Below are 46,239 nucleotides of genomic sequence, written 5' to 3'. Positions count from 1 at the left end.
GCGCAGCCGGGCGCGCGCGGCGGCGGCCCCGGCCGCCCGCGCGCGGCGCAGCGGGCCCAGACCGGTGGGGGCCGCGCGCCGCGGCCCCCGTCGGGGAAGGCCCGGGGCTCGTCGCTCTCCCTCGCCATTACCCGTACTCGACACCGACGGCGCCTCCGCCTCTCGGGTTGCGCGCCCCGGCGGGATGCCGTGGCACGGAATGTCGTGGCCGATCCCAGGTCACGACCGGCGCCGCCGGAGAACGCCCGGCTCACCGATGGTGACGAATGCTGCCGAACAGTGACATACCCTGTGGAAACCCAGGCTATCCCGGCTGGTGGTCCGTCTCTTCGGATTGGCCTACCTGGCCTACGCCGGTTTGCGGCGCGGCCCCCGGGCCGCTCCGGAAGCGTCACGACGGGGGCTCACTCGCCTAGGGCCTGTCCGGCGGATCTCGCCTCCGGGCGCGGCCGACGGCGCCGGCCGCGGACGTCCGGGACGGGGCTCTGGGCGGGCCGCAGGAGGCGGGCGGGCACCGGGCCGCGGCCCGGGCCGTACGGGCGGGCACCGGCCCCTCGGAGGGCCGGGGCGGGGGTGGCGGCCGGTCAGCCGCGGTCCAGGAGGCGGGCGACGTACGGGAGGACCTCGCGGTCGTGGTCCAGCCAGTCGACCCCGGCCAGCTCGGCCGGGCCCAGCCAGCGCAGCTCGGAGTGGTCCTCCAGGGGCTGCGGCTCGCCGGAGACCAGCTCGGCGGCCCAGAAGCGGAGTTCGAGCCCGGCGCGGACCGTCCAACGCCCCGGCAGTGGCTCCGACGCCCGTGCCGTGACGCCCAGTTCCTCCAGCAGCTCGCGCTCCAGCGCCTGCTCCTCGGACTCGCCGGGCTCGGCCTTGCCGCCCGGGAACTCCCAGCGCCCGGCGACCTCGGGCGGCGCACTGCGCCGCGCGGCCAGCACCCGGCCCCGGTGGATGAGCGCGCCGCCGACGACGATCCGGATCTCCATGGCCACGACCCTATGCGGCCTCGGACTCCACCCAGTACAGCTGCTTGTGCCCGCGCGCCTCGAACTCGGCGGCCAGCCGCTCGGCCTCGGGCCGGTCCAGGCCGCCCGCGACGAGGTAGCGATTGCCGTTGTCGTCCTGGCGCATCACCCGGTACGTCCCCATGACGGCGAGGGTAGCGGGCCCGGCTCGCGTGGGGGTCGAGCCGGGCCGGCTCTGCCGACGACGCTAGGGGGCGCCCGCTACCGGCAGGTACGGACCGGGTTAACAGCGCGTAAGACCGCGGGCCCGGGGCTGCGCCCGGGGGTACGGGCGGGGGTACGGGCGGGACGGTTGCGGCGGGTGGGGCGGCCTCGCCCCGGCCGGCCGGGCCCGGGAGGTGGCCCCCGCCGGCCGGGCACGGGGGTGGCTCCGACCGGCCGCGGCCGGTGGGCCGTCAGACCCGGAGGTCGCCCGGGTGTTCGCCGGTCGACAGGCCGAGGGCCGCCCGGACGGCCTTCGCCTCCTCGGCGGACTTGTCCAGCAGCGACGTCGCCCGGCCCACCGCCCGGGTCAGCTCCGAGCCGGCCCGCGCCGTCTGGACCGCCCGCCAGGCCTCCGCCGCCGTCGACTCGGAGGCCACCATCGCCGCCGCCGGGGCCTTCGCCGCCTCCGGCCAGGAGATCGCGGAGAGCTTCGCGCCCTCCTCCTGGGTCGCCCGGGCCATCGTGGCCGCCCAGATCCGGTAGTCCTCCGGAGCCTCCTCGACCCGGCCCTCCGGCATGTCCTCGGCCGCCGCGTTGAGCGGCTTCACCGCCTCCAGGTAGGCGAGTTGGGGAGCCGTCAGCGTGGTGCGATCGGTCCGGAGCGAGCCCTTGTGCGGGATGCCCCCGTCTTCGAGGACGCAGATCAGGGAACCGGCGGAGGACTTCCAGCTCTGCCGGGTCGGGTACATGTACGTCCGCCGGACGCCCTCGGGCACGGCCCAGTCGTCCAGGGTGTAGTCGTCGAAGACGGGCTTGCAGAGGGTCTCGGCCGTCCGGCGGATCGTGTCCTCGCCCGGGTAGCCGCCGTCGGCCGCCACCGGGATCGGCACCGCGCCCGCCGCCTCCGAGTGGTGCGGCAGCAGGCAGGGCACCTTCGTCACGAAGGACACCTGGTCGCTCCCGGCGTCGGCGCCCGGCGCCGGGTTGTAGCAGTCGCCCTTGGCGATCTCGTCCCAGGTGACGGAACCGTGCGGGGCGCGCGGCCGGCTCGGCCGGCCACCGTCGGCGTTGTCGGCCAGCGCGCCGACGACCGTCACGGCGGAGAGCAGCATGCCCAGAACGGACAGCAGCACGCCCGCCACGGCCATGCCCTGGCCGCGCTGGCCGCGCTTGCGGATCTGGACCAGGGCGATGGTCCCGAGCACCAGGGCGAACGGCCAGAGGCAGGTGAGGCCGGTGACCAGCGCGCCGATCGCCAGCCCGTTGGTGGGCTGCGGCGGGTACGCGTACGCCCCCGGGTACCCGGGCACCGCGCCCGGCGGGAGGCCGCCCCAGGCGTTCGGGGGCGGGCCCCAGCCGGGCGGCGGCTGGACCCAGCCGGGAGGCGGGGTCCACCCGGGAGGCGGGGTCGCACCGGCGGGCGGGAGGCCGCCCCAGCCGGCGGGGGGCGCGGTCCAGCCGGCGGGCGGCGGGGCCGGGTGGCCCGCGGCCGGGTGCGGCCCGACGGCCTCCTGGCCGCCGGGCGGCGACCAGGGGTCGAAGGGCTCGGGCGCGACGGGCTCGGGCGCGACGGGCTCGGGCGCGACGGCGGGGCGGGCGTCGGCGGGAGGTCCGTCCGCGGCGTGTACGTCCGCGGGGTGCGCGTCCGCCGCGGGGGTCGCCTGCTCGGGGACGGTCACCGCCGCGGCCGGGGTCTCGCGGACCGGGGCGTCGGAGGCCGGGGCGTCGGAGGCCGGGCCCTCGGCAGCGCCCGGTGCGCCGGGCGCGGGATCCCCTGCCGTCGGGCTCCCTGCCGTCGGGCTGCCCGGCTCGGGGCTGCCCGGCTCGGCCTTCGACATGTTCGGCGACACCTTGAACTCCCCCGGCCCGCCGCGGGCGGGCACCAGTTCGACGACTGACAGACGGGCGACTCTATCGGACCGGACCGACGCGCCCCCGAGGCGCCCGCGGCCCGCCACCGGCTCCCCCGGGCCCACCGTGCGCCGCCGGCCGCGGGGGCCGCGGCGCCTCACCCCCGGGCCAGCACCTCCCCGTGCAGCACGGCGAACCAGCCGTCCTCCGCCGCCGCCCAGTCGCGCCAGGCCGCCGAGATCCGCTCCAGGTCGGCCCGGCTCGCGAACCCCTCCGCCAGGGCCGTCCGCGCGATCGCCGACTCCAGGATGCGGTCCGCCCACATGCCGCCCCACCAGTCCCGCTGCTCGGGTGTCGCGTACGTCCAGGTGGAGGAGCCCGCCGTGACCTCGCCGAAGCCCGCCGCCCGGGCCCAGGACAGCAGGCGCCGGCCGGCGTCGGGCTCGCCGCCGTTGGCGCGCGAGATCCGCTGGTACAGCCCTGCCCACTCGTCCAGCCCGGCCGGCCGCGGGAACCAGGTCATGGCGGCGTAGTCGGCGTCCCTGGCCGCCACCGTGCCCCCGGGCGCGGTGACCCGGCGCATCTCGCGCAGCGCGGCAACCGGGTCGGCGACGTGCTGCAGCACCTGGTGGGCGTGCACCACGTCGAACTCGCCGTCCCCGAAGCGCAGTCGGTGCACGTCCGCGACCTCGAAGCGGACGTTGTCCAGGCCGCGCCCGGCGACGTGGCGCGCGGCCTGCTCCAGCACCTCGGCGGAGCTGTCCACCGCCACCACCCGCCCGCCGGGTCCGACCAGTTCGGCCAGGTCGGCGGTGATGGTGCCCGGTCCGCAGCCGACGTCCAGCAGGGCCTGGCCCGGGCGCAGCGAGGGCAGCAGGTAGGCGGCCGAGTCGGCCGCCGTCCTGGTCCGGTGCGAGCGCAGGACGGACTCCTGGTGCCCGTGGGTGTAGGTGTTCCGAGGCTCGGTCATGGCATCCCCCTGGGGTCGCGGCCGGACCGCCGTCCGGCCGTTCCGACGCTACTCCGCGTCTCGCCCAATGAGAATATTCATCTCAATATGAGAGACGATAACGTAATCGACTGCCCACGGGCGGCAGTTCTGGCGGAGAATCGGGGCATGGGAAAGACTTACGAGCGGATCGACGGGCGGCTGCGCGCATTCATCGAGCGCCAGCCGGTCTTCTTCGCCGCCACCGCCCCGCGGGCGGACGAGGGCCATGTCAACGTCTCCCCCAAGGGCCGCTCCGGCACCCTGGTCGTCATCGACGAACTCACCCTGGCCTACCTGGACTTCGGCGGGAGCACCGCCGAGACGATCGCCCACCTGCGGGAGAACGGGCGGATCACCCTGATGTGGTGCGCGTTCACCGGGCCGCCCACCGTGGTGCGGGTGCACGGGCGCGGCGAGGCCGTCTTCCGCGACGACCCGCGGTTCGCCGAACTGCTCGGCCGCTTCGACCCGGCCGCCGACGGCGGCGGCCTGCGCGCGATCGTGCTGGTCCACGCCGAACGGGTCAGCGACTCCTGCGGCTTCGCCGTTCCGCTGATGGACTACCGCGAGGACCGCTCCCTGCACTCGGACTTCTTCGACCGCAAGACCGACCCCGAGTTCGCCGCCTACTGCGAGGGCAAGGACCACGTCGGCACCAGCATCGACGGCATGCCCGCCCTGCCGCTGCCGCTGCCCCCTCGCCCGGCCTGAGGGCATGGTTCGGCCCCCGCCGGAAGGACGCTCCGGCGGGGGCCCGACGCTCCGCAGTGACTACGGGTTGACGGTGAACCAGGTCGAGCGGGACTTCTTCCACTCGGGGTGGGTCAGGTCCTTGGCCTCGGTGCCGTCGTTGTAGAGGTCCGCGGAGCCGTCGTCGGTGATGAGCTGCACCCGGGCGCCGGGCACGGTCAGGTCGGGGACGTCCACCACGGCCTCCCAGCCGCCCGCGTCGGTGGTCGGCAGGTCGAGCAGCTTCACCGGGGCGGTGGTGGCCAGGCCGTCCCAGCGGTAGAGCGCGTACGGGTCGGAGTTGTCGTCCGCAGCCCAGGAGCCGGCCACGATCAGGTACTGCCCGGCCGCGTTGCGACGGATGTCCCGGACGGACAGGCCGCCCAGGTTCAGCTCGATCGGCGTGCCGAAGGTCGCGTGCACCGAACCGCCGGGCAGCTGGTTGAAGTTGGTGACCGGCACCAGCAGCGCCTTGCCGTTGGTGACCGCCGGCGTCAGCGGCGCCCGGAAGCCGACGAACGCGGTGGTGGTGCTGCCCGGGGCGAACTCCAGGCCCTCGACGTTGAAGCCGTCGATCTGCTTGGGGATCTGGCCGGCCGCGGCACCCGCCGCGAAGCCGTAGTGGTTGCCGTTGGCCTTGTCCCAGTTGATCAGGTCGTCGCGCAGGCCGGTGTACTTGCCGCCCAGGGTGAGCTGGGTGCTCGCGCCGGAGCCGGTGACGTTGGTGGTGAAGACCGTCCGGCGGTCGGCCTTGATCTCGCCGTCCTTGTTGTTGCCCAGCGAGCCCGTCCAGTAGATGGTGTTGCCGACCCGGGTGGCGCCCTCGATGTCGATCTCCTTGGAGACACCGAGCGCCGAGGTGAAGTCCCAGGTCCGCACCGGGGCGCCGGAGGCGTTGCGGTCGTACAGGCGCAGCACGTTGGACTCGTCGTCCGCCACCACGATGTAGCCGTTGCCCGCGTCCACGGCGGCCGAGGCGTCGCTGGAGCCGGTCAGGTAGCGGGCGTCGGCCGCGTGCTGGACGGCCGGCGAGGCCGCGTAGTGCAGGGTCTTGGTGGCGGTCTTGCCGCCGAGGCCCGTCACCTTGATGGTCAGGTCGGTGTAACCGACGCCCCGCGCGGCCACGTTGAGGACGCGGCTGCCGGTCGTGCCGGCCACCGTGACGTCCGTGGTCTTGGCCACCGCGGTCTTGGTGCTGGCCGAGGCCGCGACGGTCAGTGCGGAGACGTCCGCGCCGCTCTGGGCGATCGTGACGGTGACGGTCGGGTCGCCGGTCGCCCCCACCGCACCGGAGAGGTAGCCGGCGGAGAGCGAGATGGTCGGGGTTCCGTAGGTCACCGCGAGCGCGGGCGCGGCGGGGATGACGACGGCGGGCAGTGCGGCGGCCAGGGTGAGCGCGGCGGCGAGACCGAGCGGACGGCGCGGGTACGACACTGGTGGGGCCCTTCTACGGCGAGGCGGTGTGAGGTCCGGATCAGGTTGGGCGCCCCGGGCGAACGCCGCCCCTACAAAACCGGGCCGCCGGGCGAACACCGTCCCTCCGCTCGTAGCACCGGGCCGACCTGCACCGCTGGCCGGTGACGGACCCGGCCGGGCGCACCGGTGGGCGGTCACCCCGTCGGTGGCCGGCCGTCGGCGCGGACACCGCACCGCCCACCGGGGTGGGCCGCGGCCGTGGCGGGCACCGGGCAGCGGTCGGGCCGGCCACCGGTCGTACCGTGGACGGTGCCCCGACCAGAAACGGATCCCGCACCCATGGCCCCGACCCGCCCCCACGTCCTGCTGAGCGCCGCCATGTCGCTGGACGGGCACCTCGACGACGCCTCGCCCGAGCGGCTGCTGCTCTCCAACCCCGCCGACTTCGACCGGGTCGACGCGGAGCGCGCCGACAGCGACGCGATCCTGGTCGGCGGCAACACGCTGCGTGCGGACAACCCCCGGCTGCTCGTCAACGACCCCGCCCGGCGGGCCGCCAGGGTCGCCGCCGGCCGGCCCGCGTACCCGCTGAAGGTGACGCTCAGCGCGAGCGGCGCGCTCGATCCCGAGCTGAGGTTCTGGCACACCGGCGGCGCCAAGGTCGCCTACACCACGGACGACGGGGCCCGCGGGCTGCGCCCGGCGCTGGACGGCCTGGCGGACGTGGTCGCGCTCGGCTCCGAGGTCGGGCTCGGCGCGGTGCTGGACGACCTCGGGGCCCGCGGGGTGCGGCGGTTGATGGTGGAGGGCGGCGGCAGCGTCCACACGCAGTTCCTCGCCCAGGGCCTCGCCGACGAGTTGCAGCTGGTGCTCGCCCCGCTGCTGGTCGGCCAGGCCTCGGCGCCGCGGTTCGTGAACCCGGCCGCCTTCCCCGGCGGGCCGGCCAGGCGGATGCGGCTGCTGGAGGCCCGTACGGTGGGTGATGTCGTCCTGCTCAGGTACGCCCCGAAGGAGCCAGCCGCGTGACCACTGACCAGCGAGCCGCCGATCTCGCCCTGCTCGGGCGCGCCGTCGAGCTGTCCCGGCTCTGCCCGCCGTCCGACACGGCCTTCTCGGTGGGCGCGGTGCTGGTCGGCGTCGACGGCGCGGTGCTCAGCGAGGGGTACAGCCGGGAGGGCGATCCGCTCAACCACGCCGAGGAGGCCGCCCTCGCCAAGCTCCCCGCCGGGGACCCGAGGCTGCTCGGCGCGACGGTCTACAGCTCGCTCGAACCCTGCGGGCAGCGTGCCTCCCGGCCGCTGACCTGCTCGCGGCTGCTGATCGCGGCGGGCGTCGGCCGGGTCGTGGTGGCCTGGCGGGAGCCGGACCTCTTCGTCACCGGCTGCCAGGGCACGGCCCTGCTGGAGGCGGCCGGGATCGAGGTCGTGGAGTTGCCGGAGCTGGCGGCCGAGGCCCGGTCGGTCAACGCGCACCTGCTCGGTTGAGCACCGGCCGGACCGCGCCCGGGCCCCGGTAGGAGCATGGCCGGATCGTTTGTATCATATTGAAACAAATACTGGCCTTCCGAGGAGCCCCGCCGTGCCCGTCACCACCGAGCTGTCCGCCCGAGCCCTGCTGCTGGACATGGACGGCACCCTGGTCAACTCCGACGCCGTCGTCGAACGCTGCTGGCGCCGCTGGGCCGCCCGGCACGGACTCGACGGCGACGCCGCGATGCGCGTCGTGCACGGCCGCCAGGGCCACCTCTCGATGGCCATCCTGCTGCCGGACCGCCCGATGGAGCAGAACATCGAGGAGAACCGCCGGATGCTCGCCGAGGAGACCGCCGACGTCGACGGCGTCGTCCCCGTCCCCGGCGCCGCCGCCTTCCTCGCCGCGCTGGCCGGTCTCCCGCACGCCCTGGTGACCTCCGCCGACGAGGGCCTCGCCCGGGTGCGGATGGGCGCGGCAGCGCTGCCCCTGCCGCCCGTCCTGGTCACGGCCGAGTCGGTGGGCGCCAGCAAGCCGGACCCGGAGGGCTTCCTCAAGGGCGCCGCCGCCCTCGGCTTCGCCCCCGCCGACTGCCTCGCCTTCGAGGACTCCGAGGCCGGCATCGCCGCCGCCCTCGCGGCCGGCATGCAGGTGGTCGGCATCGGCCCCCGCGCCGCCGCCCACGCCCCGACCGTCCAGGCCGACTCGCTCGAACAGGTCGAGGTGACCGTCGGCGCCGACGGCACGCTGACCGTCCGGGTCGGCTGACCGGACCGCCCCGACCGGCCGGGCCGCCCCCGCCGCGGCCCGGCCCTACGGGGTCACGGGGTCACGGGGTCGCGGGGTCGCGGGGTCGCGAGTCACTGCAGCCGGCCCAGCGAAGCCCGCAGGCGGCGGGCGTCCCGCAGGCGCTGCTCGTACGTCGCCCCCAGCACCAGGAGCAGCAGGCCGGCGAGGGCGAGCGGCACCCAGCGCGGCAGCAGACCGAGCACCTGCACCACGGCCGGGGCCAGCTCGTGCACCCCCACCAGCAGAAGTGCGCCGCCGCCCAGCACCAGCGGGCACTGCAGCCGCAACCGGCCGCCCAGCACCGTCACCACCAGCGCCGCCGAACCCAGCAGCAACGGCCGCAGCCAGCCCCCGTCCACCCACATCGTCGGCAGGCTCGGCGCCAGAGCGAGGCCGAGGCCCGGGCCGTAGGCCGTCCACGACCCGGCTTCGGGCCGGCGCCGCAGCCGCAGGCCGCCGATCACCAGGGCGGCCACCGCCACACTCAGCGTGTACGCCTCGGGCGTGCCCACCCCGGAGAGCGCCAGCCGGATCCAGGAGGCGGCGATCAGCAGCGCGGTCGCCGCGACCGAGGCGGCCCGGCGCCGGTCGGCCCGCAGCGCGACCCCGAGCAGCGCGACGCCCGCCACCGCGAGCGCGAACGCCAGTCGCCCCGGCGCGGTGACCATCGGTACCAGGGCGAGCCCACCGAGGACGTAGCCGGTGCGCTCCACGGCCCGCGAGACGGCGCCGCCCGTCCGGGCCGCCACCGGGGCCGAGGCGACGGCCACCCCGAGCACCGCCAGCAGCACGTCCGGCAGGGCGAACCCGGCCGTGGCGGTGACGGCGGCGGCTTCGGCGCCCAGCGCGGCCAGGGCGCAGGCCGCGGTCACCGCCGGCCTGACGGCGAGCCCCCGGCCGGTGGGCGCCGGGGCTGCGCGGACCGTCAGGGTCACCGAGAGGGCGGCGAGCACCGCGAGGACGGCGATGGTCGCCACCCGGTCGGCCGGCGCCCAGAGCAGCGCCAGCACGGCGGCCGCGGCGGGCACCGCCGGAGTGACCGACCGGACCGGACGCGCCAGGGCGTGCCCCACGGCGGCCACCGCGCAACCCGCGGCGACGGCGACCGCGACACCGTACGGCAGCCCGAGGGCCACCGGCAGCAGCGCGAGGGCGGGGACGCCGAGCAGCGCGGCGGCGGTGGCGAAGCCGCCGACCGGCCGGGCGGAGTCGGTGACGGTGACGGTGACGGCGGGTTCGGCTGCCGCGTCGGCCGCCGCCCGAGCGCGAACCGCGGCAGGAGCCGAGGTGGGGGAAGCCGGTGCCAGGCCGAGGTCGGCCCTCGTCAGGCCGTACCAGGTCAGCGCGGCGAGGACGGCGACCAGCAGCCAGAGGCCCGTGACGGCCGCCGGCGCGACGGACCAGTCCCAGGGCGCCGCCGGCCCGTCGGCCCAGGCCGCCCGCACCTGCCCCAGCGGCGCGAGGACGGCCCGCACGATCTCGCCGAGAGCCGGCGTCGAGGCCACCAGCAGCACGAGCACGGCCGCGTGGAACAGGCCGAGCGGGACGACCCGGCCGAGCGGCCGGCCCGGCGCGGGAGCCGATGCGGGAGCGGGGGTGCGAGCCGATGCGGGAGCGGGAGCCGGGCCGGGAGCCGGCGCGCCGGCCACCGTACGGTCCGTCCCCGGACCCCGCAGCAGGGCGCCCGCCACGACGGCGAGCAGCGCGGCCGGCGCCGCGTACGCGACCGCGCCCCACTCCCGGGCCACCGCCGCGGCGACGGTTCCACCGCCCGCGACCAGCAGCGCACCACCGCCGAGGGCGGCGGCCACCCGGCGTCCGCCGACCGGCAGGCCCGGGTGCGCGAGGCGCGGGTGACGGAGCGACACCACGAGGGCGAGCAGGGCGAAGCAGCCCAGGGGCAGCCACGCCCAGAGCACCGCGGACCACCGCTCGTCCGCGACCGCTGCCGGGTGACGCGGCAGCAGTACGGCCGACAGCGAGGCCTGGCCGGCGAGGAACGCGCCCAGCCCGCCCCAGAGCGCGGCCAGCGCGCCGAGGGCAGGGAGGAACGCCGGGCCGACGGCCGGCAGCGACCGGTCCGCACCGCGGCCGGCCACCGCCCTCAGCACCACGAGGTCGACCGCGGCCGTCGCCACCATCGCCGTGGCCTTGGCGTTGACGCCGTCCAGCCCGAGCGCGTCGACGGCGAGCAGCCCGGGCAGCCGCCCGAGCAGGAACCCGGCCGCCAGCGGGATCCGCAGTCGCAGCACCCACCCGTACGCGGCCGCCCCGACGCCGGTCAACGCCGTCGCCACCGCCCAGTAGGCGGGCGTGGCGACGGTGTCCAGACCGGCCAGGCCGGCGGACCGCGCGGCGAGGAGGTCCAGCAGCACCAACGCCAGGCCGACGGCGGCCGAGGTCTCCGCCGTGGCGGACAGGCCACGGCGGTGCAGGCGCCGGGGCAGCGCGAGGGCGCACCCGGTCAGCCCGGCCAGCACGGCGGCGCGGCCACCGATCCCCAGGTGCCCCCAGCTGACCACGGTGAAGACCAGGGCCGCGATGCTCACCAGCAGGCCGCCGAGCACCAGCAAGGCGGTCTGCGCGGATCGCCCGGACACCTCCGGGCGCCCGGTCACGACCATCCCGCCGGACGGGGCCGTCACACCGGGCGGGGGCGGGCCCCACGGGACCACCGGGCCCGGGGCGGCCTCCACGGGCTCGTCCCGGCGGGCCCGCAGCCCGGCGAGCAGGTCGTCCCGCTGCCGGAGCAGCAGCAGTCGCTGCGCCTCGATGCCCTGCAGCGCCAGCGTCACCTGCCAGAGCGTCGCGGCGGCCACGCCGGTGAGCGGCAGCCGGCACCGGCCGCAGCGGGCGGGCCGCTCGGTCTCGAACGGCGCGCCGCAGTCGGGGCAGGCCGGGACCGGGCCGGGCGCGGCGGGGCCGGTGGGCGCAGTGCTGGTCATGCCCAGAGTGTCCCGGCCGGGCGGGCGCCGCACATGAGTACGGGTACTCAACCCCGGGCGGTACCGGCCCCGGGACGGCGGGTCGCGCGGGCGGACCCGGACTCGAACGCCAGGCCGGACTCATCGGGCCTTCGGCCCACCGGGCCTGTGACGCACCGGGCCCCGACGCCGTCCCGACCGGTCCTGTCAGGACCCTCCGTCCTGGCGTCCGGGAGTCATATCATCGACGCGCCAGGCTCCTTCGGCGGCGTGCGGCCGCCGGACTGGCGGAGCGGCGGAGTGCGCCCATGCCTGCACCAACGGCCTCGGAGCCGCCCTGGCCACCGGGCTCCCTGATGGCGGAGCTGACCGCCGACGACCGCGCGGCCCTGGAGCGGCTCGGCAAACCCCGCGCGTACCGGCCGGGCAGCGCGTTGATGCTCGAAGGCGACCGGGACACCGAGGTCTCCCTGCTGACCGACGGATACGTCAAGGTCCTCGGCGGGACGGAGGACGGCGGCACGGCCCTGCTCGCCGTCCGGGCCAGGGGCGACCTGGTGGGCGAGCTCGCGGCGATCGACGGCCATCCGCGTTCGGCCACCGTGCTGGCCGTCCGGCCGACGACGGTCAGCACGGTGGACGGCGCGGCCTTCCGGGGGCTGATGCGCGAGCGGCCGGGCCTGGCGGCCGCCGTCCAGCGCTCGCTCACGGCCAAGCTGCGCGCCACGACCCGGCACCGGATCGACGCCGGAGCCGGCTCGGCGACCGTCCGAGTGGCCCGCACCCTGGACACGCTCGCCCGCCGGTACGGCCACGAGGATCCCGCCGGCCTGCGGATCGGCATCCCGCTCTGCCAGGCCGACCTGGCCTGGCTCACCGGCCTCTCCCACGCCAGCGTCCAGCGCGCCCTGCGCCGGCTCCGCCAGGACGGCGCCGTCACCACCCGCTACCGCTCGCTGGTGGTAAGGGACTTGGGCGCCCTGCGGGCGACGGCCGAGCTGCCGGGAGCCGCTGGCGGCTGACCGCGCGGCCCCGACTCCCCGCGGCGCGCCACAGGCCGCCCGGCAGCCGCCGGGCGGTCTCAGTTGCCCTCGAACTGCCGGAAGACCTCCGGACGGAACAGGTGGGGCGCCACCTCCTCGGGGCGGGGCACCGGCGGCGGTTCCACCAGCCCGCCCGACCCGCCCGACCACGGCCGGGCGGCCGACGCCGCCGGCGGCGCGGCCGGTGGCGGCCCGAGCACGACGTGCACCCAGCCTTCGCCGGAGAAGCCCTTCTCCGGCGCCTCCACCCTGACCTGCCGGAACCCCTGCGGATCAAGCCCCCGGTAGCCGTGCTCCAACACGTCCTCGAAGAGCTGTCCGGAGACGATGAGGGCGAGCTCGCACCGCGGCTGATCCCGCAGGACGGCACGCAGCTCCGCCGAGTCGAGCAGGCGGAACGCCCGGACGACGGCGCGGCCCACGAAGCCGCCGGCCGACTCGTGCACCACCCCCTGGTGCAGGGCCGCCCGCAGGCGCAGCCGGGCGGCGTCGCTGAGGTCGCGGTTGACCTCCCGCAGGGCGATCCCGAGCTCGCGGACGAAGTCGGGCACCACCCGGCCCTCGTCGATCCCCGGCGGCAGCAGGAGCAGCTCGCCGTCGCCCTGCGGCTGCCGCAGGCAGGCGGGCCGGTCGATGCCCGCCTCCGCACAGGCCGCCTCCAGGACGTCCGACAGCCGTCGCTGGGTGGCGATCTGGCGCAGGTGGTCCTGCCGGGTGGACCCGGCGAGGTCCACCGCGACGACCAGCCGGCGCACCGCCGCGGGGGCCCGGCCGACCGGCCGACTCACCGGACACCCCCGTCCGGGCGTCGGTCCGGTGGCGGCGCCGACCCCGGCGGCGGCAGCACGTCCGTCAGGGACATCTCGACCACTCCACCGTCCGCATTCATCAGGACCTCCAGCCCGCCGGCCGCGTCCGGCCCGTCCTCGCGGATCGTGGCCCGGTGCCTCAGCACCACGTCCAGGCCGGGCAGGGCAAGCCGCAGCTCCACCTCCCGCAGCTGGCGGGGTGGCGACAGCCCGAAGAGTCCGCTCTCCGAACTCAGCACCCCACGGCTCACCTTCATCAGCCGGTCGATGCCCGACAAGTGCCTCCGTACCGAGACCGAGCCGGCCGGCAGCCCGTCCGAAAGATGGCTCAGCGACCCCGTGAAGTACTCCGGGTCCCGGGCCACCCGCCAGACCGCGGGCAGCAGGATCCTCCTCCCGTCCCGCAGTCCGAGGATCACCGTTCCCGTGAACTCGGTCTCCGCCGAGCGGTCCACTACGGCTTGCCGCCATTGTGACGGTTCATCACATACCAGATCGCCAGGGCGATCACCGCCGCCCCGGCCGGAGTGGCCAGGAGCAGGACCGCCCGGCGGTGCAGCGGTCTCGATTTTTTTGGCGGCTCCGACGCGGTCACGGCGAGCGGCTGCGGCGTCGTCACGACGGGCGCCTTCGGCCGGACGGCGACCAGCGGCTCCGGCCGGACCGGCCCGCCGTCGACCGCGAGGACGGCGAGGCTCCCGCTCCCCACCGGCGCCGGGGCCTCGGCCGGGCCCTCCACCAGGTTGAGGACCAGCGCGCGGCCCTCCCGCTCGCCGCTCAGCAGCTCGCGGACCCGGGCGACGAAGGCGGTGGTGCCCTCGTCGCTGCGGGCCGCACCGAACCAGGCGGCGGGCAGCGCGCCCGCGGGCCCGGCCGCCACCACGGCTCCCGCGGCCCCGCCGGCGTCCGACGCCGGCGAGTCCAGGGCCGCCAGCAGCGCGGTCACCCGCTCCCGCACGATCCCGGCCGCCTGCGGGTCGCGCCGGCGCCGGAGTTCGACCACCTCGGCCTCGTCCGGGAAGAGTCCGTCGAGCAGCCGGCCGAGCCGCACCCGCCCGTCCTGCGCGGTGAAGGCCTCCAGCCAGAGCGCCACCAGCCGGACGACCCGCTCCAGCCGCTCGGCCGCGCCGGGTCCGCCCGCGCCGGCCGCCGCGGTGGCACCGGTCAGCGCCAGTGTGAAGCGGATCGGGGTGCCGACCTCGTCCCGCCGGGCCGACGGGACGCCGCTGACGAAGGCCCGCCAGCCGCCCTCGCCCGCCTCCACCAGCAGCGTCGGGTAGTTGGTGTCCGCGTGGTCCCGGTACGAGCTCCACCACAGGGCGGCGGGGGCGGCGCCCAGGAACCGGTAGTCCTTGTCGCGTTGGACGCCCCGGGTCATGACGTACCCCCGGACGGCAGCCGCCTCGTGCGCCTCGTCCGACGCCTGCGCCCGGTCCGGGCCCGCCACCCCGGGCGGCCCCGCCGGTGCCGATGGGGCCGCCGACCCGTCCGGAGCCTGCGCGGCCGGGCCGCTGCCCAGTTCCTCGTTCACAGCACCTTGCTCCTTCCGCTGGACGCCCGGCCGGCGATCATCTCCAGCGCGTCCTGCAACTGCTGCGCCTGGGCGCGGAACGCCCGGGCCTTGCCCAACTCCCCGCCGCGTTCCAGCTCGTTGGCCCGGATGTTCCCGTTCAGCGTGTTGAGGATGTGCCGGAAGAACCCGCGCTTCAGCTCCCGGCCCCGCACCTCCATGCCCTGGGCCGAGGCGATGTGGTCGGCGGCCATGCCCGTGGCCACCTTGCGCTGCGCCTCGACCAGCAGGGAGCAGACCGCGCCGAGGATGTCGTCGGCGCCGGCGATCGAGATCCTCCCCTTGCCCCGGACGGCGAAGGTGCCCCTCGGGCGCTGCACCCCGGGATCGTCGGTGCTCGGCTCCCACTCGACCTTGACCAGTTCCACGCAGCCGAGCGTGTCCACCGGGCAGTAGCGGATCTGCGCGTGCGGCGCGTTCAGCCGGACCAGTTCGACGACGCGTGCGTAGACGTCGAGCACCCGCTCCCTGAGCAGTTGGGAGTCGTCCCGGTAGCCGCCGTTGTCCGCGAAGTAGGACTCGCACTTGACCGGTGCCAGGACGACCAGCGCGGGTTCCTCCCGGGCCAGGTTGCGGTACCCGGCCCAGCTCTCCGCGATCTCCTGGACGGCCAGCGTCTCCAGCACCGCCGGCACCGACTGCCAGTGGGCGGCCTGCTCGGCCTCCATCAGCACGGTGGCGTCGATCGGGATGATCAGGATGTTGCTCTCGACGAGGAACTCGCGGCACTCGTCCCACTGCCGGATCTCCTCCGGCCCGCGCCGCTCGCGCTCGCTCATCCAGGTGCCCGGGAAGTCCAGCAGCGAGAACCTGATGCCGTTCGTCGCCTGCCCGGGCTTCAGGTCCAGTTCGAAGTACGTCAGGTTCTCGCTGCCGGGCATCACCGCGGTGTCGAACTTCTTCGCCAGCAGGCCGCCGTCGAGTTCCTGACGCCGCAGCCGCAGCCTCGCCCGGGTGCTCGAATCGGCCGCCCGCAGCACCACCGGCGTGCCGCCGAGCAGGCGCTCGCTGTCGGTGAGCAGCGAGACCACCAGCGAGGTCTTGCCGACCCGGCTGGGGCCCAGCATGCCGATCCGGAACACCGGGCCGGCGTCGGCTTCGGTGGTCACACTCTCCATCGGGCGTCCTCCGTGTCGTCCGTTTCCACTGCCTGTGTCCCGCTGGCCGCCCGCGCGCCCGGTGCTCGGGTACCCGCCGCCCCGGCGTCCGCCGCGCGCGCCCCGGGTAGCCGGGACACCGCGGGCCGGGAGCCGGGATCGCCCCGCAGGGCGAGTTCGATCTCCTCGCAGGCCCGGGCGACCGCGGCGAAGCGCGCGTGTTCGCTGTTCAGGCCGCCGTACCGGCCGGGCCACAGCTCGTCGCGGTAGGTGCGGGCGAGCCGGCGGAACTCACGTTCGGCCGTACCGGACCTGATCAGCGCGTCCTCGAACTGCTCGACCGCCGCGAACAGCACCAGCCCGGGCAGGACCGAGTCGCGCAGCAGGGCCTTGCGGGTGCGGTAGGCGGCCTGTTCGGCCCGGACGGTGATGAAGTCGTACAGCTCCTCGGCCCCGGCCTGGCTCACCGCCACCGCGATCTGGGAGCGCATCTGGCCCTCCTCGGGGTCGAGGATCTCCAGGTTCAGCCCGTCCAGCTGGGCCCGGATCCGCGGGTGCAGCTGGGTCCGGTAGTCCAGCCGGAGGGCGAGCAACTCGGCTACCGCACCGGAGAGTTCGGGGCACGGTTCGTAGCCGTCGTCCAGCAGCGCGCGAAACCGGCCGAGCGCCGCCGCGCCCTCCTCCGCCGCGCCGTCGTCGGCCGCGAGCAGCTGGCCGGTGTGCTGCCCGAGCACGTCGGCGACCCGGGTGTGCAGTCGCCGCACCCGCTCCTCGAAGTAGGTGTCGATGGACGAGAACCGTCGCCCGATCTCCACCCGGATCCGGTTGAGCTCGTCGGCCGCCACCGGAGCCGCGTTGTTGTGCACCCGCATCTGGCGCAACTGGCGGGTGCACCAGCGCTGCCGGTGCGCCAGGTCGTCCGCGTCGCCGGGCGCGCCGGCGTTCTCCGCGGCCCCCGCGCCGGCGGCGCCCGCCTCATCCTGCCCCGCGGTGCCGAGGCCCTGGGCGAGCCAGCGGGACACGCCCGCGTAGGCGTCCTCCACCGCCGCGGTGAACTGCTCGTCCTCGAACCCGCCCATCACCTCGGCCCGCAGGTCGGCGACCACCTCGGCCAGGTCGGCCGCGACGTCCTCGCGCAGCAGCTCGGCCTGCCGCTCCAGGTCCTCCGCCGGGGCCGAGGCGTGGCCGCGCAGCCCGGCCAGGGCGCCGGTCAGGGCCGCGACCTCGGCGCGCACTGCGTCGGCCAGCTGTCCGGCGTGCTCCGCGAGCCCGGCGACGATGTCCCCGTCCATCACGGGGAGGCGGTCGACCAGCGCGGCGAGCAGCGGCTCCAGGAGGTCCGTGCCGACCGAGCGCGGGTCGGCCGCGTCGGTCTGCAGGACGCTGAACCGCCGCCCGGCCCGCCCGGCGTCGACCTCGCTGGCCAGGTGCCCGAGCAGGGCGGCGGCCAGGCTCTCGGCGTCGTCCCTCCCCCGGTTCACCACGATGAAGACGAAGTCCCCGGTGCGCCGGACGAGCCCGCGGGCCTCCTCCAGCAGGGCCAGCGCCCGGCTGTCCGCCGCCCCGAAGTAGGCCATCCCCTCCAGCGGGCGCTTCACCAGCAGGACCGCGTCGACGTCGTGCCGCAGGCCCGCCACGTGCCGCCGCTCGGCGTCCGCCGCGACCTCGCCGAGCCCCGGCAGGTCGACGATGCCGATCCGGTCCACCCCCGCGTGCGGGAACGGGCACTCGATCCTGGCCTCGCGGACCGCCAGGTAGCGCCTGGCCGGTTCGCCCGCGTCCACCTCGGACTGCGAGGGGTACGCGACGTAGCCGCGCAGCTCGGCGAGCGGCACCTCCCGCTCGCCGCCGGTCAGGTCGTCACGGTACGACCAGAGGCCGCGCTGCATGCCGCGCAGCCGCTGCAGCAGCGGCGCCTGGCTGTCCTCCACCTCGTCCGGGAGGCGCCAGTGCGCGAACTCCTCCAGGGTCTCCGGCGCCGAGGTGAGGCCGAGCAGCGCGCAGTACGGGCGCACCGACTCGGCCAGGAAGGAGCTCGGCGTGTGCAGGCCGACGACGGCGCGCGGCCGACCCGGCGAGTGGAAGATCCGGCTGCGCACGGCGGTCACCGGAACGCCCGAGCCGGTCGGGATCTGGTCGTCGGTGAGACCGGAGAGCGACTGGAGCAGGGTGCTCTTGCCCACCCGTGCCTGGCCGCTCACCCCGAGGTTCACGGTGCCGCGCGAGAACCTGGCCGCGGCGTGCCCGTACTGGTCCAGCAGCTCGGCGACGCGCGAACGCACGTCCCGCAGCCCCGGCCCGCCGAGCACCTCCCTGAGCTGTTCCGACGCGTCGCGGTGCGCGCGCAGCCGGGCCAGCACCTCGTCCAGCCGTCCGACGGCGGCGCCGGTCCGCTCCCAGCGGGCGGTCTCCGTCTCGACGGTGACGAGCAGCTTGCGCCGGTTCTCCAGCAGCGCGTCGATCCGCGCCGCGGTGTCCGGTCCAGCGGCGCTCGGCCCGAAGATGTCCGCTCCAGAGGTCATGCCGGTTTGCCCCTCCCTCGACCCTGATCCGTTCGAATCCCCGGGAGTCGCCGCGCAGGCGGCATCGCGCCTCGGCACCCGTCCCGGCCTCCTCAGGCGTCCCCCGCTCCCGGAGTGCCGTCATCGTAGGGGCGCCCGCGGAACGCTGTCCCCGTCAGATGACGAAATCTTGACCATCCATCAAATCCGTTATGGCGCAGCAACATTGGCATGTTCTGTATCAATTTCACCGGGCCTCACGAGCTCCCCGCGCGCCCCCGTGGCGCGCCCCCGCCCGCACCGGCGCCCCCTACGCTGCCCTCATGACGACCCCCGAATTCATCGTGGTCACCACCACCCACGACACCGAGGAGAAGGCCCGTACGCTGGCCGCCGCCGCGGTCGGCGAACGGCTGGCCGCCTGCGCCCAGGTCTGCGCCGTCGACTCGGTCTACCGCTGGGAGGGCCGCCTGCGGACCGACCCCGAGTGGCGGATCGACTTCAAGACCCGCGCCGCCCTCTACGACCGGCTCGCCGCCTTCGTCACCGCGCACCACACCTACGACACCCCCGAGGTCGTCGCCGTCCCCGTCCTCACCGGCAGCCCCGCCTATCTGGACTGGCTGCGCACCGAGACCGCCGACTGACCACCCGGACGGCCCTCGGCCACGCCCACCCACGCCTCCGCACGCCTGGCCGGCCGATTCGGAGGGCCGACGGCGCCGGCGGGCGCACCAGGCCGCACGGCCGAGGGGGTTCGCGCCTTGTCGCCGACGCAGGAGGGACGTACAATTTCCTGTACCCAGCAGAGGAGTCGGACCATGAAGACGATGACCTACTCGGAGTCCCGCGCACGCTACGCCGAGGTACTGAACGCGGTGACCGACGACCGCGAGGAAATAGTGATCACCCGCGCCGGACACGAGCCCGTGGTCATCGTCTCCCTGGAGGACTACCAGTCCCTCAAGGAGACCGCATACCTGCTGCGGAGCCCGGCCAACGCCCGTCGCCTCCTCGCCTCCATCGAGGAACTGGAAAGCGGTGGAGGAACGGTACGGGAGTTGGCGGACCCGGCATGAAGATCACCTTTTCCTCCCAGGCCTGGGAGGACTACCTGTGGTGGCAAGCCCAGGATCGCAAGACTCTCAAGCGGATCAACGCACTACTCGCGGACATCGCGCGCAACGGCAATGAAGGCATCGGCAAACCGGAGCCACTCAAGCACGGCTTCCAGGGCTACTGGTCGCGTCGGATCAATGACGAGCACCGCTTGATCTACAAAGCCACCGAGGACTCGGTCCTGGTCGCCCAATGCCGCTACCACTACGAGAGCTGAACCGAGGGCGCCCGATCACCGCGCGCCCAGCCGGCACGATGATCTCCCGGTCTGTGACGAGATGGACGAGCAAAGGGTCGGAGTCACCTCGCACGGAAACGCAGAGGGGGTCGGACTCCACCGAGTCCGACCCCCTCGACCTGCGCACTCGCCGGATCACCCGACAGCGGTCAACCGGCCGGTCACACGTTGAAGCGGAACTCCACCACGTCGCCGTCCTGCATGACGTACTCCTTGCCCTCGATGCGGGCCTTGCCCTTGCTGCGGGCCTCGGCGATGGAGCCGCAGGCGACGAGGTCGTCGAAGGAGATGATCTCGGCCTTGATGAAGCCCTTCTGGAAGTCGGTGTGGATCACACCGGCCGCCTCGGGGGCGGTGGCGCCCTTCTTGATCGTCCAGGCGCGGGTTTCCTTGGGGCCGGCGGTGAGGTAGCTCTGCAGGCCGAGGGTCTCGTAGCCGACGCGGCCGAGGGTGGCCATGCCGGTCTCCTCCTGGCCCATGGACTGGAGGAGCTCCAGGGCCTCGTCCTCGTCCATGCCGATCAGCTCGGACTCGATCTTGGCGTTCAGGAAGATCGCCTCGGCGGGGGCGACCAGGGCGCGCTGGGCGTCCTTGAACTCCTCGTCGGTGAGCTCGTCCTCGTCGACGTTGAAGACGTAGAGGAAGGGCTTGGTGGTGAGCAGGTGCAGCTCGCGGACCGAGGAGGAGTCGAAGCCGGCCTCGAAGAGGGTCCGGCCCTCCTCCAGGATCTTCTGGGCGGCCTCGGCGGCGGCGAGGGTGGCCGCCGACTCCTTCTTCAGGCGCGACTCCTTCTGGAGGCGGGGCAGCACCTTCTCGATGGACTGGAGGTCCGCGAGGATCAGCTCGGTGTTGATGGTCTCGATGTCGTCCTTGGGCGAGACCTTGCCGTCCACGTGCACCACGTCGGGGTCGACGAAGGCGCGGATGACCTGGCAGATCGCGTCGGACTCACGGATGTTCGCGAGGAACTTGTTGCCCAGGCCCTCACCCACGGAGGCGCCGCGGACGATGCCCGCGATGTCCACGAAGTCGACGGTGGCCGGCAGGATCCGCTGCGAGCCGAAGATCTCGGCGAGCTTGTTCAGCCGGGCGTCCGGAACGCCGACGACGCCCACGTTGGGCTCGATGGTGGCGAACGGGTAGTTGGCCGCCAGCACGTCGTTCTTGGTCAGGGCGTTGAACAGGGTCGACTTGCCGACGTTCGGCAGGCCGACGATTCCGATCGTGAGCGACATGAAGCGCAGTCCCGTGGGCTCGGAGGGAGTGGAGCGGCCACCGTACGGGCCGACCACCCAGTCTACGGGCTGGCGCTCAGCCGACCGGCTCGGGCTCCAGGAACTCCAGGCGGTTGCCGAGCCCGTCCGCGGAGTGCAGGCGGCGGTACCCGGGGAAGTTCGCGTCCCAGGCCACCGGGTGGCCGTGCGCCGCGAGCCGGTCGGCGAGGCCCGGCAGTCCGGTGACCAGGATGCCGGGGTGGGCCTTGGCGGACGGGGCGAACCGGTCCACCACGCCGAGGTGGACCTCGACGCCGCCGCCCCGGAACCAGCAGCCGCCGCGCGCCGCCAGCACCGGCGGCTTCTCGATCTCGGTCATGCCGAGCACCCCGGCCCAGAACCGCCGGCACAGCTCCTCGGCCCCGGGCGGCATGTCGAGCTGGACGTGGTGGAGCCGCTCGAAGGCGAAGTCCGCCGCCATGGTCACTCCTCGTAACTACGATGACGGACCATCATACGACTGCGCCGGACGGAGACACGGAGCAAGCTCCCGATCAGCCATTACACAGTGTGGCGTTGATCGGACCGTACGTTGGGCGGGTGGAGCAGAGCATCCGTACCCAGCCGCCAGGGCCCAGACGCCGACCGCCGAACGGCGGAGCCGGGGCCGCCGTTCCGGGCCCCGGCCGGGCCCCCGGGCGACCCGCTCCGAGCGGCGGCGCCGGCGCCGGCCGATCCAGGCTGCGAACGGCCTCCGCGCCCCGGGAGTCGGCGCGGGACACGGGTCGGGAGCCCGGCCGGCGGCTGCGGCTGCGCCTCCCCCTGGGCGGCCGGGGCGGGAGCGAGCGGCCGCGCAGCGGCCGTCCGGCCCGGCTGACCGCGGTGGGCGCCGGGGTGCTGGCCGCCGTGGGCACCGTCCTGGCGGCCGGTCTGGACCGGTTGCTGTTCGGCGGCCTGGGCGTGCTGTTCGGCATCGGCTACCTGGTGGTCTGCTTCCAGCTGGCGGTCCGGGTGCGGCCCGCCGACCTGCTGGCGGCCCCGATCAGCGGTCCGATCGCGTTCGCGGCGGCACTGCTGCTGCTCGGGCCGGTGTCCAGTTCCGGCGTGACCGCGCAGGTGGTGGCGCTGGCGACCGGGCTGGCGCTGCGGGCCGGCTGGCTGTTCGGCGGGACGGGGCTGGCCGCCGCGATCGTCCTGGCGCGGTTCGTGGCGCAGCGCCGGATCCAGCGCAACCGCTGACCGCCCGCCCCGCCCCGCCCCACCGACGGACGCGGACCGACGCCGACCCGGACCGGCGCCGATGCGAACCGGCACCGACACGGACCGGCACCGACCGGCACCGACCCGACCTAGCCGGCCCGGGCGGCCGCCATCGCCGCGCCGACGATGCCCGCGTCGTTGCGCAGCTCCGCCGGGACGACCTCCGCCTCGCGCTTCCTCAGCAGCGGCAGGAACTTCTCGTGCTTGCGGCTCACCCCGCCGCCGATGACGATCAGCTGCGGCGAGAAGAGCCCCTCCACGAGGTCCAGGTACTCGTCCACCCGGACCGCCCACTGCTCCCAGCTCAGCTCGTGACGCTCCTTGGCGGCCGAGGAGGCCCGGCGCTCGGCGTCCTTGCCGCGCAGTTCGAGGTGGCCGAGCTCGGTGTTGGGCACCAGCACGCCGTCGACGAAGAGCGCGCTGCCGATGCCGGTGCCGAAGGTGAGCACCAGCACCACCCCGTCGCGGTCCCTGCCGGCGCCGTGGGTCGTCTCGGCCAGCCCGGCCGCGTCCGCGTCGTTGAGCAGGGTGGCGGGCAGGTCGAGGGCCTCGCGGAAGAGTCCCTCGGCGTCGAGGCCGATCCAGCCCTTGTCGACGTTGGCGGCCGTCCGGGTGTGGCCGCCGACCACCACGCCGGGGAAGGTCAGTCCGACCGGGCCGCGGTACTCGAAGTGCCGGACGACCTCGCGGACCGCGGCGACGACGGCCTCGGGCGAGGCGGGGCTCGGGGTCAGCACCTTGTGGCGCTCCTCGGCCAGCACACCGCGCCGCAGGTCCACCGGGGCGCCCTTGATGCCGGACCCCCCGATGTCCACGCCGAAAACGTTCGCCGTCATGCGTCGTCCCTTCTGTCCACAGGCCTGTGCACAACCGTACGGAAGGCCGCTCCGGCACCAACGTACGAGAGGCCGGTCGGCCCCGCCTGCTGATACCCGCGGACGGGCAGCACGATGCCCGGGGCCCCGCGGGGCTCCCGGGCATCGTTCGGGGTTCGGGGTTCGGGGTTCGGGTCAGAGCTTGCCGGCGGCCTCGGCGCGCAGGTCGCGGCGGAGCTCCTTGGGCAGCGAGAAGATCAGGTGCTCCTCGGCGGTCTTGACGATCGAGACGTCCGCGTAGCCGCGCTCGGCGAGGAAGGCCAGCACGCCCTCGACCAGGATCTCGGGTACCGAGGCGCCGCTGGTCAGGCCCACCGTGGTGACGCCCTCCAGCCAGGACTCCTCGATCTCGTCGGCGAAGTCCACCAGGTGGGCGGCCCCGGCGCCGTACTCCAGGCCGACCTCGACCAGGCGCACCGAGTTGGAGGAGTTCTTGGAGCCGACCACGATCAGCAGGTCGACGTCGGGCGCCATCTGCTTGACCGCCACCTGGCGGTTCTGGGTGGCGTAGCAGATGTCGTCGCTGGGCGGGCTTACCAGCAGCGGGAAGCGCTTCTTCAGCTCACCGACGGTGGCCATGGTCTCGTCGACGGACAGCGTGGTCTGGGAGAGCCAGACGACCTTGCTCTCGTCGCGCACCTTCACGTTGGCGACGTCCTCGGCACCGTCCACCAGGTGGATCCGGTCCGGGGCCTCGCCCATGGTGCCGACGACCTCCTCGTGGCCCTCGTGGCCGACGAGCAGGATGTCGTAGTCCTCCTCGGCGAACCGGACGGCCTCCTTGTGCACCTTGGTGACCAGGGGGCAGGTGGCGTCGACGGTGGCGAGCTTGCCGGCCTTCGCCTCGTCGTGGACGGACGGGGCGACGCCGTGCGCGGAGAAGACCACGATGGAGCCCTCCGGCACCTCCTCCGTCTCGTCGACGAAGATCGCGCCCTGCTTCTCCAGGGTCTGCACCACGTACTTGTTGTGGACGATCTGCTTGCGGACGTAGATCGGCGCCCCGTACTGCTCCAGGGCCTTCTCCACGGCGATGACGGCGCGGTCGACGCCCGCGCAGTAGCCCCGGGGGGCGGCGAGCAGGACACGGCGCTGAGCAGTGTTGGACATGGCTCCCATGGTACGGGCGCGGCCGGGCCGCGCCGACGGGCGCCACGTACCGGACCGAACCGGCCCGGAATGCTCAAATGTGGACGTGACCGACGCTCCGAGCGGGACGGTGGGGACCGAGGGTCTGCGGCGCAACCTGGGCGTGCGCGACCTGATGGTCTACGGCCTGCTGTTCATCGCCCCGATGGCCCCGGTGGGCGTGTTCGGCGTGCTCGACGCCAAGAGCCACGGCGCGGTCGCCGCGGTCTACCTCGCGGCGACGGTGGCGATGGGGTTCACCGCCTTCTCGTACGCGCAGATGGTGCGCGCGGTGCCGCGGACCGGCTCGGTGTTCGCGTACGCGAAGGCCGGACTGGGCGAGGGGCCGGGCTTCGTCGCCGGGTGGATGGTGATGCTCGACTACCTGTTGATCCCGGCGGTGGCGTACCTGTTCTCCGGGATCGCCCTGAACTCCCTGGTGCCCGGCGTGTCCCGCTGGGTGTGGACGGCGCTGGCGGTGCTGGTCACCACCGCGCTGAACCTGGCCGGGGTGCGGACGGCGGCGGCGGTCGGCTTCGCGGTGCTGGCCATGGAGATCGCGGTGCTGGGGGTGTTCCTGGTGTCGGCCGTGGTCGTGCTGGCCCGCGACGGCGCCGCGCGGGACTGGCTCTCGCCGCTGACCGGCGTCGGCGGCTTCGACGCGGCGGCGGTGGTGTCGGCGGTCAGCGTGGCCGTGCTGTCCTTCCTCGGCTTCGACGCGATCGCCTCCTTCGTGGAGGAGGCGGTGGGGGCCTCGGCCGCGGTGGCGCGGGCCGTGCTCTGGTGCCTGCTGCTGGCCGGCGGGCTGTTCGTGGCGCAGACCTACCTGGCGGCCCTGCTGGAGCCGGACTCCCCGCAGCAGCTGGCGGCCGACCCGGCGGCGCAGGGCGCGGCCTTCTACCGGACGGTGGACGTCGCGATCGCGCCCTGGCTGCACACCCTGGTCGCGGTCAGCAAGGCGATCGGCGCGGCCTTCGCGGCGCTGGCCGGACAGGCCGCGGCCGGGCGGCTGCTGTTCGCGATGGGTCGCGAGGGCCGGCTGCCGCGCGCGCTGGGCGCGGTGGACCGCCGGTCGGGCGTGCCGCGGCCGGCGCTGCTGACGGCCGCGCTGATCACGCTGGTGGCGGCGCTCTGGGCGGCCCGTCGCGACGACGGGCTCGACCAGCTGACCTCGGTGGTGGACATCGGCGCGCTGACCGCGTTCGTGCTGCTGCACGCCTCGGTGATCGGCTGGTACACCGTCCGGCGGGGCTCCCGCGACCGGCTGCGGCACCTGGTCGTGCCGGCGCTCGGGATCGCCGTGACGGTCGCGGTGATCGTGGCGGCCGCGCACACCGCGCAGTGGGTCGGCGCGGTGTGGCTGGCGGTCGGGCTCGCCGTCCTGTTCGTCCAGGACCGGACCGCTGTCGGCCGGCGGCGCTAGCCTCGTCGTCATGGCCAACACCAGCTCACCCGAAGCCCCGATCCCGGTCGGCAAGGTCTCCGCGCTGATCGGGGGCTGGATCGACCGCCTCGGCGCGATCTGGGTGGAGGGCCAGATCACCCAGCTGAGCAGACGGCCGGGGGCGGGCGTGGTGTTCCTGACCCTGCGGGACCCGGAGCGCGACGTCTCGCTGACCGTCACCTGCTTCCGGGCCGTGTTCGAGCAGGTCGCGGACGTGGTGCAGGAGGGTTCGCGGGTCGTCGTGCACGCCAAGCCGGAGTGGTACGCGGCGCGCGGCACGCTCTCGCTGCGGGCCTCCGAGATCCGGCCGGTCGGGCTCGGCGAGCTGCTCGCCCGGCTGGAGCAGCTCAAGCGCAGGCTCGGCGCGGAGGGGCTGTTCGACGCCGACCGCAAGAAGCCGCTGCCGTTCCTGCCGCAGTGCGTCGGCCTGGTGACCGGGCGGGGCTCGGCCGCCGAGCGGGACGTCCTGGAGAACGCCCGACGCCGCTGGCCGGCGGTCCGCTTCGAGGTCCGCAACGTGCCGGTGCAGGGCGCCGCCGCGGTGGCGCAGGTCTCGGCGGCCGTCCGGGCGCTGGACGAGCACCCCGAGGTGGACGTGATCGTCGTGGCCCGCGGCGGCGGCAGCGTGGAGGACCTGCTGCCGTTCTCGGACGAGCAGCTGGTGCGCGTGGTGGCGGCCGCCCGGACGCCCGTGGTGAGCGCGATCGGGCACGAGCCCGACCAGCCGCTGCTGGACTTCGTGGCGGACCTGCGGGCCTCGACGCCCACCGACGCGGCCAAGCGGGTGGTGCCGGACGTCGGCGAGGAGCTGGCCAGGGTCCGCCAGCTGCGCGACCGCGCCCGGCGGCAGGTCACCGGCCGGGTCGAGCGCGAGCAGCACGGCCTGGACGGGGTCCGCAGCCGCCCGGTGCTGGCCGCGCCGCAGCGGATGCTGGACGGGCGCGGGCACGAGGTGACGGCGCTGCTGGAGCGGGCCCGGCGCACTCTCGGCCACCGGCTGGACGGCGCCGAGTCGGACCTCGGGCACACCCTGGCCCGGGTGGTGGCGCTCTCGCCGGCCGCGACGCTGGAGCGCGGGTACGCCGTGCTGCAGCGGGCGGACGGCACGGTGGTGACCGACCCGGCCCAGGTGGCGGCGGGCGACGCGCTGCACGCGCGGGTGGCCGCGGGCGGCTTCGGGGTGACGGTCGACGGCCAGGCGTGAGGGTCGACGGCGGGGCCGACGATCCACGGCGGGCAGTGGCCGCCGGGTGCCCCGGCTCGGCCGTTCTGTCGGTTCGGACCCCTAGGCTGGCCCCATGGCAGACCAGGAGAACCCGGAGAACCGGCAGGACGGCGGGCAGCCGCCGACCCCCGACGACGCCCTCGGCTACGAGCACGCCCGGGACGCGCTGCTGGAGGTGGTCCGGCAGCTGGAGACGGGCGGCACGTCGTTGGAGGAGTCGCTCGCCCTCTGGGAGCGCGGGGAGCAGCTGGCGAAGGTCTGCCAGCGCTGGCTGGACGGCGCCCGGGCCCGGCTCGACGCGGCGCTGGCCGCGGAGGGCGAGGCCGCGGACGGGTGACGCGGGTCACAGGACCCCGGGGAACAGTTGAATGTTCACCCATGTTGTCATCAGGTGATCGGCTCCCCGGCCGACCCCCCAAAAAGCCCAGTATGAGGTGCACAACGATGACGACTGCCGCCAACGACGCCCTGGTGCTCGACGCCGCCGCCCAGGACCTCCTCTTCCGTGAGGCCCGCACGGCCAACACCTTCACCGACGAGCCGGTCAGCGACGAGCAGATCCAGGCCGTCTACGACCTGGTGAAGTACGGCCCGACGGCCTTCAACCAGCAGCCGCTGCGCATCGTCCTGGTCCGCTCGGCCGAGGGCCGCGAGCGCCTCGTCAAGCACATGGCCGACGGCAACAAGCCGAAGACCGCGAGCGCCCCGCTGGTCGCCATCCTGGCCGCCGACAACGAGTTCCACGAGGAGCTGCCGTCGCAGCTGCCGCACTTCCCGCAGGCGAAGGACATGTTCTTCTCCGAGCGCCCGGTGCGCGAGTCCTCCGCGCAGCTCAACGGCGCCCTGCAGGCCGCCTACTTCATCATCGGCGTGCGCGCGGCCGGCTTCTCCGCCGGCCCGATGACCGGCTACGACGCCGACGGCCTGAACAAGGAGTTCTTCGCCGACGGCGACCACTCGGTGCTGGCCGTCGTCAACATCGGCAAGCCGGCCGAGGACGCCTGGTTCCCGCGCTCCCCGCGCCTCGCCTACGACGAGGTCGTCACCACCGTCTGATCCCCGCCCGCCCAGGGGGCCGCGGACGTCGAAGAGGACCCCGAGCCGACGGCTCGGGGTCCTCTCGCGTGCCCGCCCGCCGCACCGGGCCGCCCGGGCGGGGCGCCGCCGGGGCCGCGGGGGCTCACTTCAGCGCGTCGGCCAGCACCGCGAGCTCCTCGTACGAGGCCGTACCGGTGACCAGCGTGGTCGCCGTACCGCTCTGCACCGCCAGGGCGCGGGCCTTGGTGCCGCGCACTCGCTCCCAGCTCGTGCCGTCGACCGTCGTGCTGCCGTCCGTCGAGCCGCCGGCCACGTTCGCCGCCAGGACGTCCGCCCGGGGCGCGTCGCTCTGCTCGACGGCCGCGTACTGGCCCGACGGGGTCACGAAGCCCAGGTGCCAGGTGTGGTGGCCGTCGTTGCCGGCGCGGGTCGCGTCCCGGTACTCGACCGAGGTGGCCTTCCACTTCTCCGGGAGCCCCTCGGGGGACAGCAGCGGGAACGGCGCGTCCCGCTTGGCGGAGGCCGCCGCCGCGCGGTACTCCACCGCGTGCACGCCGTCGCCCTCGGAGTGCGGCATGAACGCGTATCCGACCGCGACCACGCCACCGATGGCCAGCATCGACAGGACCATGTCCCGTACCGTCTGCCGGCCCCTCATGCTGCTGTTGCCTGCCATTCCCACATGGTGACCCATCGCGCCCGGGAGCCCCACACCCGGGGTACCCGCGAACGGGTGAACGGGGACATACCGACCCGGACCGCGCGCAGCGGGGACCCGCGCCACAGACAGTGCTCCGACAGGAAGATACGATCGCAGCACCCTCACCACGGCGTTCGACCGGGCAGTAGTCGGGCGCTTACCGGCCGTCGCGTACAGAGAGGTATCGACGATGACCACGCACGCGGTACACAGCAACTTCCCGAACACCCTCCCGCAGTCCCTCGAGGTGGCCCCCGAGGCCCCCGACCGCAACCTCGCACTCGAACTCGTCCGGGTCACGGAGGCCGCCGCGATGGCCGCTGGCCGCTGGGTCGGCCGGGGCGACAAGAACGGCGCCGACGGCGCCGCGGTCAAGGCCATGCGCACCCTCGTCTCCACCGTCTCGATGAACGGCATCGTCGTCATCGGGGAGGGCGAGAAGGACGAGGCCCCGATGCTCTACAACGGCGAGCGGGTCGGCGACGGCACCGGCGCCGAGTGCGACGTCGCCGTCGACCCGGTCGACGGCACCACGCTGACCGCCAAGGGCATGGCCAACGCCGTCGCCGTCCTGGCCGTCGCCGACCGCGGCACCATGTTCGACCCGAGCGCCGTCTTCTACATGGACAAGCTCGTGGCCGGCCCCGAGGCCGCCGAGTTCGTCGACATCACCGCGCCGCCGGCCGTCAACATCCGCCGGGTCGCCAAGGCCAAGGGCAGCGCCGTCGAGGACGTCACCGTGATGATCCTGGACCGCCCGCGCCACGACGACTTGGTCCGCCAGGTCCGCGAGGCCGGCGCCCGGATCAAGTTCATCTCGGACGGCGACGTGGCCGGCGCCATCATGACCGCCCGCGAGGGCACCGGCGTCGACCTGCTGCTGGGCATCGGCGGCACCCCCGAGGGCATCATCGCGGCCTGCGCGATGAAGTGCATGGGCGGCGTCATCCAGGGCCGGCTCTGGCCCAAGGACGACGCCGAGCGGCAGAAGGCCATCGACGCCGGGCACGACCTGGACCGGGTGCTCACCACCAACGACCTGGTCAGCGGCGAGAACGTGTTCTTCGTGGCGACCGGCATCACCGACGGCGAACTGCTGCGCGGGGTGCACTACCGCCAGGAGACCGCCACCACCAGCTCGCTGGTGATGCGCTCCAAGAGCGGCACCATCCGGGAGATCCACTCCACCCACAAGCTCTCGAAGCTGCGGGCGTACAGCGCGATCGACTTCGACCGCGCGAACTGAACCGGGCGACCGGTCGGATCGGCAGGACGTGCGCCGGGATCCGACGGCGTACGGCGCCCCGGCTCACCGGCCCTGCCGGACACGCCACGGCGGGCCACCGTCGGGGTGACACGGCGATCGGTCAGCCGTGACGGACAGTGAACAGCGGCCTCGGCGGAATCCCCCTCCGCCGAGGCCGCCGCCGTCTGTGCACCGGTCTTCGGGTCCGTCCGGCCCGGCCCCGCGGCCGCGCAGCCCGAGCCGTACGCCCCCTGGCCCGGACCCGCCGGGCGGTCGCGTTCAGCCCGCTATCCGGCGCGCGGCGGGAACCCGGGCGGCCTCGCGGAGCTCCACGTCCCGGCGGCGCCGGCGGGCCAGCACCACGCGGCGCTCGGCGGCGGTCAGCCCGCCCCACACCCCGTAGGGCTCCGGCTGGGCCAGCGCGTGCTCGCGGCACTCCAGCAGTACCGGGCAGCGGGCGCAGACCCGCTTGGCCTGCTCCTCGCGGGCCAGCCGGGCCGCCGTCGGCTCCTTGGACGGCGCGAAGAACAGCCCCGCCTCGTCCCGGCAGCAGGCGGCGCCCGTGTGCCAGGGATTGTCCTCGTCGTGCGCGGGCGACGGTGTCGGCGCGGGCTGCGGCGCGGCGACGACGGGACGGACGGGGCGGGACTCGATCGAATGCAGCACGGCGTACTCCTGACGGGGCTGGGACTCGGGGATGGGCTCGCGTCCCTGCCCGGCTGCCCCGTGCCACACCCCCGGGCCGGCCCAAGCCGCCTCCGGTGTCGCAGCCGTACAAGAAGCGATGTGCGAGAGGAACTACCCCGCCCCATCCGGATTCATGCACACCGCACGCAACCGGCTACGGAGTGCACTCGGGGCAACGCCGAGTGCCCGTAGAGGAGTTGACGGAGAGTGCCGAACGGCGGGCGCGAGCCGTCCGGCGACCGCCGCCCGCGACCGCCCCCGACCGCCCGGCCGTTCCTCTCCCGCCCGTCCCGGCTCAGGTGCCGAGCTGCTTGCGCACCCACTCCTTGAGCTTCTTGCCCTTGCGCGGTTTGGCCTCGCAGCCGCCGAACACCGCCGTACCCCTGACCCGCACCACCGGCGCGTACGGGTCGGCCGCGGTCTGCTCCTTCACGTCGAAGCCGCCGAAGATGCCCACGCCGCCGCCGTGCAGGCTGACGTTCTCCGGCACCTTGATCTCGACCCCGCCGAACACCGCGATCACCTCGATCACCACCTCGGGCGACTCGAAGACCGCGTCCGTCAGGTCGATCTCGACCCCGCCGAACACCGCGACCGCGCGCAGGTGCGAACCGACCCGCCAGCGGCCCCGGCGGGAGGCGCCGCCGAAGATCGCCACCATGCTGGGCGACTCCTGGCGGGCCGGCGGCAGCGGCGCCGGCCCGCCGGCGCCGACCGGGGGCTTCTCGAAGGAGATCGAGCGGTGCGCCGGCAGGTCCCGGGTCAGCGGTGCCAGCTCGCCCAGCGTCCTGGCCGCGTAGGCGGCCTCGATCCGCTCGGCGTGCTCGTCGACGTTGAGCCGCCCCTCCGCGTAGGCGTCCCGGAGCAGGTCGGCGACCCGCTCGCGGTCGGCGTCCGAGGCCCGCAGGTCCGCCTCCGCGACGGGGGCCGAGATGTCGGTCCGCGCGGGCGGGCGGGCGGGCTCCGGCTTGGTCATGGGTACGGGCGTCCGCCCCTGGTCGTCCTGCGGCTGGTCGTCCTGCGACGGCGAGTTGTCCACGGGGAAAGACTAGTCACCGGGGGCCGGCCCCGAACGACAGTTCCCCCGCTTTCGCGTGACTCCGGTCACGCAGGCGGACCTGTGCGCGTGCGCTGTTCGCCCGCCGCCTACCCTTGAGGGTGCTTCGCCGCCGCAGCCGGATCACCCTAAGGACCGCCCCCATGGCTCCCACGCCAGAGTTCGACTACACCGACCTGCTCCCCCTCGGTGCGGACCCCACCCCCTACCGCAAGATCACCTCCGAGGGCGTCTCCACCTTCGAGGCCGGCGGCCGCCGCTTCCTCAAGGTCGAGCCGGAGGCCCTGCGGCTGCTCACCGCCGAGGCGATGCACGACATCTCGCACTACCTGCGCCCCGCGCACCTCGCCCAGCTGCGCCGCATCCTGGACGACCCGGAGGCGAGCCCCAACGACCGCTTCGTCGCCCTGGACCTGCTGAAGAACGTCAACATCTCGGCCGGCGGCATCCTGCCGATGTGCCAGGACACCGGCACCGCGATCGTCATGGGCAAGCGCGGCCAGAACGTCCTGACCGAGGGCCGTGACGAGGCCGCCATCGCCGGCGGCGTCTTCGACGCGTACACCAAGCTCAACCTGCGGTACTCGCAGATGGCCCCGCTGACCATGTGGGACGAGAAGAACACCGGCAGCAACCTGCCCGCCCAGATCGAGCTGTACGCCACCGACGGCGACGCGTACAAGTTCCTGTTCATGGCGAAGGGCGGCGGCAGCGCCAACAAGTCGTACCTGTACCAGGAGACCAAGGCCATCCTCAACGAGGCCTCGATGCTGAACTTCCTGGAGCAGAAGATCCGTTCGCTCGGCACCGCGGCCTGCCCGCCGTACCACCTGGCGATCGTGGTCGGCGGCACCAGCGCCGAGTTCGCGCTGAAGACCGCCAAGTACGCCTCCGCGCACTACCTGGACGAGCTGCCCACCACCGGCTCCGCGAGCGGCCACGGCTTCCGCGACCTGGAGCTGGAGGCGAAGGTCACCGAGCTCACCCAGAAGATCGGCATCGGCGCCCAGTTCGGCGGCAAGTACTTCTGCCACGACGTCCGCGTCATCCGCCTCCCGCGGCACGGCGCCTCGCTGCCCGTCGCGATGGCCGTCTCCTGCTCCGCCGACCGCCAGGCGCTCGGCAAGATCACCGCCGAGGGCGTCTTCCTGGAGCAGCTGGAGACCGACCCGGCCACGTACCTGCCGGACACCACGGACGACCACCTCGACGACGACGTGGTGCGGATCGACCTCGACCAGCCGATGTCCGCCATCCGCAACGAGCTCTCCAAGTACCCGGTGAAGACCCGCCTCTCGCTCACCGGCACGCTCGTCGTCGCCCGCGACATCGCGCACGCCAAGATCAAGGAGCGGCTGGACGCCGGCGAGGGGATGCCCAAGTACCTCCAGGACCACCCGGTCTACTACGCCGGCCCGGCCAAGACCCCCGAGGGCTTCGCCTCCGGCTCCTTCGGCCCCACCACGGCCGGCCGGATGGACAGCTACGTCGACCAGTTCCAGGCCGCCGGCGGCTCGATGGTCATGCTCGCCAAGGGCAACCGCTCCAAGCAGGTGACGGACGCCTGCGCCAGGCACGGCGGCTTCTACCTCGGCTCCATCGGCGGCCCCGCCGCCCGCCTCGCCCAGGACTGCATCAAGAAGGTCGAGGTCCTGGAGTACGCAGAGCTGGGCATGGAGGCCGTCTGGCGGATCGAGGTCGTGGACTTCCCCGCCTTCGTCGTGGTCGACGACAAGGGCAACGACTTCTTCCGCGAGACCACCGAGGGCCCGCTGATCACCAGCCTGCGGGTGCGCTCGAAGGAGTAGCGGCGGCGCGGACGCGGACACCGCCGCACCGGCCCGTCGAAGGCCGGTACGGCGGTGTCGTCCGCGAGGGGCCGCGGGAGCACGCGTCCGTTCGCCCCCGGTGGGCCGGGGCGGTGCGTGGGCTCCGAGCGGCGCGCGTCGGCGGGTGCGGTTACGGACGGCTCACGATGACGCCGAGCGGCTCACGGGTGGTGTCCCCCGGCTTCGCCTCGGTCTCGTCGACGCCCTCGCCGCCGAAGAGGTCACCGACCAGGCCGGCCTCCTGCTCGGCGGTGGGGGCCGCGTACTCCGTCCCGTCGGTGCCCTCGGCGGCACCCGCCAGGGCGGCCGGCACGGTCTCCGGCGTCGTCTGCTGGGATGCCTTGTCGCCCGACGACAGCTCAGCTGTCGCAGCTGTCTCAGTCTCGTTGTTGGCCATGGCCGGTACCTCTCGGGTCGTCAGGTCATTTCAAGCCCGGCCGGTTCGGCCGGGGCGCCCGGACAGTATCGTAGGGATCGTTAAACGTCCTATAAACTTCCCGCCCTCCGCGCTCCTCTCCGGCAGTTGCAGCCTTCCGCCCAAGTCGTCGCCGTCACTGCGGACCGTCGAGCGCCCCGCGCGGGACACCACCACAGGTCATCGGGGGACTCATGGAGCTTCGGGAATCGCCGCACTCACCTGCGTTGCGCTTCCAGGTGCTCGGCCCGGTCCAGGCGTGGCGTGAGGGCCGTGCGCTCGCTCTCGGGTCACCCCAACAACAGGCCGTGCTCTGCGCGCTGCTGCTCCACCAGGGTCGACCGGTCACCACCCAGGACCTGGTGGACGGGCTCTGGGGCGACCGGCCGCCGCCGCAGGCCGTGGCGGCGCTGCGCACCTACGTCTCGCGCCTGCGCACCGTCATCGAGCCCGGCCGCGAGGTGCGCGCGCCGGCCGAGGTGCTGGTGTCGGTCCAGGACGGCTACGCACTGCGCATCCCCGAGGAGGCGCTGGACCTCTCCGTCTTCGACGCCAGGTCCGCCGAGGCGGCCGCCGCCCGCAGCGCGGGGGATCCGCACGGCGCCCACCGCCACCTGGTCTCCGCCCTCTCCCTGTGGTCGGGGCGCCCGCTCGCCGGCGTGCCCGGGCCCTACGCCGACTCGCAGCGGCTGCGCCTGGCGGAGCGCCACGTCACGGTCTGGGAGGAGCGCTGCGCGGCCGCCCTCGGGATCGGCCTGCACACCGAGGTCGTCTCGGAGCTCAGCTCGCTGACGGCCGAACACCCCCTGCGGGAGCGGCTGCGGGAGCTCCTGATGCTCGCGCTCTACCGCTGCGGGCGGCAGGCCGAGTCCCTGGGCGTGTACGCGGACACCCGCAAGCTCCTGATCGAGGAGCTCGGGGTGGAGCCCGGCGCCGGGCTGTCCGCGATGCACTCCCGGATCCTCGCCGCCGACCCCGAACTCGTCCGGCCCCCGGCGGCGGCGCCCGCCCCGAACCGGGACGACACCGCGCCTCCCGCCTCACCCCCCGCCCAACTCCCCGCCGACGTATCCGACTTCAGCGGGCGCGCCGCCCTGGTCGGCGAGCTGCGCTCGGTCCTGCAGAACGCCACCGGCCAGGCGGTCGTGGTCACGTCGCTCGCCGGCATCGGCGGGGTGGGCAAGACCACGCTGGCCGTGCACGTCGCGCACAGCGTCCGCACCGACTTCCCCGACGGCCAGCTCTACGTGGACCTGCGCGGCGCGGGCGCCTCGCCGGCCGACCCGGCGGTCGTGCTCGGCGACTTCCTGCACACCCTGGGGGTCACCGACGCCCCCGACTCCCTGGAACAACGCGCCGCCCTCTACCGCTCGTTGCTCGCGAGCCGACGGATGCTCATCCTCCTGGACAACGCCAAGGACGCCTCCCAGCTGCTCCCGCTGATCCCGGGAGTCTCCGGCTGCGCCGTCCTCGCCACCAGCCGGTCACGGCTGGCCGGCATCCCCGGCGCGCACCTGGTCGACGTCGAGGAGCTGAGCCCGCAGGAGGCGCTGGCGCTGTTCTCCGCCATCGTCGGCGAACAGCGCGTCGCCGCCGAGCCGGAGGCCGCGCTGGCCGTGGTGACCGCCTGCGGCCTGCTCCCCCTGGCGGTGCGGATCGCCGCCGCCCGGCTGGCGAGCCGGCCCCGCTGGAGCGTCTCCGACCTGGCCCGCCGGTTAGCGGACCAGCGCAAGCGGCTCGACGAACTGCAGATGGGCAACCTCGCGGTCGAGACCACCATCGGGCTCGGGTACGGCCAGCTGCGTCCCGTCGAGGCGCGGGCCTTTCGGCTGCTCTCCCTGATCGACTCGCCGGACCTGCCGCTGCGGGCCGTCGCCGCGCTGCTCGACACCGACGAGGACCAGGCGGAGCAGCTCGCCGAGTCACTGGTCGAGGCCAACATGCTCGAATGCTTCGCGCCCGGCCGCTACCGCTACCACGACCTGCTGCGGCTCTACGCCCAGCGCCAGAACGAGAAGCTCGCGGACACGGCGGAGCAACGCGCCGCCGTACTGCGGCTGCTGGACCTGCTGCTGCCGACCATGCGCAACGCCGCGCAGGCCATCGAACCCGACGAGCAGCTGCCCGAACCGCTGAACTCCCTCGGTTCGACCGGACTGCGGATGGCGACCAGCACGGACGCCCAGTCCTGGCTGCGGACGGAGGTGGCGCTGCTGCTCAGTTCGGTCGAGGCCGCCGTGCACGGCCCCTCCGAACTGCTGCGGCCGGCGGTGGACCTGCTGATCGTGCTGGACAGCATGGTGGAGGACCCGACCCACGGCCCCCGGGTGCGGAGCATCCTGGAGACCGCCGCGGCGAACGCGGAGGAGTCCGGCGACGCGAGCGCCCTCGCCCGGATCCACTTCGCCCTGGGCACCCTGCACCACGTCACCGGTGAGTTCCAGAAGGCCGAGCTCTCGCTCCGCCGGAGCCTGGAGCTCCAGGGGGCGCAGGACGTCACCATGCTGCGCTCCATGGTCACCAACACCCTGGGCACGATCCTGAGCATCGCCGACCGCTCGGCCGAGGCGCTGCCGTTCTTCGAGCAGGCACTCGCGATCAGCCGGGTGATCGGCGCCCCGAACGGCGTGGCCCGGCTGCTCGGCAACATCGCCCGCGCCCAACTCGACGTCGGGCAGAGCGAGTCGGCGATCGTCTCGGCGCAGGAGGCGGTGGCGACCGCGCGTGGCTGCGACAACGGGCCGTGCCTCGCCGACACCCTCTACCAGCTGGGCATCGTGCTGTCCGCCACCGGCTCCCCGACCGGGGCGGTGACCCACCTACGCGAGGCCCACCAGCTGTACCGGTCCCAGCAGAACCGGCTGCGGGAGGCGTACACCCTCACCCGGTTGGCGAGCAGCCTGCTCGCCGACCTCCAGGCGCCGTCCGCCGCCGAGGCGGCCGAGGAGTCCCTCGCCATCGCCAAGGAGATGGACGCCGCCTACTGCCAGGGCCTGGCCAACGCCGCCCTCGGCGAGGCACTGCTCCAACTGGCGCAGCCCGCCCGTGGGTTGGCGTGCCTCCAGGAGGCGCACGTGATCTTCACGCGGCTCGGTGTGCCCGAGGCCTCCCCCGTGCTGGACCTCATCTCCCGACAGCAACAGCACACCGAGCCTTCCTCTCCCCCGGCGCCGTAGCCCTCCGCCCCCGTCCCCCGACGGGAGGGCCTGCCCCCCGGTCGCGTGTGCGGTGTCCCCGCAGCCCCCCGGCTGCGGGAACACCGTCGACGCTTCCCCGGCGCTGGGTCCACTGTGCACCGCGTCGATTGACGTTCGATAAACGCCGTACCGTCGCGGGAAACCACAGGTGGGAGCCGGTGGTCGGCGACACCGTGCGGCGTGCGCCGGGCCGCGCACCACCCGCACTGCTCCTGCACGCTGCCGCAGGCCCGGCCGGATCGGCCCGATGGGCGCGAGTTGGCCAAAAAGGGACCCCACGGCGTAGTGATCACGCATATTCTCAAGAACCAGTGCATACAACAGGCAGTCGGGAGCGCGCCGGCAGGGCCGACCAGGGGTACCCGGGCCGGCCCGACGGCACGGAGTGACGCGGGGAGCGTGACGGACCGCCACCGGCACCAGGCCGGCGAGGAAGTACGGTGCCGGCGAAGGCGGCACCCGGCCTCGTACTGCCGACCGGCGGCCAGGGTGGAAGGGTGCCTCTCAATCGTGACGACCGGACAGATCTCCGACCAGACGCCCGCCGACGCGTCGGCCACCACCCTGCCCGCCGCAGCCCCGGCCGCCACCGCACCGACCACCGCACAGCCGCTCGACACCTCGATCGACACCTCGCTCGAAACGCCGCCCACCGATGCGCCCACCGACCCCTCGCGGGTACCGGCGGGCCCCGGCACCCGCGCCACCGCCCCGGTGACCGACGCCGTCCGGGAGCTCCGCCGCCGCGGCGAACGGGCCCTGCAGGCCATCGCGTTCGACGGCATCGGGGCCGGCTACGGCGAGGCCTTCCCGGCCAAGGGCGGCCAGCTGGCCTGCGGGGAGTGGCTGCTGGGCGAGCTGGAGCCGGGCGCCGAAGTACTGGACGTGGGCTGCGGGACGGGTGAGCCGACCGTCGGCCGGCTGGTGGCCGGCGGCCTGCGGGTCACCGGCGTCGACCTGTCGGACGGGATGCTGGAACTGGCCCGCCGCGCCGTGCCCGAGGCCCGCTACCACCGGATCGACATGTACGACCTGGGGACGGACCGGGCCGGCGCCGCCTGGGACGTACCGGAGCTGGGGCCGCGGGGAGCCGGCCGGTTCGCGGCGGCCACGGCCTTCTTCTCGCTGATCCTGCTGCCGCAGGCCGAGGTCCCGACCGTCCTGCGGCGGATCCGCCGGCTGCTGCGCCCCGGGGGGCTGCTGGCCCTGGGCATGGTGGAGGCCGACCTCGACCACGTCGCACTGCCGTTCCTCGGCACCACGCTGAGAATCACCGGCTACCTGCGCGAGGACCTCGAACGGGTGCTCACCGAGGCGGGATTCGCCGTCGAGGAGCAGTTCGGGCTGCCGTACGCACCGGCGAGCACCTCGCTGCCCCCGGAGGAACAGCTGTTCCTGCGCTGTCGGCGCGTCGGCTGAGCCGGCGCCGGCCACCGCACCCGGCCGGCGCCGCCACGAGACCCGATCCCTCCCCTCCTACTCCCCCAGGACAGGCAGCCGTGCGCGACCAGCTCAAGCCCGACACCGGGCAGCCACCTGCCGTTCCCCCGCAACGGCGGCCGCCCCCGGCCGGCGACCCGGACGCCCCCGAGGAGGCCGGCATCCCGACCTGGCGGGTCGCCGAACGCCTCGCCTACCTGGACGCCGCCACCCGGCGCATCAACAGCGCCCTGGACCTCGCCACCACCCTGCGCAACCTCTGCCGGGTCCTGGTGCCGGCCCTCGCCGACGCCGCCGTCGTCCACCTGCGCGAGCCGCTCCCCGACGTCGAGCGCGATCCGGGCCACCCCACCCACCTGCGCATCCACCACAGCCACGGCACCCGGCTCGGCCGCCGGGCGGGGGTCGACACCGGCACGGCCGTGGCTCCGGACGGCGCCCTCGCCCGGGCGCTGCTCGGCCCCGCCCCGGTCGGACCGGCCGTGCTCGGCACCCGCGGCGACGCCGGGATCCGCCCGCTGCTCCGGGAGCTGTACGGCGCCCGGACGCTCGGACGGCTCGGCGCCGGCACCTCCGTGCTGGCCCTGCCGCTGCGCGGCCGCCAGGCGGTGCTCGGCCTGCTGGTGCTGATCCGCCGTCCCGCCAAGGGCGCCGGAGCTCCGTCCGAGGCCACCGGCGACGCCGGCGACCGCACCAGCGACCACCCCACCGCGACCGCGGACGCCACCGCGACCGGCCGGTTCGACACCGCCGACACCGCGACCGCCTCCCACCTCGCCACCCAGGCCGGCCTCGCCGTCGACACCGCGCTGCGCTACTCCCGCGAGTGGGAGATCGCCGACGAGCTGCAGCGGAGCATGCTGCCCACGCACCTCCCGCAGCCGCACGGCGTCCGGCTGGCGCACCGCTACCTCCCGGGTGAACGCGGCGCACAGGTCGGCGGCGACTGGTACGACGCGGTGCCGCTGCCCGGCAACCGGGTGGCGCTGATCGTCGGCGACGTGATGGGCCACTCGCTCACCTCGGCCGCCATCATGGGCCAGCTGCGGACCAGCGCGCAGACCCTGGCGGCCCTCGACCTGCCCCCGCACGAGGTGCTCTACCACCTCGACGAGCAGGCCCAGCGGCTGGGCCGCGAACAGCACCTGGCCACCTGCGTGTACGCGGTCTACGACCCGATCGCCAACCGGGTGGTGCTGGCCAACGCCGGCCACGTCCCACCGGTGATGGTCCAGCCGGACGGCCGGGCGGAGCTGCTGGACCTGCCCTCCGGCGCTCCGATCGGGGTCGGCGGCGTCGACTTCGCCTCGGTCGAACTGCCCGCGCCGCCCGGCTCCGCGCTGCTGCTCTTCACCGACGGGCTGGTGGAGACCCGCCGCCGCCCGATCAGCACCGGACTGGAGCTCCTGCGGGCCCGCCTCGCCGCCTCGCACCGCCACTCGCCCGAACACCTCTGCCAGGACGCCCTGCGGATCCTGCCGCCGGGCGACCGCGGTGACGACATCGCGCTGCTCGCGGCCTCCTTCGACGGCATCCCGGCCGAGGACGTGGCGCACTGGTACCTGCAACCCCGGCACGAGACCCCCGGCCGGGCCCGCCGGCTCGCCGCGCACACCCTGCGGCGCTGGGGGCTGGAGCACCTCACCGAGTCGACCGAGCTGATGGTCAGCGAACTGGTCACCAACGCCGTGCAGCACGCCACCCGGCCGGTGACGCTCAGCCTGGTGCGGACCTCCCGGCTGCGCTGCGAGGTCGGCGACGACAGCCCGCTGCTCCCCCGCCGGCGCCGGGCCGCCCCGGACGACGAGCGCGGACGGGGACTGCAGATAGTGGCCAGGTGCGCGGACCGCTGGGGGGCGACCCGGCTGGGCACCGGCAAGGTCGTCTGGTTCGAGCAGCGGCTGAGCTGAGGCGACCGGATCCCGTCCGCCCCCGTATCGGCCGGTATCCGCCGCCCACCGCCGCCCGACCGGACGGCCGGGGAGGCGGGACGGCCCGGAAGGCCCGGGCCCGTCAGCCGGCCGCCGGGCCCGGCTCCTCGCCCTCCACGATCCGGACCGGGAGCCCGCGCAGGGCGTCGCGCAGGGTGGCCGCGAAACGGTCGTACTCGGCGCTGCGGGCCGAGCCGGGCCGGGTGGCGAGCCCGATCCGGCGGCCCGGGGCCGGCTGGGCGAAGCGGACGGCGGCGAGCCGGTCAGTACGGCCGGCCTCCACGTCCAGGGCCGTGATCGGCAGCAGCGTGACGCCGAGGCCGCCGGCCACCAGCTGGACCAGGGTGGAGAGCCCGGCGGCCCGGGTGCTGCCGCCCTGCGGGTGGTCGGCGCCGACCTCCCGGCAGATGTCCAGGGCCTGGTCGCGCAGGCAGTGGCCCTCCTCCAGCAGCAGCACGTCGAGGTCGAGCAGGACGTCGCGCGGGACGTCGGTACGCCCGGCCAGCGGGTGCTCGGGCGGGGTGACCAGGACGAAGTCCTCGTCGAAGAGCGGGATGTCGCGGGTGGGCGAGCCGCCGCCGGAGGGCAGCGCGAGCAGCAGGACGTCCAGCCGGCCGGCCGCGAGTCCGTCCAGCAGCGAGGGCGTGCGCTCCTCGTGGACGTGCAGTTCGAGGTCGGGGTAGCTGGTGCGGACCAGTCGCAGCAGGGCGGGCAGCAGGTAGGGCGCGACGGTGGGGATGACGCCGAGGTGCAGCGGCCCGGTGAACGGGCGGCGGGCCGCCTCGACCTCCTCGGTGAGGGCGTGCAGCGAGGACAGCACTCGGCGCGCATGATCGAGAACGCGCTCCCCCAGGGGGGTGATGATGACCTTGCGGGTCGTCCGCTCCACCAGCTGGGCGCCGAGGGACTCCTCCAGCGCGGCGACCGCGCCGGAGAGCGCCGGCTGGCTGGTGCCGGTGGCCGCCGCGGCGTCCCGGAAGTGGCGGTGCTCGGCCACCGCCGTGAAGGCCCTGAGCTGGGCGACCGTGGGTGTCCGAGGTCCCCGCGAACCCCCGGGAGCTGTGGCGCTCACCACAGCTCCGTCGGGTTTGCGCGCGCGATCCGGACGGGGCTTGGGTTGCTGGGTATTGATAGCTCTCTCCGATCAGATGAATCGAGTCTAGCTATTTCCGCGATCAGTGCCCGTCGTGTCACTGTGGATCACGTCCGGAATCTGTCGAATCATAGGCAATACGGGCAGATACCCTCACATCTCACACCCAGGAGAAGCGAACGTGCTCACGATCGGTGACAAGTTCCCCGAGTTCGAACTCAACGCCTGCGTCGACCTCGACGCCGCGAACGCCTTCGCCGAGATCAACCACAAGACCTACGAGGGCAAGTGGAAGATCGTCTTCTTCTGGCCGATGGACTTCACCTTCGTCTGCCCGACCGAGATCGCCGCGTTCGGCAAGCTGAACGAGGAGTTCGCCGACCGCGACGCCCAGATCCTCGGCGTCTCCGGTGACTCCGAGTTCGTGCACCACGCCTGGCGCAAGGACCACAAGGACCTGCGCGACCTGCCGTTCCCGATGCTGGCCGACGTCAAGCACGACCTCATGCGGGCCTGCGGCGTCGAGGGCGCGGACGGCACCGCCCAGCGCGCGGTGTTCATCGTGGACCCGAACAACGAGATCCAGTTCGTCATGGTGACCGCCGGCTCCGTCGGCCGTAACCCCAAGGAGGTCCTGCGGGTGCTGGACGCCCTGCAGACCGACGAGCTGTGCCCGTGCAACTGGAACAAGGGCGAGGCCACCCTGGACGCCGACCAGCTGCTGGCGGGCTGACCCATGGCCCTCGACGAACTGAAGGCCGCCCTGCCCGAGTACGCCAAGGACCTCAAGCTCAACCTGAGCGCGGTCATAGGCAACTCCGACCTGCCGGCCCAGCAGCTCTGGGGCACGGTGCTGGCCTGCGCCATGGCCACCCGCAGCCCCGCCGTGCTGCGCGAGCTGGAGCCCGAGGCCAAGGCCAACCTGACCCCGGCGGCGTACAACGCCGCCAAGGGCGCGGCCGCGGTCATGGGGATGAACAACGTCTACTACCGGACGCTGCACCTGCTCTCCGACAAGGAGTACAGCAGCATGCGGGCCGGCCTGCGGATGAACCTCATCGGCACCCCGGGCGTCGAGAAGGCCGACTTCGAGCTGTGGTGCTTCGCGGTCTCCGCGATCAACGGCTGCGGCCAGTGCCTGGACTCCCACGAGGCCGTGCTGCGCAAGGCCGGCGTGGAGCGCGAGGTCGTCCAGGCCTCGATCAAGATCGCCGCCGTCCTGCAGGGCGTCGCCGCGACCCTCGACTCCGAGGCCGTGCTCGCGGACGTCACCGTCTGACGCACCGCCGGTGCACCACCCGAAGGGCCCGCCGCACCGGCGGGCCCTTCGGCGTACCCGGTGCCCGTCCCCGCCCGTCCGCGCACCCCGCCCGGACCCTCGCCCTCACCGCGTTCAGGCCCGCGCTCGGGCCCCGGCGGCCTGTCCGGCGGATCGACCCTAGCCGGCCACCGCCGGGCCGGCCGCGGCCGGTTCGTCCGCCGTCCGGGCGGCCGCGGCCTCCCGGGCGGCCTCCAGCGCGACGAAGACCTCCTGGCCCGCCTCGTTGCGCCGGCGCAGGTGGGTGACCACGGTGTTGGTGACGGCGATCAGCGGGACGGCGACGATCGCTCCGCCGATCCCGCCCACGATGGAGCCGGCGGCCACCCCGAGCACCACGCCGAGCGGATGCACCCGGACGGCGCGGCCGAGGATCAGCGGCTGCAGGATGTGGCCCTCGATCTGCTGCACCGACACCAGCACCACCAGCACCATCGAGGCGGTGAACGGGCCCTCGGTGACCGCCGCGATCAGGACCGCGATGGTCCCGGTGACCAGGGCGCCGACCAGCGGGACGAACGCGCCCAGGAAGATGATCACGGCCAGCGGCAGGGCCAGCGGGACACCCAGCAGTTCGATGCCGATCCCGATGCAGACGGCGTCGATGAAGGCGACGCAGACCGTGCCCCGGACGTACGCGGTGAGCGTCGCCCAGGCCTTGGGGCCGGCACCGGCCATCGCGTAGCGCGAGTGCCGGGGCAGGCCGCGCAGCACCCAGTTCCAGATCTTCTCGCCGTCGTAGAGCAGGAAGAAGGTGGTGAAGAAGGCCAGCAGCATCGCCGTCAGCACCTCGACGGCGATCTGCGCGCCGGTGATGCCGGCGGAGGTGATCTGCTCGGAGTTCGCGTTGATCGCGGTGGTGATCTGCTTCGCGAAGTCGTTGATCTGCTGCTGGGTCAGGTGCAGCGGCCCGGTGACCATCCAGTCCCGCAGCTTGTCGACGCCGTCCTGCACCCGGACGGTGACCGAGGGGAGGTTGGTGCTCACCTGCCAGACCACGAACCAGCCGACCAGCCCGATGCCGGCCAGGCCGCTCAGGAAGGTTCCGGCGGCGGCCAGCGAGCGGGGCACCCCGTGCCGGCGCAGCCAGGAGACGGTGGGCTCCAGCAGTGCGGAGATCAGCAGCGAGGCGAGGACGGCGAAGGCGACCAGGCGCAGCATGTCGACCACGCGGAAGAGCACGTACAGGGCGGCGCCCAGCAGCAGCAGTCGCCAGGTGGACTCGGCGGCCACCCGCAGGCCCCACGGGACGGCCTCCGCCGGGGTGGCGGGGCGGCCGGGGTGCACCTCGCGGCCGAAGGCGCCGTGCGTGGGCCGGTAGGGCGCCGGCTCGGCGGGCGGGGCCTCGGCGCGGCGGGGCGCCGGGATCTGCTCCTCGTGCACGGCCGGGTCGACCGGGGCGGCGGCCGGCCGGTCCGGCTCGGCGGCGATCGCGGCGCGTCGGCGCCGTTCGATCCCGGCGGCGACCCGGGCGACCAACGCCAGCCCGGCGGCCGCTGCCTTCAACGCTTTTCCGCCCCGTGCCATCTCGTCCTACCGCCGCTCCCCGCCGGACCGCCGTCCCCGGCGGTACGCCGTGGGTATCGCCACGGCCGTCGGTGAAGACGCTACCCGCCCGGCGCCGGGTGAGTCCGGGGGGTCGGTGGGTTGGCGGGCCCGGCTCGGTGGTGATCGCCGGGGAGAATCGTCACAAACCTGTCGGAAAGGGTGGTTTCAGGCACCCGGGGGCCGGGGAGGTACCCGAACGAAGGAGCACTCCCCGAGCCCGCGGCCCAGCCGGGGGTGGAGTGCCCGTCGGGCCAACCGTCGGCGGACCGGCCGGTGCGGGAAGCAACCAGGACCCCTTCCCGCGCCCCGCGTCCGCACCCAGGACCGCACCGTCCGCGCGCACTGGTCAGCGCAGCCGGGCGGCGCGGCCCGTCGGCGGAGGTTCAGCACCATGGAGCGCCGGGACGGCACAGGGCCCCCGACCGTACGGTCGGGGGCCCTGTCATGCGTGCCGGAGCGGGCCGGTGGCGGTGCTCGGCCGCCGGCCGTCGGTACGGGCGTTCCCGGGGGAGGCCTAGTACCAGTGGTGCGACTGCCAGAACGACCAGGCGCCACAGGGGCTGCCGTAGCGGCTGTTCATGTAACCGAGACCCCACTTGATCTGGGTCGCGGGGTTGGTCCGCCAGTCGGCACCGGCCGAGGCCATCTTGGAGCCGGGCAGTGCCTGGACCAGGCCGTAGGCGCCGGAGCTGGCGTTGGTGGCCGTGTAGTTCCAGCCGCTCTCGCGCTTCACGATCTGGCTGAAGCACTGGAACTGTGCGTCGTCGCCGATGATCTGCTGCGCGAGCTCCTGCACCGAACCGGGGCTGACCGAGACCGGCGGGGCCGAGCTCTCGACCGCGGCCATCGCCGAGCGCGCCTTGGAGCGGTTCGCAGCGGCCTCGTCGGCCTTGCGCTTCTCCTCGGCGGCCTGGGCGGCCTGTGCGGCGGCCTTCTCCGCGTCGGCCTTGGCCTGGGCGTCGGCGGCGGCCTTCTGGCGCGCCGCCTCCTCCGCCGCCTTCTTCGCGGCGGCGTCGGCCGAAGCCTGCTGCGCGGAGGCCTGGCTGCTGAAGTTGTCGCTTATGGTCTGCGCCTGGGCGCCTGCGGGGATGTCGGCAAGCAGCGTCGCGCCTGCGACATCGACCGTCTGCACGGCCTTGCCCTCGCTGCCCGAGGCCACACCCGCGACGGCACCGACAGCGGTGACGACGGTTGCGGAGGCCACGGCAACTCCCCGGACCGAGATCCGAGTCACATGGTTTCCTTCCAGCATCGCCCACGCGTGACCGTGCGGGCGCAACATGCCCCTTGGCACTGGCCTCCGCTGATGCTGGTCACGGGAGGTACTGGCCCGGCGCCCGGCCGAGACGAGTCGGCAGGGCGTGTGGATCGGGCGGCGTACGGCTCAGGTTTTCAGTTGTCCTCCCACCGACCGGAGTTGGCGGGCATCTCGCACACATCGTCACCGTCTGGGTGACGCGGACCCGGGCTAAGGGGCCCTGTCGTGCCGTACGCGGGGCCTGACAGGAACCTCACCATGCCGCACCGGGCATCTCCGGCGCAATTCCCGTCTGCGTGGCGCATCTCACAATCCTCGGAGGCGAGAGATTTCGCCGTTCGGCGGACAGCGAGCGGTCGGATGTGATGACAAACGTGGAGCCCGCCCTCTCAAGGGCGGGCTCCACGCAGGGAATTGACTACTTATGACCCGTTATATCCGATTTGCCCCCGAGCGGCGCCGGAAGCCTCCCGTACCGGTCCGAGGCCGGAGCGGCCCCGGACCGGCGGCGCCGGACTACGGCTGGATGTCCTCCAGCATCTCGGTGACCAGGGCGGCGATGGGGGAGCGCTCGGAGCGGGTGAGGGTGATGTGGGCGAACAGCGGATGGCCCTTCAGCTTCTCCA

The 46,239-nt window shown here is 74.3% G+C and carries 40 protein-coding genes and 1 pseudogene; 19 read left to right on the top strand and 22 right to left on the bottom strand.

The features are described from left to right. Positions 1-584: 584 nt before the first annotated feature. The 4 genes from ACFTWP_RS37780 to ACFTWP_RS37765 all read right to left on the bottom strand — a co-directional run bounded on the left by ACFTWP_RS37780 (position 585) and on the right by ACFTWP_RS37765 (position 3,984). Entirely contained in the window at positions 585-980 is a 396-nt protein-coding gene (locus ACFTWP_RS37780) for an NUDIX domain-containing protein (RefSeq protein ID WP_380269646.1), read from the bottom strand. Positions 981-990: 10 nt separating this feature from the next. After that, positions 991-1,143: an SPOR domain-containing protein gene (locus ACFTWP_RS37775; RefSeq protein ID WP_380269645.1), complete on the bottom strand. Its 153-nt coding sequence runs from the start codon at positions 1,141-1,143 to the stop codon at positions 991-993. A 271-nt stretch (positions 1,144-1,414) separates the two neighbouring features. Then, entirely contained in the window at positions 1,415-3,001 is a 1,587-nt protein-coding gene (locus ACFTWP_RS37770; protein ID WP_380269644.1) for a DUF4190 domain-containing protein, read from the bottom strand. Positions 3,002-3,171: 170 nt separating this feature from the next. Beyond that, positions 3,172-3,984, bottom strand: a complete 813-nt coding sequence (locus ACFTWP_RS37765) for a methyltransferase domain-containing protein (RefSeq protein WP_380269643.1) — start codon at positions 3,982-3,984, stop codon at positions 3,172-3,174. Between the two features lie 147 nt (positions 3,985-4,131). Here ACFTWP_RS37765 and ACFTWP_RS37760 point away from each other — a divergent pair, with 147 nt between their 5' ends. Further along, positions 4,132-4,716, top strand: a complete 585-nt coding sequence (locus ACFTWP_RS37760; protein ID WP_380269642.1) for a pyridoxamine 5'-phosphate oxidase family protein — start codon at positions 4,132-4,134, stop codon at positions 4,714-4,716. A 60-nt stretch (positions 4,717-4,776) separates the two neighbouring features. Here the strand turns inward: ACFTWP_RS37760 and ACFTWP_RS37755 are convergent, their stop codons facing one another. After that, entirely contained in the window at positions 4,777-6,123 is a 1,347-nt protein-coding gene (locus ACFTWP_RS37755) for a DUF3616 domain-containing protein (RefSeq protein ID WP_380269651.1), read from the bottom strand. A gap of 366 nt (positions 6,124-6,489) precedes the next feature. Here ACFTWP_RS37755 and ACFTWP_RS37750 point away from each other — a divergent pair. Then, positions 6,490-7,634, top strand: a pseudogene (locus ACFTWP_RS37750) (dihydrofolate reductase family protein). 139 nt (positions 7,635-7,773) lie between these two features. Continuing rightward, the gene (locus ACFTWP_RS37745; protein WP_380269650.1) at positions 7,774-8,388 is read left to right on the top strand and encodes an HAD-IA family hydrolase; all 615 of its coding nucleotides are present in this window, start codon (positions 7,774-7,776) and stop codon (positions 8,386-8,388) included. A 92-nt stretch (positions 8,389-8,480) separates the two neighbouring features. Here the strand turns inward: ACFTWP_RS37745 and ACFTWP_RS37740 are convergent, their stop codons facing one another. Next, positions 8,481-11,354, bottom strand: coding sequence for an SCO7613 C-terminal domain-containing membrane protein (locus ACFTWP_RS37740; protein ID WP_380269641.1), 2,874 nt, complete (start codon positions 11,352-11,354; stop codon positions 8,481-8,483). 287 nt (positions 11,355-11,641) lie between these two features. Here ACFTWP_RS37740 and ACFTWP_RS37735 point away from each other — a divergent pair, with 287 nt between their 5' ends. Next, positions 11,642-12,355, top strand: coding sequence for a Crp/Fnr family transcriptional regulator (locus tag ACFTWP_RS37735; protein ID WP_380269639.1), 714 nt, complete (start codon positions 11,642-11,644; stop codon positions 12,353-12,355). A 59-nt stretch (positions 12,356-12,414) separates the two neighbouring features. Here the strand turns inward: ACFTWP_RS37735 and ACFTWP_RS37730 are convergent, their stop codons facing one another. From ACFTWP_RS37730 to ACFTWP_RS37710, 5 genes are read right to left on the bottom strand one after another with little or no spacing between them, the layout of a single operon-like run. Then, the gene (locus tag ACFTWP_RS37730; RefSeq protein WP_380269638.1) at positions 12,415-13,164 is read right to left on the bottom strand and encodes a hypothetical protein; all 750 of its coding nucleotides are present in this window, start codon (positions 13,162-13,164) and stop codon (positions 12,415-12,417) included. After that, positions 13,161-13,640: a hypothetical protein gene (locus ACFTWP_RS37725; protein WP_380269637.1), complete on the bottom strand. Its 480-nt coding sequence runs from the start codon at positions 13,638-13,640 to the stop codon at positions 13,161-13,163. The genes ACFTWP_RS37730 and ACFTWP_RS37725 overlap by 4 nt, the downstream gene beginning before the upstream one ends. Then, complete coding sequence (locus ACFTWP_RS37720; RefSeq protein ID WP_380269636.1) at positions 13,640-14,716, bottom strand: hypothetical protein; 1,077 nt, start codon at positions 14,714-14,716, stop codon at positions 13,640-13,642. Before ACFTWP_RS37720 ends, ACFTWP_RS37725 begins: the two co-directional genes overlap by 1 nt. After that, positions 14,713-15,873: a hypothetical protein gene (locus tag ACFTWP_RS37715; protein WP_380269635.1), complete on the bottom strand. Its 1,161-nt coding sequence runs from the start codon at positions 15,871-15,873 to the stop codon at positions 14,713-14,715. The genes ACFTWP_RS37720 and ACFTWP_RS37715 overlap by 4 nt, the downstream gene beginning before the upstream one ends. After that, entirely contained in the window at positions 15,861-18,374 is a 2,514-nt protein-coding gene (locus ACFTWP_RS37710) for a hypothetical protein (protein ID WP_380269634.1), read from the bottom strand. The genes ACFTWP_RS37715 and ACFTWP_RS37710 overlap by 13 nt, the downstream gene beginning before the upstream one ends. A 302-nt stretch (positions 18,375-18,676) precedes the next feature. On the opposite strand from ACFTWP_RS37710, the gene cutA reads away from it, so the two are divergent. From cutA to ACFTWP_RS37695, 3 genes are all read left to right on the top strand, one after another. After that, positions 18,677-19,000: a divalent-cation tolerance protein CutA gene (gene cutA, locus ACFTWP_RS37705; protein WP_380269633.1), complete on the top strand. Its 324-nt coding sequence runs from the start codon at positions 18,677-18,679 to the stop codon at positions 18,998-19,000. Positions 19,001-19,174: 174 nt separating this feature from the next. Continuing rightward, positions 19,175-19,432 carry a type II toxin-antitoxin system Phd/YefM family antitoxin gene (locus tag ACFTWP_RS37700; protein WP_380269632.1) on the top strand — a complete coding sequence of 86 codons (258 nt, stop codon included), beginning with the start codon at positions 19,175-19,177 and terminating at the stop codon, positions 19,430-19,432. After that, the gene (locus ACFTWP_RS37695) at positions 19,429-19,689 is read left to right on the top strand and encodes a Txe/YoeB family addiction module toxin (protein WP_380269631.1); all 261 of its coding nucleotides are present in this window, start codon (positions 19,429-19,431) and stop codon (positions 19,687-19,689) included. Before ACFTWP_RS37700 ends, ACFTWP_RS37695 begins: the two co-directional genes overlap by 4 nt. 182 nt (positions 19,690-19,871) lie before the next feature. Here the strand turns inward: ACFTWP_RS37695 and ychF are convergent, their stop codons facing one another. Both ychF and ACFTWP_RS37685 read right to left on the bottom strand, forming a co-directional pair. Beyond that, positions 19,872-20,945 (bottom strand): redox-regulated ATPase YchF, encoded by a 1,074-nt coding sequence (gene ychF / locus ACFTWP_RS37690; protein ID WP_380269630.1) that lies wholly within the window; start codon positions 20,943-20,945, stop codon positions 19,872-19,874. 76 nt (positions 20,946-21,021) lie between these two features. Then, entirely contained in the window at positions 21,022-21,405 is a 384-nt protein-coding gene (locus ACFTWP_RS37685; RefSeq protein ID WP_380269629.1) for a glyoxalase, read from the bottom strand. A gap of 119 nt (positions 21,406-21,524) precedes the next feature. Here ACFTWP_RS37685 and ACFTWP_RS37680 point away from each other — a divergent pair, with 119 nt between their 5' ends. Further along, positions 21,525-22,163 carry a DUF6542 domain-containing protein gene (locus tag ACFTWP_RS37680; RefSeq protein ID WP_380269628.1) on the top strand — a complete coding sequence of 213 codons (639 nt, stop codon included), beginning with the start codon at positions 21,525-21,527 and terminating at the stop codon, positions 22,161-22,163. 110 nt (positions 22,164-22,273) lie between these two features. Here the strand turns inward: ACFTWP_RS37680 and ppgK are convergent, their stop codons facing one another. Then, positions 22,274-23,020: a polyphosphate--glucose phosphotransferase gene (gene ppgK / locus ACFTWP_RS37675; protein WP_380269627.1), complete on the bottom strand. Its 747-nt coding sequence runs from the start codon at positions 23,018-23,020 to the stop codon at positions 22,274-22,276. 174 nt (positions 23,021-23,194) lie between these two features. Continuing rightward, positions 23,195-24,178: a 4-hydroxy-3-methylbut-2-enyl diphosphate reductase gene (locus ACFTWP_RS37670; protein ID WP_380269626.1), complete on the bottom strand. Its 984-nt coding sequence runs from the start codon at positions 24,176-24,178 to the stop codon at positions 23,195-23,197. Between ACFTWP_RS37670 and ACFTWP_RS37665 the strand changes: the two genes are divergently transcribed. The 4 genes from ACFTWP_RS37665 (at position 24,177) to ACFTWP_RS37650 (ending at position 27,912) form a co-directional block, all read left to right on the top strand. After that, a complete protein-coding gene (locus ACFTWP_RS37665) occupies positions 24,177-25,610 on the top strand; it encodes an APC family permease (protein WP_380269649.1) in 1,434 nt (477 codons plus the stop codon). The genes ACFTWP_RS37670 and ACFTWP_RS37665 overlap by 2 nt on opposite strands. Before the next feature lie 10 nt (positions 25,611-25,620). Beyond that, positions 25,621-26,835, top strand: a complete 1,215-nt coding sequence (xseA, locus tag ACFTWP_RS37660) for an exodeoxyribonuclease VII large subunit (RefSeq protein ID WP_380269625.1) — start codon at positions 25,621-25,623, stop codon at positions 26,833-26,835. A gap of 94 nt (positions 26,836-26,929) precedes the next feature. After that, positions 26,930-27,193 (top strand): exodeoxyribonuclease VII small subunit, encoded by a 264-nt coding sequence (locus ACFTWP_RS37655; RefSeq protein WP_380269624.1) that lies wholly within the window; start codon positions 26,930-26,932, stop codon positions 27,191-27,193. Positions 27,194-27,300: 107 nt separating this feature from the next. Then, positions 27,301-27,912, top strand: coding sequence for a malonic semialdehyde reductase (locus ACFTWP_RS37650; RefSeq protein WP_380269623.1), 612 nt, complete (start codon positions 27,301-27,303; stop codon positions 27,910-27,912). 124 nt (positions 27,913-28,036) lie between these two features. On the opposite strand, the gene ACFTWP_RS37645 is transcribed toward ACFTWP_RS37650, so the two are convergent. Next, the gene (locus ACFTWP_RS37645; RefSeq protein WP_380269622.1) at positions 28,037-28,570 is read right to left on the bottom strand and encodes a DUF4245 domain-containing protein; all 534 of its coding nucleotides are present in this window, start codon (positions 28,568-28,570) and stop codon (positions 28,037-28,039) included. A 214-nt stretch (positions 28,571-28,784) separates the two neighbouring features. On the opposite strand from ACFTWP_RS37645, the gene glpX reads away from it, so the two are divergent. After that, a complete protein-coding gene (gene glpX / locus ACFTWP_RS37640) occupies positions 28,785-29,840 on the top strand; it encodes a class II fructose-bisphosphatase (RefSeq protein ID WP_380269621.1) in 1,056 nt (351 codons plus the stop codon). 279 nt (positions 29,841-30,119) lie between these two features. On the opposite strand, the gene ACFTWP_RS37635 is transcribed toward glpX, so the two are convergent. Further along, positions 30,120-30,506, bottom strand: a complete 387-nt coding sequence (locus ACFTWP_RS37635) for a WhiB family transcriptional regulator (RefSeq protein WP_380269620.1) — start codon at positions 30,504-30,506, stop codon at positions 30,120-30,122. A 316-nt stretch (positions 30,507-30,822) separates the two neighbouring features. Continuing rightward, complete coding sequence (locus ACFTWP_RS37630) at positions 30,823-31,503, bottom strand: DUF1707 domain-containing protein (protein WP_380269647.1); 681 nt, start codon at positions 31,501-31,503, stop codon at positions 30,823-30,825. Positions 31,504-31,727: 224 nt separating this feature from the next. Between ACFTWP_RS37630 and ACFTWP_RS37625 the strand changes: the two genes are divergently transcribed. Then, entirely contained in the window at positions 31,728-33,392 is a 1,665-nt protein-coding gene (locus ACFTWP_RS37625; protein ID WP_380269619.1) for a fumarate hydratase, read from the top strand. Between the two features lie 151 nt (positions 33,393-33,543). Here ACFTWP_RS37625 and ACFTWP_RS37620 read toward each other — a convergent pair whose 3' ends face one another. Continuing rightward, positions 33,544-33,810 carry a hypothetical protein gene (locus ACFTWP_RS37620; RefSeq protein ID WP_380269618.1) on the bottom strand — a complete coding sequence of 89 codons (267 nt, stop codon included), beginning with the start codon at positions 33,808-33,810 and terminating at the stop codon, positions 33,544-33,546. A gap of 212 nt (positions 33,811-34,022) precedes the next feature. Between ACFTWP_RS37620 and ACFTWP_RS37615 the strand changes: the two genes are divergently transcribed. From ACFTWP_RS37615 to ACFTWP_RS37605, 3 genes are all read left to right on the top strand, one after another. Beyond that, positions 34,023-37,004, top strand: a complete 2,982-nt coding sequence (locus ACFTWP_RS37615) for a BTAD domain-containing putative transcriptional regulator (protein WP_380269617.1) — start codon at positions 34,023-34,025, stop codon at positions 37,002-37,004. Positions 37,005-37,535: 531 nt separating this feature from the next. After that, positions 37,536-38,444, top strand: coding sequence for a methyltransferase domain-containing protein (locus ACFTWP_RS37610; RefSeq protein WP_380269616.1), 909 nt, complete (start codon positions 37,536-37,538; stop codon positions 38,442-38,444). An 80-nt stretch (positions 38,445-38,524) separates the two neighbouring features. Then, a complete protein-coding gene (locus tag ACFTWP_RS37605) occupies positions 38,525-40,375 on the top strand; it encodes a SpoIIE family protein phosphatase (protein WP_380269614.1) in 1,851 nt (616 codons plus the stop codon). 103 nt (positions 40,376-40,478) lie between these two features. On the opposite strand, the gene ACFTWP_RS37600 is transcribed toward ACFTWP_RS37605, so the two are convergent. Continuing rightward, a complete protein-coding gene (locus tag ACFTWP_RS37600; RefSeq protein ID WP_380269613.1) occupies positions 40,479-41,471 on the bottom strand; it encodes a LysR substrate-binding domain-containing protein in 993 nt (330 codons plus the stop codon). 199 nt (positions 41,472-41,670) lie between these two features. On the opposite strand from ACFTWP_RS37600, the gene ACFTWP_RS37595 reads away from it, so the two are divergent. Beyond that, entirely contained in the window at positions 41,671-42,222 is a 552-nt protein-coding gene (locus ACFTWP_RS37595; RefSeq protein WP_380269612.1) for a peroxiredoxin, read from the top strand. 3 nt (positions 42,223-42,225) lie between these two features. Continuing rightward, positions 42,226-42,768: an alkyl hydroperoxide reductase gene (locus ACFTWP_RS37590; RefSeq protein WP_380269611.1), complete on the top strand. Its 543-nt coding sequence runs from the start codon at positions 42,226-42,228 to the stop codon at positions 42,766-42,768. 159 nt (positions 42,769-42,927) lie between these two features. Here the strand turns inward: ACFTWP_RS37590 and ACFTWP_RS37585 are convergent, their stop codons facing one another. Both ACFTWP_RS37585 and ACFTWP_RS37580 read right to left on the bottom strand, forming a co-directional pair. Next, the gene (locus ACFTWP_RS37585; RefSeq protein WP_380269609.1) at positions 42,928-44,313 is read right to left on the bottom strand and encodes an AI-2E family transporter; all 1,386 of its coding nucleotides are present in this window, start codon (positions 44,311-44,313) and stop codon (positions 42,928-42,930) included. A gap of 556 nt (positions 44,314-44,869) precedes the next feature. Further along, entirely contained in the window at positions 44,870-45,607 is a 738-nt protein-coding gene (locus ACFTWP_RS37580) for a transglycosylase SLT domain-containing protein (RefSeq protein WP_380269608.1), read from the bottom strand. Positions 45,608-46,239 lie beyond the last annotated feature (632 nt).

The organism is Kitasatospora sp. NPDC057015 (genome assembly GCF_042673745.1).
Classification (GTDB): Bacteria; Actinomycetota; Actinomycetes; order Streptomycetales; family Streptomycetaceae; genus Kitasatospora.
This window is presented reverse-complemented; position numbering and strand designations above follow the sequence as displayed.

What these genes read in the sequence shown, in the direction of transcription:
- ACFTWP_RS37780 (WP_380269646.1), bottom strand. Translation starts at nt 980, where the DNA reads ATGGAGATCCGGATCGTCGTCGGCGGCGCGCTCATCCACCGGGGCCGG.
- ACFTWP_RS37775 (WP_380269645.1), bottom strand. Translation starts at nt 1,143, where the DNA reads ATGGGGACGTACCGGGTGATGCGCCAGGACGACAACGGCAATCGCTAC.
- ACFTWP_RS37770 (WP_380269644.1), bottom strand. Translation starts at nt 3,001, where the DNA reads ATGTCGAAGGCCGAGCCGGGCAGCCCCGAGCCGGGCAGCCCGACGGCA.
- ACFTWP_RS37765 (WP_380269643.1), bottom strand. Translation starts at nt 3,984, where the DNA reads ATGACCGAGCCTCGGAACACCTACACCCACGGGCACCAGGAGTCCGTC.
- ACFTWP_RS37760 (WP_380269642.1), top strand. Translation starts at nt 4,132, where the DNA reads ATGGGAAAGACTTACGAGCGGATCGACGGGCGGCTGCGCGCATTCATC.
- ACFTWP_RS37745 (WP_380269650.1), top strand. Translation starts at nt 7,774, where the DNA reads ATGGACGGCACCCTGGTCAACTCCGACGCCGTCGTCGAACGCTGCTGG.
- ACFTWP_RS37740 (WP_380269641.1), bottom strand. Translation starts at nt 11,354, where the DNA reads ATGACCAGCACTGCGCCCACCGGCCCCGCCGCGCCCGGCCCGGTCCCG.
- ACFTWP_RS37735 (WP_380269639.1), top strand. Translation starts at nt 11,642, where the DNA reads ATGCCTGCACCAACGGCCTCGGAGCCGCCCTGGCCACCGGGCTCCCTG.
- ACFTWP_RS37715 (WP_380269635.1), bottom strand. Translation starts at nt 15,873, where the DNA reads ATGGAGAGTGTGACCACCGAAGCCGACGCCGGCCCGGTGTTCCGGATC.
- ACFTWP_RS37710 (WP_380269634.1), bottom strand. Translation starts at nt 18,374, where the DNA reads ATGACCTCTGGAGCGGACATCTTCGGGCCGAGCGCCGCTGGACCGGAC.
- cutA (WP_380269633.1), top strand. Translation starts at nt 18,677, where the DNA reads ATGACGACCCCCGAATTCATCGTGGTCACCACCACCCACGACACCGAG.
- ACFTWP_RS37700 (WP_380269632.1), top strand. Translation starts at nt 19,175, where the DNA reads ATGAAGACGATGACCTACTCGGAGTCCCGCGCACGCTACGCCGAGGTA.
- ACFTWP_RS37695 (WP_380269631.1), top strand. Translation starts at nt 19,429, where the DNA reads ATGAAGATCACCTTTTCCTCCCAGGCCTGGGAGGACTACCTGTGGTGG.
- ychF (WP_380269630.1), bottom strand. Translation starts at nt 20,945, where the DNA reads ATGTCGCTCACGATCGGAATCGTCGGCCTGCCGAACGTCGGCAAGTCG.
- ACFTWP_RS37685 (WP_380269629.1), bottom strand. Translation starts at nt 21,405, where the DNA reads ATGGCGGCGGACTTCGCCTTCGAGCGGCTCCACCACGTCCAGCTCGAC.
- ppgK (WP_380269627.1), bottom strand. Translation starts at nt 23,020, where the DNA reads ATGACGGCGAACGTTTTCGGCGTGGACATCGGGGGGTCCGGCATCAAG.
- ACFTWP_RS37665 (WP_380269649.1), top strand. Translation starts at nt 24,177, where the DNA reads ATGGTACGGGCGCGGCCGGGCCGCGCCGACGGGCGCCACGTACCGGAC.
- ACFTWP_RS37670 (WP_380269626.1), bottom strand. Translation starts at nt 24,178, where the DNA reads ATGGGAGCCATGTCCAACACTGCTCAGCGCCGTGTCCTGCTCGCCGCC.
- xseA (WP_380269625.1), top strand. Translation starts at nt 25,621, where the DNA reads ATGGCCAACACCAGCTCACCCGAAGCCCCGATCCCGGTCGGCAAGGTC.
- ACFTWP_RS37655 (WP_380269624.1), top strand. Translation starts at nt 26,930, where the DNA reads ATGGCAGACCAGGAGAACCCGGAGAACCGGCAGGACGGCGGGCAGCCG.
- ACFTWP_RS37650 (WP_380269623.1), top strand. Translation starts at nt 27,301, where the DNA reads ATGACGACTGCCGCCAACGACGCCCTGGTGCTCGACGCCGCCGCCCAG.
- ACFTWP_RS37645 (WP_380269622.1), bottom strand. Translation starts at nt 28,570, where the DNA reads ATGGCAGGCAACAGCAGCATGAGGGGCCGGCAGACGGTACGGGACATG.
- glpX (WP_380269621.1), top strand. Translation starts at nt 28,785, where the DNA reads ATGACCACGCACGCGGTACACAGCAACTTCCCGAACACCCTCCCGCAG.
- ACFTWP_RS37630 (WP_380269647.1), bottom strand. Translation starts at nt 31,503, where the DNA reads ATGACCAAGCCGGAGCCCGCCCGCCCGCCCGCGCGGACCGACATCTCG.
- ACFTWP_RS37625 (WP_380269619.1), top strand. Translation starts at nt 31,728, where the DNA reads ATGGCTCCCACGCCAGAGTTCGACTACACCGACCTGCTCCCCCTCGGT.
- ACFTWP_RS37620 (WP_380269618.1), bottom strand. Translation starts at nt 33,810, where the DNA reads ATGGCCAACAACGAGACTGAGACAGCTGCGACAGCTGAGCTGTCGTCG.
- ACFTWP_RS37615 (WP_380269617.1), top strand. Translation starts at nt 34,023, where the DNA reads ATGGAGCTTCGGGAATCGCCGCACTCACCTGCGTTGCGCTTCCAGGTG.
- ACFTWP_RS37590 (WP_380269611.1), top strand. Translation starts at nt 42,226, where the DNA reads ATGGCCCTCGACGAACTGAAGGCCGCCCTGCCCGAGTACGCCAAGGAC.
- ACFTWP_RS37580 (WP_380269608.1), bottom strand. Translation starts at nt 45,607, where the DNA reads ATGCTGGAAGGAAACCATGTGACTCGGATCTCGGTCCGGGGAGTTGCC.